Raw genomic sequence first — 53,379 nt, forward strand, 5'->3', positions numbered from 1 at the left:
TGGTCATCGGCGCCCGCTTCGCCGGCGAGGGCTCGTACAAGGTGCGCGGCCCGCGCTCCTGGGCGATGAAGCTGCTCTCGGTGGTGCTGTCGCGGGTCGCCAGGACCCGGCTCACCGACACCACCTCGGGCTTCAAGGCCTGCAACAAGCCCATGATCGAGTTCTTCTCGCACTGGTACCCGGTCGAGTACCTGGGCGACACCATCGAGAGCATGGTCGGCGCCGCCCGCTGCGGCTTCGTCATCCGCCAGGTCCCGGTCGCGATGCGCGAGCGGACCACCGGCACGCCCTCCGCCTCCCCGATCAAGGCGACGATCTACCTGGCCCGGGCCGGCCTGGTGCTGCTGCTCGCCCTCATCCGCCGCATGCCCGCGAACGTGAAGGCCATCGAGCCCGCCACCCGCGCCGCCGCCCGCCGGCCCGAGCTCATTGGCAAGGTCTAGTACCCGATGTCCCGTTTCGAGATCCTGATGCCGTACTACGGCGACGTCCGGCTGATGCAGGACGCCGTCCGCAGCGTGCTGGCCCAGGACGGTGACGACTGGCGCCTCACGGTCGTCGACGACGGCAAGGAGCCGGACGTCCCCGGCTGGTTCGAGTCCCTCGCGGACCCGCGGGTGCGGTACCTGCGCAACGAGACCAACCTCGGCGTCAGCGGCAACTTCAACCGCTGCGTCCAGCTCGCCGAGTACGACCACCTCGTACTCATGGGCTGCGACGACCTGATGCACCCCAACTACCTCAAGGTGGTCCGGGACGCGCTGGAACGCTTCCCGGACGCCGGCATGGTCCAGCCCGGCGTGCTGGTCATCGGCGCCGACGGCAACCCGGTCGGCAGCCTCGCCGACACCGTCAAGCGCCGGCTGTACGCGCCGAAGGACCCGGGGCCGCTGCTGATGTCCGGCGAGCCGCTCGCGATGAGCCTGATGCGCGGCGACTGGCTGTACTTCCCGTCCGTGTGCTGGCGCACCAAGGAGATGCAGGCGACCGGTTTCCGGGCGGACCTCGGCGTCATCCAGGACCTCGCGATCATCGTCGACCTGCTCCTCGCCGACGTCTCGCTGGCGGTCGTGCCCGAGGTGTGCTTCAGCTACCGGCGGCACGCGGTCAGCGAATCCTCGGTCACCGCCTTCACGGGCAAGCGCTTCGAGGAGGCCCGCCGCTTCTTCCGGGAGACCGCGGACCGGCTGGACGCCCACGGCTGGCACCGGGCGGCCACCATCTCCCGCCGCTTCGTCTCGTCCCGGCTGCACGCGCTCAGCATGATCCCCGCGGCCGGCCGCAAGGCGGGCCTGCGGGGCGTCGGGGCGATGCTGAGCCATGTGGCCGGCCGCCGGGCCTGACCCGTGAGAACCCTCCAGCAAGCCCCTCCCAGCGCCCAGGAAGCGACCATGTCCCAATACGACGACGTCTGGCTGGTGATCCCCGCCTACAACGAAGGCCAGGTGATCGCCGATGTGGTGGAGAACGCCCGCAGGACGTTCCCGAACATCGTCGTGGTCGACGACGGGAGCACCGACGGCTCGGCCGAGCACATCCTGACCACCGGCGCCCACCTGGTGCGCCACCCGGTCAACCTCGGCCAGGGCGCAGCCCTGCAGACCGGGCTCTCCTACGCGCTGCGGCAGCCCGACGCCCGGTACTTCGCCACCTTCGACGCCGACGGCCAGCACCAGACGGCCGACGTCGAGAAGATGGTCGCCGTGCTGCGCGGCGGGACCGCGGACGTCGTCCTCGGCTCGCGCTTCATCGAGCAGTCCGAGCAGGTCCCGATGATCAAGCGCGTGGTGCTCCGCACGGCGGCCGCGGTCAGCCCGACCGCCCGCAAGCTGAAGCTCACCGACTCGCACAACGGCCTGCGCGTGATCAACCGCGAGGCGGCCTCCCAGCTGCGCATCACGATGAACGGCATGGCCCACGCCTCGGAGATCGTCGGCCTGCTGGCGAAGTCCTCGCTGCGCGTCGTGGAGGTCCCCGTGGACATCCTCTACACCGACTACTCGCGCGCCAAGGGCCAGTCCCTGATCAACGGCGTCAACATCCTCTTCGACATCTCGCTCCGGGAGCGTGGCCGGCGATGAAGTACTTCTGGATCCAACTGGTGCTGGTGCTGGGTTCCGGCACGGCGGCGCTCATCTTCATCCGGCGCTGGGACCGGACCAACACCAGGGCCTGGAAGCGCATCGCCTTCGTGCTGTTCGTGCTGGCGAACATCTACGCGGTGCTGCGTCCGGGCGACGTCACCTGGGTGGCGAACCGGCTGGGCGTCGGCCGCGGCACCGACCTGGTGCTGTACATGATGGTGCTGGCGCTGGCCTTCCTGGCGCTCAACACCTACCTGCGCTTCCGCTCCCTGGAGAAGAAGCTCACCGACATGGCCCGCACCGTCGCCATCACCGAGGGCGCGCGGCTCAACCAGGAGCGCTTCGACGAGAAGGTCTCCGGCTAGCTCCGTCCGGTCCCCGTCGGGGGCCGACGATCCGGGCCCGGTACGCACAACGCGTACCGGGCCCGGATCCGTTCGGGGGCGGGGGTCAGGCCGAGGCCTGCGACAGCGGCCGAGCCGGCGCCGCCGGCGGCTGCTCCTGCCGGGGCGGCTTGCGCAGGCCCAGGTCCTTCAGCTTCAGCGCCGGCTTCTCCACGGCGTGCCAGGAGCAGAACGCGGCGACGACCGAGAGCGCCACCGAGGCCGCGGTGTAGGCCCAGTACCCGTGCTTGTTGACGCCCCAGAGCGCGAGGCACTGCTGGATCGGGAACGCGTAGATGTACACCCCGTACGAGAGGTCGACCTTGGTGCCGACCTTCGTCAGCGGGCCGGGCATCCGGCAGGCCAGCCAGATCAGCAGGTAGGCGAAGGCCGGCAGGCCGAACAGGGTGAAGCCGCCGTACCGGGCGGTGCCGAGGAAGACGAGGGCGGCCAGGACACCGGCCGGGTCGTTGATCGGCAGCCGGTTCTTGTACAGCTCGGCGACCGCGCCGAGGCCGAACATGAAGGTCAGCGGTATGAACATGTCCAGGCTGATCGAGCCCAGGAACGGCAGCTGCCAGCCGGTGAGGCCGGCCGGCGCGTACTCGGGGGCGCGCAGCAGGTGGAAGTCCGAGGCGAGGTGGACCATGTACGCGTAGAGCCCGAGGACCATCACCGCGACGGCCCAGCGCGCCCGGCGCAGCACGCCGACCGCGGCCAGCGCGACCACCAGCAGGTAGCAGAGCACCTCGTACGCCAGCGACCACACCGAGCCGTTGAAGGCGGTGGGGTGCGGCACGTGGTCGAGCAGCCCGGAGATGCCCCACTGGGACACTCCGATGGACCAGTTGGCCTCCAGGTACGCCAGCGGCCCCTCCGGGTGCGACCAGAAGCCGGCCAGCCGGCCCTGGTGGTACGCGACGACCGGGGCGACCACGAGCGCCGTCAGCAGCAGGCAGGCCCAGAGCCCGGGGAGGATGCGGATGGCCCGGTTCCAGAGGAACCGGGCCGGGCTCAGCCGCATGCCGCTGCGGGTGATCAGCAGCCCGGAGAGCACGAAGAAGCCGCTCACCGCGATCGCGCCGACGTTGGTCTGGCCGCGGCTCTCCAGCAGCCCGAGGTCGGCCTTGCCCAGCCCCAGCGGCATCGCGTGGGCGAAGATCACGGCCAGGGCGAGGACGAGCCGGAGGAGGCCGAAGCCGTTCTTCCGTCCGAGGGCCTCCGACAGCGGCGGACTGGCCGTCAGGACCGACCTCTTGCGTGCGGTGTGCGACATGGGCGGGGGACTCCGGGCCGGTGGTCGTGGAGGGACGTGGACTGCGCGCCTCACCCTATCCGCCGGGGCCGGGCCCCCACCGGGGCGGCAGGGGCCCCTGATGGGCCGGGGGCACGCCATGACACGCTCTTGGGGGTGCGATTACCATGAGTCCCGGCCAGGGCCCGGCATCGCCGGCGGCGATGATCCATCCGCCGGAGGCCCGCAGCACGTCAGGAGTTTCGGCCGACCTGTGCCGATCGGGCGCCCGGCCGCCGCCCGCAGAGTTCGCCCGCATCCGGCGAGCCGGTCCGACCCGCGGCAGTGCGCCGCTTCACGGAAGCGAAGAGACATGACGGATTTGGCCCCGGACGTCGTCGGCGGCCGCGCCGGCGTGCCCGACGACGAGGCGACCACGGCGTCCTCCGACGGATCGCCGAGCGGCCGTCGGGGCGACCGCTTCTCGCGGTGGACGGAGAAGCGCTGGTTCCTCCCGCTGGCGGAAGGCCTCGTCAGCGTCGGCGTCGCGCTCGGCTTCATGCTGCTGTGCACGCACATCAGCGTCAACCCCACCACCCGGATCGGCCAGGTCAGCGGGCTCGCCAAGATCCAGCAGTACGCGGCGCTTCTGGGCATCCCGGTCCTCGCGGTGCTGCTGCTGCTCGCCTACCGCGGGACGCTGCGCTACTACCGGGTCGCGCAGCGGCTGGCGTGCGCCGCCGTCGCGGGCCTGGGCACCGGTGTGGTGGCCGGCGGCATCGTGGTCGCCCTGCACGGCACCCCCTGGGGCCTCGGCGGCCAGGAGGGCGACCCGGGCAACCTGATGGGCATGGCCAACGACATGCTGCGCGGGAAGGGCCTGCCCGGGGTGTACCCCCCGCTGTTCCCCGCCCTGCTCGCGGTCTGGGCCAAGTTCTTCCACAACGGCATCGCCGGTGTGGGCCACGCGCTCAAGGACCTGCAGCTGATCCTCAGCGCGCTCGTCGGCCCGATGGCCTACCTGTCCTGGCGCCTGCTGCTGCGCCCGTTCTGGGCGATGGCGATCGCGGTGCCGGCGTCGATCGTCTTCCTCGACCCGATCCGCCCGTACAGCCACGGCTCCATGCTGGTGCTGCTGCCGCTGCTGGCGGCCTGCTTCCGGGAGATCCGCCGGGTCGACGAACTCTCGACCCGCTCGGCGCTGCTGCGCGGCCTCGGCTTCGGCGCCGCGTTCGGGGTGATGTTCCTCTGGTACTCGGGCTGGTACCTGTGGGCGGCGCCGGGCTCGTTCGTCCTGGTCCTGATGATCTTCCCGTGGTCCCGCGGCCGGAGCGCCCTCAAGCGCGCGCTGGTCTTCCTGGGCGCCATGCTGGTCACCGCCGGCGTCATCGGCGCTCCGCTGCTCTACCAGCTGGTCCGCCTCGGGGCCTCCACGCTCGACCGCTACGCCTACATCAACACCTACATCGACCCGGCCTACGTCATGGGCTGGGCCTCGGACCGCTCCGGCGACCTGACGTACCACAACTGGCCGGGCCAGGGCGACATCGCCGGGCAGACCGGCTTCGGTGTGCTCCTGCTGCTCGGCGTGGGCATCGGCGTGGGCCTGGGCCTGCGCAACATGGTGATCCGCACCGCCGGCATGGTCCTCGCCGGCGCCTGGCTGATGCGCTTCTGGTTCGCCTCGCACATGGAGCACAACCAGGCCGTCCAGCTCTACCCGCGCACGACCTGGATAATTTTCTACTGCCTGATCATCCTGGCCGTCATGGGCGTCATGCTGACCTACCAGCGCGGCTTCGGCTGGGTCCGGAGCACGCTGGCCGAGGTGGCCCCGTCCCGGGCCGCCCGGATCTCGCCGCGGGTGATGTCGCAGCTGGCCGCGGGCCTGGTGTGCGCGCTCGCCCTGTTCGCGACCATGGGCGGCTCCTGGTCGGCCAACCGCTTCATGCCCTCCACCAACCCGGGCGTCGAGGACATGGGCCTGGACGCGCTGCGCGCCCACCTGCAGCAGCTCGACAACGGCCAGTGCCCCAAGTACTCGCCGTACAAGGGCAAGCAGGCCTGCAACCCGATCAACATGGACCTGACCGAGTACACCTTCGGACCGGACCCGATGAAGCTCTGGTGCGCCAACACCACGTCGAGGGACGTGGACGTGACCTGCGGGCGCCCGCCCGCGAACTGACCTTCGCGGTCGATCACCCCGTCGGGGCCGGTGAGGAGCACCTCACCGGCCCCGATTGGCATCTCGACTGCTCCATGTGGCAGTATGTCCAAGTTGCTCGGTTGAGTGCCGATGCTGCGCGCCTCCCGCCGGGAGGACCGGAAGCGAGTCCCATCTACTCGTCGTTCCCGTGATGGCCGTCAAGCGTGAGTTCTACGCCACGGCAGCTGCGGGGCGAAAGTACGGGAATCTTCCGGGAAGCGTGAGCGGGGCCTCGGCCCGGCGCCCCCACCCCGAAAGTTTGAAACCGACGAAGTGATTCGTTGGTTTTTTGCAAGCGCGCAGGCGACACGCCCGAGCGCGGGGGTCGGAGGGTGGTCGTGCAGTGACTAAGGACAAAGGACTACTGAGTAGCCATGGCGGGACAGAAGATCCGCATCCGGCTCAAGGCCTACGACCACGAGGTCATCGACTCTTCGGCGAAGAAGATCGTCGAGACGGTGATCCGTACTGGTGCGCAGGTCGCGGGCCCGGTGCCGCTGCCCACTGAGAAGAACGTGTACTGCGTCATCCGCTCGCCGCACAAGTACAAGGACTCGCGCGAGCACTTCGAGATGCGTACTCACAAGCGTCTGATCGACATCCTCGACCCCACGCCGAAGACGGTTGACTCGCTCATGCGTCTCGACCTGCCGGCTGGCGTCGACATCGAGATCAAGCTCTGAGAGGCGCACCGAAGATGGCTAAGCAGATTAAGGGCATCCTGGGCGAGAAGCTCGGCATGACCCAGGTCTGGGACGAGAACAACCGGGTCGTTCCGGTGACCGTCGTCAAGGCTGGGCCCAATGTCGTGACCCAGGTCCACACCGCCGACAGCCCGGCCGGCTACGACGCCGTCCAGATCGGCTTCGGCGAGATCGACCCCCGCAAGGTGAACAAGCCCCTCGCGGGCCACTTCGCCAAGGCCGGTGTCACCCCGCGCCGCCACCTGGTCGAGCTCCGTACCTCGGACGCGTCCGAGTACACCCTCGGCCAGGAGATCACCGCTGAGCTGTTCGAGGCGGGTGTCAAGGTCGACGTGACCGGCACCTCCAAGGGCAAGGGCTTCGCCGGTGTCATGAAGCGTCACAACTTCAAGGGCCTCGGCGCCGGTCACGGCGTGCAGCGCAAGCACCGTTCGCCCGGTTCCATCGGTGGCTGCGCCACTCCGGGCCGCGTGTTCAAGGGCCTGAAGATGGCCGGCCGGATGGGTCACGAGCGTGTGACCACCCAGAACCTGACCGTGCACGCGGTTGACGCGGAGAAGGGGCTGCTCCTGATCAAGGGTGCGATCCCGGGCCCGAACGGCGGCCTCGTCCTCGTCCGCACCGCGGCGAAGGGGCTGTGAAGGATATGAGCACCATTGACATCCTGTCGCCCTCGGGTGACAAGACCGGCAGCCTGGAGCTGCCGGCCGAGATCTTCGACGCGAAGGTCAGCGTTCCGCTGATGCACCAGGTCGTCGTGGCGCAGCTCGCTGCGGCCCGTCAGGGCACCCACAAGACCAAGACTCGTGGCGAGGTCCGCGGTGGCGGCAAGAAGCCGTACCGCCAGAAGGGCACCGGCCGCGCCCGTCAGGGCTCGACCCGTGCGCCGCAGTTCGCCGGCGGTGGCGTCGTGCACGGTCCCGTGCCGCGTGACTACTCGCAGCGGACCCCGAAGAAGATGATCGCCGCCGCCCTGCGCGGTGCGCTCACCGACCGGGCCCGCCACAACCGCATCCACGTCGTCACCGACGTGGTCGCGGCCGAGGTGCCGTCGACCAAGGCCGCCAAGGGCCTGTTCGGCAAGATCACCGAGCGCAAGAACATCCTCCTCGTCGTCGAGCGTGCCGACGAGCTGGGTCTGAAGAGCGCCCGGAACCTGCCGCACGTGCACATCCTGGACGCCGGTCAGCTGAACACCTACGACGTGCTCGTCTCCGACGATGTGGTCTTCACCCAGGCCGCCTTCGAGCGTTTCGTGGCGGGTCCCGCCGCGTCCGCCAAGGCCGTTGCCGCTGAGGGCGAGCTCGAAGGGAGCGCCGCCTGATGAGCGACGTTACGAGCAAGACGTTCACGGACCCCCGTGACGTCCTGGTGAAGCCGGTCATCTCCGAGAAGAGCTACAGCCTTCTCGACGAGAACAAGTACACGTTCATCGTGTCGCCGGGCGCCAACAAGACCCAGATCAAGCAGGCCGTCGAGGCGGTCTTCTCGGTCAAGGTCGAGGCTGTCAACACGATCAACCGTCAGGGCAAGCGCAAGCGCTCCAAGACGGGCTTTGGCAAGCGCAAGGACACCAAGCGCGCCATCGTGACGCTGGCCGAGGGCAACCGCATCGACATCTTCGGTGGTCCGGTCTCCTAACGGAGATCGTGATCGTCGATAAGGACGAGGACGAGAGAGCCAAATGGGCATCCGCAAGTACAAGCCGACTACGCCGGGCCGTCGTGGCTCCAGCGTGGCCGACTTCGTAGAGATCACGCGGTCCACGCCGGAGAAGTCGCTGGTTCGCCCCCTGCACAGCAAGGGCGGCCGTAACAACGCCGGTCGGATCACCGTTCGCCACCAGGGTGGCGGTCACAAGCGCGCCTACCGCGTGATCGACTTCCGTCGTCACGACAAGGACGGCGTGCCGGCCAAGGTCGCGCACATCGAGTACGACCCGAACCGCACCGCGCGCATCGCGCTCCTGCACTACGCGGACGGCGAGAAGCGCTACATCATCGCGCCGCGTGGCATCACGCAGGGCGACCGGATCGAGAACGGCGCTGGCGCCGACATCAAGCCGGGCAACAACCTGCCGCTGCGCAACATCCCGGTCGGTACCACCATCCACGCGGTGGAGCTGCGTCCCGGTGGCGGTGCCAAGCTGGCCCGCTCCGCCGGCTCCGGCATCCAGCTGCTGGCGCGTGAGGGCAAGATGGCGCACCTGCGCATGCCCTCCGGTGAGATCCGCCTGGTGGACGCGCGCTGCCGCGCGACCGTCGGCGAGGTCGGCAACGCCGAGCAGTCGAACATCAACTGGGGCAAGGCCGGCCGTATGCGCTGGAAGGGCGTTCGCCCGACCGTGCGTGGTGTCGCCATGAACCCGATCGACCACCCGCACGGTGGTGGTGAGGGTAAGACCTCCGGTGGTCGCCACCCGGTCTCGCCGTGGGGCCAGAAGGAGGGTCGCACCCGTCGCCCGAAGAAGGCGTCGGACGCTCTCATCGTGCGCCGCCGCAAGACCAACAAGAAGCGCTAGGAGCAGGTCAGATGCCGCGCAGTCTCAAGAAGGGCCCCTTCATCGACGGCCACCTTCTCAAGAAGGTGGACGCGCAGAACGAAGCGGGTACCCAGAACGTCATCAAGACCTGGTCCCGTCGCTCCGTGATCTTCCCGGCCATGCTCGGCCACACGATCGCGGTTCACGATGGTCGCAAGCACGTCCCGGTGTTCGTCACCGAGTCGATGGTCGGCCACAAGCTGGGCGAGTTCGCTCCGACCCGCACCTTCCGCGGCCACGTCAAGGACGACCGCAAGTCGAAGCGTCGCTAGTCGCCTGAGCTTCACCGCCAGAACGACTCAATGACTTACTCCATTAAGGGGACAACCATGGAAGCCAGGGCCCAGGCGCGGTACATCCGCGTCACGCCCATGAAGGCCCGCCGCGTGGTGGACCTCATCCGTGGCCTGCCGGCCACGGAGGCCCAGGCCGTCCTGCGTTTCGCTCCGCAGGCCGCCACCGTGCCGGTCGGCAAGGTGCTCGACAGCGCCATTGCCAACGCCGCGCACAACTACAACCACTCCAACGTGGACGACCTCTACATCTCCGAGGCGTACGTTGACGAGGGTCCGACCCTGAAGCGGTTCCGTCCGCGTGCCCAGGGCCGTGCCTACCGGATCCGCAAGCGGACCAGCCACATCACCGTGGTCGTCAGCAGCAAGGAAGGGACCCGGTAATGGGCCAGAAGGTTAACCCGCACGGGTTCCGCCTCGGCATCAGCACGGACTTCAAGTCCCGCTGGTACGCCGACAAGCTGTACAAGGACTACGTCAAGGAAGACGTCGCGATCCGTCGTCTCATGACGAAGGGCATGGAGCGCGCCGGCATCTCGAAGGTTGAGATCGAGCGCACCCGTGACCGCGTCCGCGTGGACATCCACACCGCCCGTCCGGGCATCGTGATCGGCCGCCGCGGCGCGGAGGCCGACAAGATCCGGGGCAACCTGGAGAAGCTGACCGGCAAGCAGGTCCAGCTGAACATCCTCGAGGTCAAGAACCCCGAGCTGGACGCCCAGCTCGTGGCTCAGGGCGTCGCGGAGCAGCTGTCCTCCCGCGTCTCCTTCCGTCGTGCCATGCGCAAGTCGATGCAGGGCACGATGAAGTCCGGCGCCAAGGGCATCAAGGTCCAGTGCTCCGGTCGTCTCGGCGGCGCCGAGATGAGCCGTTCGGAGTTCTACCGCGAGGGTCGCGTGCCGCTGCACACCCTCCGCGCGAACGTCGACTACGGCTTCTTCGAGGCCAAGACCACCTTCGGCCGCATCGGCGTGAAGGTCTGGATCTACAAGGGCGACGTCAAGAACATCGCCGAGGTCCGCGCTGAGAACGCCGCTGCCCGCTCGGGCAACCGCCCGGCCCGTCCCGAGGGTGGTCGTCCCGCCCGCGGTGGCGAGCGCCGCGGTGGCGAGCGCGGTGGCCGTGGCCGTCGCCCCGCCGCTTCCGAGGCCCCCGCGGCCCCGGTCGCCGAGGCTCCGGCTGCCGAGAACACCGGAACGGAGGCCTGACTCCCATGCTGATCCCCCGTCGGGTCAAGCACCGCAAGCAGCACCACCCCAAGCGTCGCGGCGCTGCCAAGGGTGGCACCGAGCTCGCGTTCGGCGAGTACGGCATCCAGGCCGTCACCCCGGCCTACGTGACGAACCGGCAGATCGAGTCCGCTCGTATCGCCGTCACCCGTCACATCAAGCGTGGCGGCAAGGTCTGGATCAACATCTACCCGGACCGTCCGCTCACCAAGAAGCCGGCCGAGACCCGCATGGGTTCCGGTAAGGGTTCGCCCGAGTGGTGGATCGCGAACGTGCACCCGGGTCGGGTCATGTTCGAGCTGTCGTACCCCAACGAGAAGGTGGCTCGTGAGGCGCTGACCCGCGCAGCTCACAAGCTCCCGATGAAGTGCCGGATCATCCGGCGCGAGGCAGGTGAGAGCTGATGTCGGCCGGCACCAAGGCTGCTGACCTCCGCGAGCTGGACAACGAGGGTCTCGTTGCCAAGCTCCGTGAGGCCAAGGAGGAGCTGTTCAACCTCCGCTTCCAGGCGGCGACCGGGCAGCTCGACAACCACGGACGGCTCAAGCTCGTCCGTAAGGACATCGCGCGGATCTACACCCTGATGCGCGAGCGCGAGCTGGGCATCGAGACGGTGGAGAGCGCCTGATGACTGAGAACACCAACGAGACGCGCGGTTTCCGCAAGACCCGTGAGGGTCTCGTCGTCAGCGACAAGATGGACAAGACCGTCGTCGTCGCCGTCGAGGACCGCGTCAAGCACGCGCTGTACGGCAAGGTCATCCGCCGTACGAACAAGCTGAAGGCGCACGACGAGGCGAACGCCTGCGGCATCGGCGACCGGGTCCTCCTCGCGGAGACCCGCCCGCTGTCCGCGACGAAGCGCTGGCGCGTCGTCGAGATCCTCGAGAAGGCCAAGTAACGAAGTTGATGCGGTACGGCCGTATGTGCATCAGGCCCCTTGCGGGCGCTGGTGTGAGCAGCGGCCGGCCCGTCAGCTCTCGTTGACGATCAGGAGAAAGCTGTGATCCAGCAGGAGTCGCGACTGCGTGTCGCCGACAACACGGGCGCGAAGGAAATCCTTTGCATCCGCGTTCTCGGTGGTTCCGGTCGCCGCTACGCCGGTATCGGGGACGTCATCGTCGCCACCGTCAAGGACGCGATCCCCGGCGGTTCGGTGAAGAAGGGTGACGTCGTCAAGTGCGTCGTCGTCCGTACCGTGAAGTCGCGCCGTCGTCCCGACGGTTCGTACATCCGGTTCGACGAGAACGCCGCCGTCGTCCTCAAGAACACGGACGGCGACCCCCGTGGTACCCGCATCTTCGGCCCGGTGGGCCGCGAGCTGCGCGACAAGAAGTTCATGAAGATCATCTCGCTTGCGCCGGAGGTGCTCTAACCCATGGCGAACAGCATGAAGATCAAGAAGGGTGACCTGGTTCAGGTCATCACCGGCAAGGACCGCGGCAAGCAGGGCAAGGTCATCCAGGCCATGCCCGCCGAGAACAAGGTCCTGGTCGAGGGTGTGAACCGGGTCAAGAAGCACACCAAGCCGGGCCCGGGCACTCAGGGTGGCATCGTCACCGTCGAGGCCCCGGTGCACGTCTCCAACGTCCAGCTGGTCGTGGAGAAGGACGGCAAGAAGGTCGTCACCCGCGTTGGCTACCGCTTCGATGACGAGGGCAACAAGATCCGCGTTGCCAAGCGAACCGGTGAGGACATCTGATGTCTGAGACGACTGTTGAGAAGGTGACCCCCCGTCTCAAGGAGCGTTACAACTCCGAGATCAAGGGTCAGCTGCAGGAGCAGTTCTCGTACGAGAACGTCATGCTGACGCCCGGCCTGGTCAAGGTCGTCGTCAACATGGGTGTCGGCGAGGCTGCCCGTGACAGCAAGCTGATCGAGGGTGCGATCCGCGACCTGACCGCGATCACCGGTCAGAAGCCGGCCGTGACCAAGGCTCGCAAGTCCATCGCGCAGTTCAAGCTGCGCGAGGGCCAGCCGATCGGCACGCACGTCACCCTCCGCGGTGACCGCATGTGGGAGTTCCTGGACCGTCTGGTTTCGCTGGCCCTGCCGCGAATCCGTGACTTCCGTGGTCTTTCCCCGAAGCAGTTCGACGGCCGTGGCAACTACACCTTCGGTCTGACCGAGCAGGTTATGTTCCACGAGATCGACCAGGACAAGGTCGACCGTCAGCGCGGTATGGACATCACCGTCGTGACCACCGCTCAGACCGACGACGAGGGCCGGGCGCTCCTGCGCGCTCTGGGCTTCCCGTTCAAGGAGGCGTGAGCCAATGGCGAAGAAGTCCCTCATCGCGAAGGCCGAGCGGAAGCCGAAGTTCGGCGTCCGGGCCTACACCCGGTGCCAGCGCTGCGGCCGTCCGCACTCGGTGTACCGCAAGTTCGGCCTGTGCCGTGTCTGCCTCCGTGAGATGGCGCACCGCGGCGAGCTGCCGGGCGTGACCAAGAGCTCCTGGTAATCCAGGCGCTTTAGGCACACAGCGAAGCAGAGGTGCCCGATCCCACACCCGCCCGTTTTGGGCCTGCCGTACGGATTCCCGTAAGGTAGTGGGGTCGGGCCCCCTGCCACGGCTTCCCCATGGATGTCCGTGGTCCTCTTCGGAGGGCTCGCACCCAGTCTTACGACGTCGCAGGTCCCCTGCGCTTGTGCCCCTGACGAACTCGAAAGAGTGCGGCAGGGGGACCTGGCGCGGAGAAACCGCGGCGAGAGAGGCCTGAGGCCATCATGACCATGACCGACCCCATCGCAGACATGCTCACGCGTCTGCGTAACGCGAACTCGGCGTACCACGACACCGTGGCGATGCCGGCCAGCAAGATCAAGGCGCACGTCGCCGAGATCCTGCAGCAGGAGGGGTACATCTCCTCCTACAAGGTTGAGGAGCCCACTGAGGGCGAGGTCGGCAAGAAGCTGACCATCGAGCTCAAGTTCGGCCCCAACCGTGAGCGCTCCATCGCCGGCATCAAGCGCATCAGCAAGCCGGGTCTGCGCGTTTACGCAAAGTCCACCAACCTGCCGAAGGTTCTCGGCGGCCTGGGCGTGGCGATCATCTCCACGTCCTCCGGCCTCCTGACCGACAAGCAGGCCGCCAAGAAGGGCGTAGGCGGAGAAGTTCTCGCCTACGTCTGGTAATTCGGGAAACGGAGGTACAGCAATGTCGCGCATTGGACGGCTGCCCATCCAGGTCCCCGCTGGCGTGGACGTCACCATCGATGGCCAGACGGTCTCGGTGAAGGGCCCGAAGGGCTCCCTCACCCACGTCGTCGCCGCGCCGATCGAGATCGGCAAGGGCGAGGACGGCACTCTGGCTGTCACCCGCCCCAACGACGAGCGTCTGTCGAAGGCCCTGCACGGCCTGACCCGCACGCTGGTGGCGAACATGATCACCGGCGTGACCGCGGGCTACCGCAAGTCGCTGGAGATCAGCGGTGTCGGCTACCGAGTTCTGGCGAAGGGCTCCGACATGGAGTTCCAGCTGGGCTACAGCCACCCGATCCTCGTCGAGGCCCCCGAGGGCATCTCCTTCGTCGTCGAGTCCGCCACCAAGTTCCACGTGGACGGCATCGACAAGCAGAAGGTCGGCGAGGTCGCCGCGAAGATCCGCAAGCTGCGCAAGCCGGACCCGTACAAGGCCAAGGGTGTCAAGTACGCGGGCGAGGTCATCCGCCGCAAGGTCGGAAAGAGTGGTAAGTAAGCGATGAGTGTCTCTGTCAAGATCGGCAAGGGCAACGCCTACAAGAGCGCCGCTCGCAAGCGCCGCGCGATCCGCGTTCGCAAGCGCGTCGTCGGCACCGAGGTGCGTCCGCGCCTCGTCGTGACGCGCTCGAACCGTCACATGGTCGCCCAGGTCATCGACGACGCCAAGGGTCACACCCTGGCGTCGGCGTCCACCCTCGACGTGTCCATCAAGGGCGCCGAGGGCGACAAGACCGAGCTGGCCAAGAAGGTCGGGAGCCTGGTCGCCGAGCGCGCCAAGGCCGCCGGCATCGAGTCGGTCGTCTTCGACCGCGCGGGCAACCGGTACGCCGGCCGCATCGCCGCCCTGGCGGACGCGGCCCGCGAGGCCGGGCTCGACTTCTAAGCCGCTCGTCGACTCTGTCGGCGGACGTAATCGAGAGAGGTAATTCCAATGGCTGGACCCCAGCGCCGCGGTAGCGGCGCCGGCGGCGGCACCGGCGGTGGCGAGCGGCGCGACCGTAAGCGTGACGACCGGGGCAACGCCCCCGCCGTCGAGAAGACCGCTTACGTCGAGCGCGTCGTCGCGATCAACCGTGTCGCCAAGGTTGTCAAGGGTGGTCGTCGTTTCAGCTTCACCGCGCTGGTCGTGGTGGGCGACGGTGACGGCACCGTGGGTGTCGGTTACGGGAAGGCGAAGGAGGTTCCGGCCGCCATCGCCAAGGGTGTTGAGGAGGCCAAGAAGAACTTCTTCAAGGTCCCCCGTATCCAGGGCACCATCCCGCACCCGATCCAGGGTGAGAAGGCCGCCGGCGTCGTGCTCCTGAAGCCCGCCGCCCCCGGTACCGGTGTTATCGCCGGTGGTCCGGTGCGCGCCGTCCTGGAGTGCGCCGGCATCCACGACATCCTGTCGAAGTCGCTCGGCTCCGACAACGCGATCAACATCGTGCACGCCACCGTGGCTGCTCTGAAGGGCCTCGTGCGCCCCGAGGAGATCGCCGCCCGTCGTGGCCTGCCGCTGGAGGACGTGGCCCCCGCCGCTCTGCTGCGGGCGCGTGCTGCTGGGGTGAGCGCCTGATGGCTCGCCTGAAGATCACGCAGACCAAGTCGTACATCGGCAGCAAGCAGAACCACCGTGACACCCTGCGTTCGCTTGGTCTCAAGCGCATGCACGACGTCGTGGTGAAGGAGGACCGTCCCGAGATCCGCGGGATGGCCCACACGGTCCGTCACCTGGTGACGGTTGAGGAGGTGGACTGATCATGGGCGAGAACCCGATCAAGATCCACAACCTGCGTCCCGCCCCGGGTGCCAAGACCGACAAGATCCGCGTGGGTCGTGGTGAGGCCTCCAAGGGTAAGACTGCCGGTCGTGGTACCAAGGGCACCAAGGCCCGCTACCAGGTTCCGCAGCGCTTCGAGGGTGGCCAGATGCCGCTCCACATGCGCCTGCCGAAGCTGAAGGGCTTCAAGAACCCGTTCAAGATCACGTTCCAGGTCGTCAACCTCGACAAGCTGGCCGAGCTCTACCCGCAGGGTGGAGAGGTCACCGTCGAGGACCTGGTCGCCAAGGGCGCGGTTCGCAAGAACTCCCTCGTCAAGGTGCTCGGCACCGGCGAGGTCTCGGTTGCGCTGCAGGTGACGGTTGACGCCGTCTCCGGCTCCGCCGCCGAGAAGATCACGGCCGCCGGCGGTACGGTCACCGAGCTCGTCTGAGTCCGCTGAATACCGCTTTCGAGCCCCGCACTTCCTTCGGGAGGTGCGGGGCTCGTGCCTTTTCCGGCCCGTTCCGGACCCGGTGGCCCGATTTCGGCCGCGGTCGGGAAATCGGATCGGTCGGCGCTCCGGGCCCCGGGAGGGGCCCTCGTTCTTTTGTGTGGCAAACCCGGGCATCCCGTACCCCGTGAGTGGGGGACGGGCCGTACGCGCTTCTTCGGAGTGGCCGCGCACTGTTAGAGTCCGTGGAGTTCCCTTGTAGGCTGCGCGTAGGCTCGCCTGTGCCGTCTGTACGGGAGCCCGAACCGCAAACTCCCCATTCAGGACCGACCCTCCCGCCGACGACGCGCGGGAGGCGCAGGAGGCACCGTGCTCAGTGCGTTCGCGCGGGCGTTCCAGACGCCCGACCTGCGCAAGAAGCTGCTGTTCACGCTGGGCATCATGGTGCTGTTCCGGCTGGGCTCGCACATTCCGATTCCGGGCGTGAGTTTCACGGCCGTGAACGAGTGCGTGAAGGAGACCAAGAACAGCGGCCTCTTCGGGCTCGTCAACCTGTTCAGCGGTGGCGCGCTCCTCCAGTTGACGATCTTCGCCCTCGGCATCATGCCGTACATCACGGCAAGCATCATCCTCCAGCTCCTCACCGTCGTGATCCCGCGACTGGAGGCGCTGAAGAAGGAGGGCCAGGCCGGACAGACCAAGATCACCCAGTACACCCGCTACCTGACCATCGCGCTCGCCGTGCTCCAGGGCACCGGCATCGTGGCGACGGCCTCCAGCGGCGCGCTGTTCTCCGGCTGCCCGCTGGCCAACCAGATCGTCCCGGACACCGGCGTGTTCCGCATCGCCGTCATGGTCCTCACGATGACGGCCGGCACCACGGTCATCATGTGGCTGGGCGAGCTGATCACCGACCGCGGCATCGGCAACGGCATGTCGCTGCTGATCTTCACCTCGATCGCGGCGCAGTTCCCGTCCTCGATGTGGGCGATCAAGCAGTCCGGCACCATCGGCGGCGGCTGGGTCGAGTTCCTCTCCGTGGTCGCGGTCGGCATCATCGTCGTGATGCTCGTCATCTTCGTCGAGCAGGCCCAGCGCCGGATCCCGGTCCAGTACGCGAAGCGGATGATCGGCCGCCGGGCGTTCGGCGGCACCTCGACCTACATCCCGCTCAAGGTGAACCAGGCCGGTGTCATCCCGGTCATCTTCGCCTCGTCGCTGCTCTACATCCCCGCCCTGGTGGTCCAGCTGACCAACAGTCAGGCGGGCTGGGCCACGTGGATCCGGACGAACTTCGTCAAGGGTGACCACCCGATCTACATGGCCACCTACTTCCTGCTGATCGTCTTCTTCGCGTTCTTCTACGTCGCCATCTCCTTCAACCCCGAAGAAGTTGCCGACAATATGAAGAAGTATGGTGGGTTCATCCCGGGCATCCGGGCCGGCCGTCCGACGGCCGAGTACCTGAACTACGTGCTGACCCGTATCACGTGGCCGGGTTCGCTCTACCTGGGCCTGATCGCGTTGATCCCGATGATCGCCCTGGTCGCCTTCGGACAGCAGACCAACTTCCCGTTCGGCGGCACCAGCGTTCTCATCGTCGTCGGCGTCGGACTCGAAACTGTGAAGCAGATCGAGAGCCAGCTCCAGCAGCGCAATTACGAAGGGTTCCTCCGCTGATGCGTATCGTCCTCGTTGGTCCTCCCGGGGCCGGGAAGGGTACTCAGGCGCACCTGCTCGCCAAGACCCTGTCCATTCCCCACATCTCCACCGGCGACCTCTTCCGCGCCAACATCGGTCAGGGCACCCCGCTGGGGCTCGAGGCCAAGAGCTACATGGACGCGGGCCGTCTGGTACCGGACGAGGTCACCATCGGGATGGCCAAGGACCGCATGCTCCAGGAGGACGCCGTCAACGGCTTCCTGCTCGACGGCTTCCCCCGCAACCTGGGCCAGGCCAAGGCGCTGGACGAGTTCCTCGCCGAGCAGGGCATCGAGTTGGACGGCGTGCTCGACCTGGAGGTGCCCGAGGACGAGGTCGTCCGCCGGATCGCCGGTCGCCGCCTGTGCCGCAACAACGGCGGCCACGTCTTCCACGTGGACTACAACCCGCCGAAGGCCGAGGGCGTCTGCGACGAGTGCGGTGGCGAGCTGTACCAGCGCTCGGACGACACCGAGGACAAGGTGCGCACGCGCCTGGAGGTCTACCACACGGAGACCGAGCCGATCATCGGGTACTACAAGGAGCAGGGTCTCCTGGTGACCATCCCGGCCCTCGGCAAGGTGGACGAGGTCACCGCCCGCGCGATCGAGGCGCTGAAGCAGGACAGCTGAGTCTCTCGGCGAACGTACGACGGTACGGCCGGATCGCCCGCCCAGCGGGTGGCCCGGCCGTTTCGGCGTCGTACGGTGGTAGGCAGTGGTAATCCGGACTTGGAAGGCGTGACCAGATGGTGGAGATCAAGACCCCCGAGCAGATCGCGAAGATGCGAGCGGCCGGGCTGGTCGTCGCCGAGGCCCTCAAGGCCTGCCGTGAGGCGGTCGCTCCGGGGGTGACCACCCAGGAGCTCAACGACATCGCGGACAAGGTCATCACCGACCACGGCGCCACCTCGAACTTCCGCGCGCACCACGGCGGCCTGTGGTTCCCGGGCGTGATCTGCGCCTCGGTGAACAACGAGGTCGTGCACGGCATCCCGGGCGAGCGGGTGCTGCAGGAGGGTGACCTCATCTCGATCGACTGCGGGGCCATCCTGGACGGCTGGCACGGCGACGCGGCGATCAGCGTGGCGGTCGGCGAGGTCCGGCCCGAGGTCGAGATGCTGAGCCGGGTCACCGAGGGCTCGATGTGGGCCGGCATCGCCCAGATGAAGAAGAGCAACCGCCTGGTCGACGTCTCCAAGGCGATCGAGGGCTTCATCCGCCGCCAGCCGCTGCCGCCGAAGGGCAAGTGGGGCATCACCGAGGGCTACGGCGGCCACGGCATCGGCACCGCGATGCACATGGAGCCGCACGTGCTGAACTACGTCGAGCGCGGCCGCGGCAAGGGCCCGAAGCTGGTCCCCGGCACGGTCCTGGCGATCGAGCCGATGGTCTCGCTGGGCACCCCGCACACCACCGTCCTGGACGACGAGTGGACGGTCGTCACCAACGACGGCACCTGGGCCTCGCACTGGGAGCACTCGGTGGCCGTGACCGAGCAGGGCCCGCTGGTCCTGACCGCGTTCGACGGCGGCACGGCCGAACTGGCGAAGCTGGGCATCACCGCCGCTCCGGACCCGCTCGCGTAGTCCCGGCGGCGGCCCGCCGCCGCCGGTGAAGGGGCCCGAGTCCTGGAGGTTTGGACCTCCAGGGCTTTTGTCCTATTTTTATCGGCTGGCAGTGGTCGGCACTGGCCGTACGAGCGAGCAGGAGACAGCACGTGCTCAAGGGATTCCGCGACTTCATGATGCGCGGCAACGTCGTCGACATGGCGGTCGGTGTGGTCATCGGTGCCGCGTTCACCGCTGTGGTGACCGGCTTCGTGTCCGCCTTCCTCACCCCGCTGGTCGGCGTGGTGGTCGGTGCGGCCGGCGACTTCAGCTCGTACAAGGCGACGGTGGCCGGGGTCACCTTCCCGTACGGCCAGTTCCTCAACGTCCTGATCGCCTTCGTCATGACCGCCGCGGTGCTCTACTTCTGCGTGGTCCTGCCGATCACCAAGGCGACCGCGCGCTACCTGCCGAAGAAGCCGAAGGCCCCGAAGCGCCCCTGCCCCGAGTGTCTCACCGAGATCCCCGAGGCCGCCCGTCGCTGCTCGGCCTGCACCGCGCAGGTCGAGCCGCTGACGGTCACGCTCGGGGCCTGAGGCGGCGGGTGTGACGGGTGCCGCCTTCCGGGACCCCCGTTTTGGTCCACCGGATGCGCTGGCGTAGGATGGACCGTCGGCTCACTCGTAGCGTGCTTCAGCACGCCCTCTTCCCCTCGGGGGCGGGGTGAACCCAGGTTCGCACGAGCGTTCCGCATACGGTAGCCGGTCCCGGAAGGTGGATCTCGCAGTTCATGGCTAAGAAGCAAGGCGCCATTGAGATCGAGGGCACCGTGATCGAGTCTCTTCCGAACGCGATGTTCAAGGTCGAGCTGCAGAACGGTCACAAGGTCCTCGCGCACATCAGTGGCAAGATGCGCATGCACTACATCCGCATCCTGCCGGACGACCGGGTCGTCGTGGAGCTCAGCCCCTACGACCTCACGCGCGGCCGGATCGTCTACCGCTACAAGTAAAACGTCAGATCTAGACCCGGAGAACCTGAAGCATGAAGGTCAAGCCGAGCGTCAAGAAGATCTGCGACAAGTGCAAGGTGATCCGCCGTCACGGCCGGGTCATGGTGATCTGCGACAACCTGCGCCACAAGCAGCGCCAGGGCTGATCTCTCCCCAGCATTTCTCGTAGTACTTCGCGCGACGCGAAAACGTCATAAGCGGGCTGCCCGATCCGTCCCCCCGGGACGGACTGCCACCCCCGGTCAGAGGCCGGGGCTCCCCCTCACCGTCCGTAGGACCGTGAGGAGTCCGGAGTAGGTAGCACGCAAGACCTCTGAAAAAGCACAGGAGCCTTGAATGGCACGCCTCGCCGGCGTTGATCTCCCCCGTGAGAAGCGGATCGAGATCGCCCTCACCTACGTGTACGGCATCGGCCGTACCCGCGCCCAGCAGACCCTCGCCGAGACCGGCGTCAACCCGGATGTCCGCGTTCGCGACATCACCGAGGAAGACCTGGTCAAGCTGAGCCAGTACATCGACGCCAACTACACGGTCGAGGGCGACCTCCGCCGTGAGGTGGCCGCCGACATCCGCCGCAAGGTCGAGATCGGCTGCTACGAGGGTCTGCGTCACCGTCGGGGCCTGCCGGTCCGCGGCCAGCGCACCCACACCAACGCGCGTACCCGCAAGGGCCCGCGTCGCGCGATCGCCGGCAAGAAGAAGCCGGGCAAGAAGTAGTCCGTCCCGTAACCGGACATCCCTCCGGCCCGCGGGTCAGCGGACCGACCACCTCAGTAGGAGAACAGACTTATGCCCCCCAAGGGTCGTCAGGCTGCCGGCGCGAAGAAGATCCGCCGCAAGGAAAAGAAGAACGTCGCTCACGGCCACGCGCACATCAAGAGCACGTTCAACAACACCATCGTTTCGATCACCGACCCCGCGGGCAACGTGATCTCCTGGGCCTCCGCCGGCCACGTCGGCTTCAAGGGCTCGCGCAAGTCCACCCCGTTCGCCGCGCAGATGGCCGCCGAGGCCGCTGCCCGTCGCGCGCAGGAGCACGGCATGCGCAAGGTCGACGTCTTCGTGAAGGGTCCGGGCTCCGGCCGCGAGACCGCGATCCGTTCGCTCCAGGCCACCGGCCTGGAGGTCGGCTCGATCCAGGACGTCACCCCCACCCCGCACAACGGCTGCCGTCCGCCGAAGCGCCGCCGCGTCTGACGCAGCGCCTTCGGGCACTCGGTAGTACTGCTTGAAACCTCGTACGGGCTCCCACACACAGTGATTCGTCGCTTCCTGCGGGAGCCCGTACGCTTGGTCCTGTCGGCATCAAATAGTGGGTGCCGAAGACAACTGGAGGAACATCCCCCATGCTTATCGCTCAGCGTCCCTCGCTGACCGAAGAGGTCGTCGACGAGTTCCGCTCGCGGTTCGTGATCGAGCCGCTGGAGCCGGGCTTCGGCTACACCCTCGGCAACTCCCTGCGCCGCACGCTCCTGTCGTCGATCCCGGGTGCCGCTGTCACCAGCATCCGCGTCGACGGCGTCCTGCACGAGTTCACCACCGTGCCGGGCGTCAAGGAGGACGTGACCGACCTCATCCTCAACATCAAGCAGCTGGTCGTCTCCTCGGAGCACGACGAGCCGGTCGTGATGTACCTGCGCAAGCAGGGCCCGGGTGTCGTCACCGCCGCCGACATCGCCCCGCCGGCGGGTGTCGAGGTGCACAACCCCGAGCTGGTCCTCGCCACGCTCAACGGCAAGGGCAAGCTGGAGATGGAGCTGACCGTCGAGCGCGGTCGCGGCTACGTCTCCGCCGTCCAGAACAAGGCCTCCGGCCAGGAGATCGGCCGCATCCCGGTCGACTCGATCTACAGCCCCGTGCTGAAGGTCACCTACAAGGTCGAGGCCACCCGTGTCGAGCAGCGGACCGACTTCGACAAGCTGATCGTCGACGTCGAGACCAAGCCCGCCATGCGTCCGCGCGACGCCATGGCCTCGGCCGGCAAGACCCTGGTGGAGCTGTTCGGCCTCGCCCGCGAGCTGAACATCGACGCCGAGGGCATCGACATGGGCCCGTCCCCGACGGACGCCGCCCTGGCCGCCGACCTGGCGCTGCCGATCGAGGAGCTGGAGCTCACGGTCCGCTCCTACAACTGCCTCAAGCGCGAGGGCATCCACACCGTGGGTGAGCTCGTCGCCCGCTCCGAGGCCGACCTGCTCGACATCCGCAACTTTGGTGCGAAGTCGATCGACGAGGTCAAGGCGAAGCTGGCCGGCATGGGCCTGGCCCTCAAGGACAGCCCGCCCGGGTTCGACCCGACCGCCGCCGCCGACGCCTTCGGCGCCGACGACCTGGACGACGCGGGTTACGCGGAGACCGAGCAGTACTGAAAGACTTGACCGCGGGGGCGGTTCCCCGGAACCGCCCCCGTCGTCGTGAAAGTCGTGCGGGCACAGTGCCCGTACGCCCGCTGCGGTACCTGGTACGGCCGCAGTCGGAGATTCGAGGAGTAATTCCATGCCGCGTCCCACCAAGGGTGCCCGCCTCGGCGGCGGCCCGCACCACGAGCCGCTGCTGCTCGCCGGTCTGTGCCGGGAGCTGTTCCAGTACGGCCGCATCACCACGACCGAGGCCAAGGCCCGTCGGATGCGCCCGCTGGCGGAGAAGCTGATCACCAAGGCGAAGAAGGGCGACATCCACAACCGTCGCCTGGTTCGCAAGACGATCACCGACATCGCCGTGCTGCACACTCTCTTCACCGAGATCGCGCCGCGCTACGAGAACCGCCCGGGTGGCTACACCCGCATCACCAAGATCGGTCCCCGTCGTGGCGACAACGCCCCGATGGCCGTGATCGAGCTGGTCGAGGCGCTGACCGTCGCGCAGACCGCCGTCGGCGAGGCCGAGGCCGCCACCAAGCGCGCCGTCAAGGAGGCCGACGAGGCCACCGCGGTCGAGACCAAGGCCGACGAGGCCGAGGCCGCCGAGCAGGCCTGACACCTCCGGGTGTGAACCGGGCCCGCTTCCCCAGCGATGGGGGAGCGGGCCCGTTCCCTTGTCGCGGGACCGAACGCGGGAGAAGAGAAGCAGTGGTCAACGATTGCGCCGAGCAGCCGCCGGTGAAGGACGGCCCGGCGGACGGGTACGTCCGGGTCCGGCTCGATCTCGCCTACCAGGGCGCCGAGTTCTCCGGCTGGGCCCGCCAGAAGGGCGGCCGCCGGACGGTCCAGGAGGAGATCGAGACCGCGCTGCAGATCGTCACCCGCAGCCCGGAGCTGTTCCCCCTGACGGTGGCCGGCCGCACCGACGCCGGGGTGCACGCGCGCGGGCAGGTCGCGCACGTCGACCTGCCCGCCGAGCTGTGGGAGGCGCACCGGGAGAAGCTGCTGCGGCGGCTGGCCGGGCGGCTGCCCGGGGACGTCCGGATCTACCGGGTCGGCGAGGCGCCGGCCGGGTTCGACGCCCGCTTCTCGGCGATCTGGCGCCGGTACGCGTACCGGGTCGCCGACCACCAGGGCGGGGTGGACCCGCTGCTGCGCGGTCATGTGCTCTGGCACGACCGGCCGCTGGACGTGGACCGGATGAACGAGGCCGCGAAGCTGCTGCTCGGCGAGCACGACTTCGCCGCGTACTGCAAGAAGCGCGAGGGCGCCACCACCATCCGCACCCTGCTGGAGCTGCACTGGGACCGCGTCCCGGTGGACCCGTACGCGGCCCAGGAGGGCTCGCTCGCGGTCGCCACCGTCCGGGCCGACGCCTTCTGCCACAACATGGTCCGGGCGCTGGTCGGCGCGATGCTGCTGGTCGGCGACGGGCACCGGCCGGTGGAGTTCCCCGGCGAGGTGCTGGCCGGCGGGGTGCGCAACTCCGCCGTCAATGTGATCCGGCCGTACGGGCTGACGCTGGAGGAGGTCGGCTACCCGCCGGACGACCGGCTGGCCGAGCGGAACCGGGCGGCGCGGCGGATGCGTACCCTCCCGGGACGGCCCGCCCTACCACAGCCGGAGCCCGGAGCCGCCCCCTAAATCGGTTTGGGCCGGGGGCGTCGGCTTGGGACAATCCTCTCCATGGGACACGTCGAGATTTCGCACCTGGAGTACTACCTGCCGGACGGGCGGGTGCTGTTCGACGACGCGTCCTTCCGGGTCGGCGAGGGCGCCGCGGTCGCCCTGGTCGGCGCGAACGGCGCCGGCAAGACCACGTTGCTGCGGATGATCGCGGGGGACCTCCAGCCGCACGGCGGCTCGGTGACGATCAGCGGCGGGCTCGGCGTGATGCGTCAGTTCGTCGGCACCACCGGCCGCGAGGACCAGCGGTCCACCCCGGGCGCGCTGCCGGCGGACGCCTCGGTCCGCGATCTGCTGGTGTCGGTCGCCCCCGAGCGGATCGCCACGGCGGCCCGCGCGGTGGACGCCGCCGAACTGGCGATGATCGCCCAGGACGACGAGAAGACGCAGATGGCCTACGCCCAGGCGCTCTCCGACTGGGCCGACGTCGGCGGCTACGACTACGAGACCGACTGGGACGTCTGCACCACGGCGGCTCTCGGCGTGCCCTTCGACAAGGCCCAGTGGCGCGGGCTGAACACGCTCTCCGGCGGCGAGCAGAAGCGGCTCGTCCTGGAGACGCTGCTGCGCGGGCCCGAGGAGGTGCTGCTGCTCGACGAGCCGGACAACTACCTGGACGTCCCCGGCAAGCGCTGGCTGGAGGAGGCCATCAAGGCCACCTCGAAGACCGTGCTGTACATCTCGCACGACCGCGAGCTGCTCTCCCGCACCGCCGAGAAGATCATCAGCGTCGAGTCCGGCGCCGCCGGAAGCAGCGTCTGGGTGCACGGCGGCGGCTTCGACTCCTTCCACGAGGCCCGCAAGGACCGCTTCGCGCGCTTCGAGGAGCTGGGCCGGCGGTGGGACGAAGAACACGCCAAGCTCAAGAAGCTGGTGGTCACCCTGCGCCAGGCCGCGTCGGTCAGCCACGCCCTGGCCACCCGCTACGCCGCCGCGCAGACCCGCCTGAAGAAGTTCGAGGAGGCCGGCCGGCCGGAGGAACCCCCGCGCGAGCAGACCATCAGCATGCGGCTCAAGGGCGGGCGCACCGGCGTGCGCGCCTTCACCATGGAGCAGCTGGAACTCACCGACCTCATGCAGCCCTTCGACCTGGAGGTCTTCTACGGCGAGCGGATCGGGGTGCTGGGCGCCAACGGCGCCGGGAAGTCCCACCTGCTGCGGCTGCTGGCGGGCGACGAGACGGTCGCGCACACCGGCGCCTGGAAGCTGGGTGCCCGGGTCGTCCCCGGCCACTTCCGGCAGACCCACGCCCACCCGGAGCTGTTCGGCCGCACCGTCCGCTCGATCATCGAGGAGGAGCACGCGCTCAGCCGCGGCGCCGCGATGGGCGCGCTGCGCCGGTACGAGCTGGACCGCCAGGAGGAGCAGAAGTTCGAGTCGCTGTCCGGCGGGCAGCAGGCCCGGCTGATGATCCTCAAGCTCGAACTCTCCGGTGTGACGGCCCTGTTGCTCGACGAGCCGACCGACAACCTGGACCTGGAGAGCGCCGAGGCGCTGCAGGCCGGGCTGGAGGCCTTCGACGGCACCGTGCTGTGTGTCACCCACGACCGCTGGTTCGCCAGGACCTTCGACCGCTTCCTGGTCTTCGGGGCCGACGGCCGGGTGTTCGAGTCGCCGGAACCGGTCTGGGACGTGACCCGGGTGGAGCGCGAGCGCTGAGTGCACACGGGGTGCTCCCGGGCATTTTTGACCCGCTCCGCCCCTGCCGGTAACCTGGACGCTTGATGTGCGTATTGGCTCGCTCTATCTCACGTGAGAGGTCGGTACGCCGGAGACATCAGGTCGACGACCAGCGGTCACCCTTGAATTGCGTCCAAGGGTGGTCAGGCTGCTCTTCCGTCCGGGTGCTCCTGTCAGGACTCACTCACTGAAAAGCGAAGGCTACGACCGTGCGTACGTACAGCCCCAAGCCCGGCGACGTCCAGCGTCAGTGGCACGTCATCGACGCGACCGACGTCGTGCTCGGCCGCCTGGCTTCCCAGGCCGCCAACCTCCTCCGGGGCAAGCACAAGGCGATCTACGCGCCGCACGTTGACACTGGTGACTTCGTCATCATCATCAACGCCGACAAGGTGCACCTGTCCGGTAACAAGAAGACCCAGAAGCTGGCCTACCGCCACTCGGGCTTCCCGGGCGGTCTGCGCTCGGTGCGCTACGACGACCTGCTGGCGAACAACCCGGAGAAGGCCGTCGAGAAGGCCATCAAGGGCATGATCCCCAAGAACAGCCTGGGTCGCCAGATGCTCTCGAAGCTGAAGGTCTACTCGGGCGACCAGCACCCGCACGCTGCCCAGCAGCCGGTGCCGTTCGAGATCACCCAGGTCGCGCAGTAATTCGGCCACCAAGCCCCCCAACACTGAAAAGAGCTGAGGAACACCGTGGCCGAGACCACTGAAACCCTTGAGGTCGACTTCGACGAGACCGTCGTCGAGGGCGAGTACACCTCCGAGGAGAGCTACACCTCCGAGTCGCTGGCCGGCCGCTTCGGCGAGGCCGTCCCCGGCGCCGGCCTGGGCCGTCGCAAGGAGGCGATCGCCCGCGTGCGCATCGTCCCCGGCACCGGCCAGTGGAAGATCAACGGCCGCACCCTTGAGGGCTACTTCCCCAACAAGGTGCACCAGCAGACCGTGAACGAGCCCTTCAAGCTCCTGGAGCTGGACGGCCGTTACGACGTCGTCGCCCGCATCAGCGGTGGCGGCGTGTCCGGCCAGGCCTACGCGCTGCGCCTCGGCGTGGCCCGTGCCCTGAACGAGGCCGACGTGGACAACAACCGCGGCGCGCTGAAGAAGGCCGGCTTCCTGACCCGTGACGCCCGCGCCGTCGAGCGCAAGAAGGCCGGTCTCAAGAAGGCCCGCAAGGCGCCGCAGTACAGCAAGCGCTAATCGCGTCCCAGGGGGTGCGGTCCGTCCTCGCGGCGCACCCCCCGGATGCGCGAAACCGTCGCCCCGGAGTACCACGCGTACTCCGGGGCGACGTGTTCCCCGGCTACTGTGCGGCGGCCGGGATCATCGGTTGGTTCCGAGCAGTGGTGATGGAGGACGGACAGTGGGACGACTCTTCGGTACGGACGGCGTACGCGGGGTGGCCAACGAGGGACTGACGGCGGAGCTCGCGCTCGGGCTGTCCGTCGCCGCGGCGCACGTGCTCGGCGAGGCCGGTGCCTTCGACGGCCACCGGCCGGTCGCGGTGGTCGGCCGTGACCCGCGCGCCTCCGGGGAGTTCCTGGAGGCCGCCGTCATCGCCGGTCTGGCGAGCGCCGGGGTCGACGTCCTGCGGGTCGGCGTCCTGCCCACCCCGGCCGTGGCGTACCTCACCGGCGCGCTCGGCGCCGACTTCGGCGTGATGCTGTCCGCCAGCCACAACGCCATGCCGGACAACGGCATCAAGTTCCTCGCCCGCGGCGGCCACAAGCTGGACGACCGGATCGAGGACGCGATCGAGTCCCACTACCGCAAGCACACGCTCGGTGAGGAGGACTGGAACCGTCCGACCGGTGCGGCCGTCGGCCGGGTCCGCGAGTACACCGAGGGCTTCGACAAGTACGTCGCCCACCTGATCGGCGTGCTGCCCAACCGCCTGGACGGCGTCAAGGTCGTCATCGACGGCGCCCACGGCGCGGCCGCCTACGTCGCCCCCGAGGCCTTCGCCCGGGCCGGCGCCGAGGTCGTCCACACCCTGGGGGCCGAGCCCACCGGCCTCAACATCAACGACGGCGTCGGCTCCACCCACCTGGACCGGCTGCGCACCGCGATGAAGGAGTACAAGGCCGACCTCGGCATCGCGCTGGACGGCGACGCCGACCGCTGCCTGGCCGCCGACGCCGAGGGCGACGAGGTCGACGGCGACCAGATCATCGCCATCCTCGCGGTCGCCATGAAGGAGGCCGGCACCCTGCGCGGCAACACCGCGGTGGCCACCGTCATGTCCAACCTCGGCTTCAAGCTGGCGATGGAGCGCGAGGGCGTCGAGCTGGTGGAGACCGCCGTCGGCGACCGCTACGTGCTGGAGGCCATGAAGGAGCACGGCTTCGCGCTGGGCGGCGAGCAGTCCGGCCACGTCATCCTGCTGGACCACGCCACCACCGGCGACGGCACCCTGACCGGCCTGATGCTGGGCGCCCGACTGGCCGCCACCAAGCAGCCGCTGGCCGACCTGGCCGCCGTGATGACCCGGCTGCCGCAGGTCCTGATCAACGTCAAGGGCGTCGACAAGTCCCGGGTGCACAGCAGCCCCGAGCTGGCCGCCGCGCTCTCCGCCGCCGAGACCGAGCTGGGCTCCACCGGCCGGGTGCTGCTGCGCCCGTCGGGCACCGAGCCGCTGGTCCGGGTGATGGTCGAGGCCGCCGACCCGGCGCAGGCCGAGGCGGTCGCGCAGCGGCTCGCCGAGGCCGTGCGCACCCACCTGGGCTGAGCCCGTCCGCTCCGCCGCGCAGAAGGCCCCCACCGGGTTTCCGGTGGGGGCCTTCCGGCGTGTGCCGGGGTGTTCGTCGGGGCTGGTCGGGCCGGTCGGGCCGGCCGCGGGGCTCAGAGCTTGCGCAGCAGCGCCCGGCGGACCTTGTGGTCCTGGCCCTTCTGCAGGATCAGGGTGGCCCGGCCGCGGGTCGGCAGCACGTTCTCCAGCAGGTTGGGCTTGTTGATGGTGCGCCAGACCTGGCGGCCGTACTCCATCGCCTCCTCCTCCGGCACCTCGGTGAAGCGGCGGAAGTAGGAGTTCGGGTCCTGGAAGGCCGTCTGCCGCAGCTTGCGGAAGCGGTCCAGGTACCAGTGCTCGATGTCGTCGGTCCGGGCGTCGACGTAGATCGAGAAGTCGAAGTAGTCGGCCACCGCGAGGCGGGTGCGGCCGTCCGTGCCGGGCAGGGCCGGCTGGAGCACGTTCAGGCCCTCGACGATCAGGATGTCCGGGCGCTCCACGGTCAGCCGCTCGTCCGGCACGATGTCGTACACCAGGTGCGAGTAGACCGGAGCGCTGACGCTCTCCTTGCCCGCCTTCACGTCCGCCACGAAGCGCGTCAGCGCCCGGCGGTCGTACGACTCGGGGAAGCCCTTGCGGGCCATCAGACCGCGGCGGCGCAGCTCGGCGTTGGGGAGCAGGAAGCCGTCGGTGGTGACCAGCTCGACCCGGGGGTGCTCGGGCCAGCGGGCCAGCAGCGCCTGGAGCAGGCGCGCGGTGGTCGACTTCCCGACGGCGACCGAGCCGGCCACGCCGATGATGAACGGGGTCCGGGTGCGCTCGGTGTCCGGGGTGTCCAGGAAGGTGCCCAGGGTGCCGCGCAGTTCGTGCGTGGCGTGGATGTACAGGTTCAGCAGCCGCGACAGCGGCAGGTAGACGTCACGCACCTCGTCGAGGTCGAGGGCGGTGCCGAGGCCGCGCAGCTGCTCCACCTCCTCGGCGGTCAGCGGCAGCGGCGTACGCTCGCGCAGCGCGCTCCACTCGGCCCGGCTGAGGTCCACGTAGGGGGACGGGGACGGGCCGGCCGTGGCAGCGCCCCGCGTACAGAGTTCGGTCAGCACATGCTCCATTGTGAGCCGTAGCGGCGTTCACGGTGGTTGTGGTGTCGGTCACGCAGCGTTGGTGCGAGGCGGGAAAACGGCCACAGAACCGCCCTTATGCTGGCACGCATGTGCGGAATTGTTGGATACGTGGGCGCGCAGTCCGCCCTCGACGTAGTAATCGCAGGCCTGCAGCGCCTTGAGTACCGGGGTTACGACTCGGCCGGTGTCGCGGTGCAGGTCCAGGACTCCGACGGGCAGTGGAGCCTGTCCACCGACAAGCGGGCCGGAAAGCTCGCCAACCTGGAGAAGTCGCTCGCCGAGTCCCCTCTGCCCGGCGGCACCACCGGCATCGGCCACACCCGCTGGGCCACCCACGGCGGCCCGACGGACGCCAACGCCCACCCGCACCTGGACGACGACCTGCGGGTCGCCGTGGTGCACAACGGCATCATCGAGAACTTCGCCCAGCTGCGCGCCGAGATCGCCGAGCGCGGCCACACCCTCCGGTCCGAGACCGACACCGAGGTCGTCGCCCACCTGCTGGGCGAGGCCTACCAGGGCGACCTCGCCGAGGCCATGCGGATCGTCTGCCGCCGGCTGGAGGGCGCCTTCACCCTCGTGTCGGTGCACGCCGACGCGCCGGACGTCGTGGTGGGTGCCCGTCGCAACTCGCCGCTGGTCGTCGGCCGCGGTGAGGGCGAGAACTTCCTCGCCTCGGACGTCGCCGCCTTCATCGCGCACACCCGCGAGGCGATCGAGCTGGGCCAGGACCAGGTCGTCGAGCTGCGCCGCGAGGGCGTGACCGTCACCAACTTCGACGGCACCCCGGCCGACGTGCGCGAGTACCACGTCGACTGGGACGCCTCCGCCGCCGAGAAGGGCGGCTACGACTACTTCATGCTCAAGGAGATCGCCGAGCAGCCGAAGGCCGTCGCGGACACCCTCCTCGGCCGCATCGGCACCGACGGCCGGCTCACCCTCGACGAGCTGCGGATCTCCGACGCGGACCTGCGGTCGGTCGACAAGGTCGTCATCGTCGCCTGCGGCACGGCCTTCCACGCCGGCATGATCGCCAAGTACGCGATCGAGCACTGGACCCGCATCCCCTGCGAGGTCGAGGTCGCCTCCGAGTTCCGCTACCGCGACCCGATCATGGGTCCGGGCACCCTGGTCATCGCCATCTCACAGTCCGGCGAGACCATGGACACCCTGATGGCCCTGCGGCACGCCCGCGAGCAGGGCGCCAAGGTGCTGGCGATCTGCAACACCAACGGCTCCACCATCCCGCGCGAGTCGGACGCCGTGCTGTACACGCACGCCGGCCCGGAGGTCGCGGTCGCGTCCACCAAGGCGTTCCTGACCCAGCTGGTCGCCTGCTACCTGGTCGCCCTGTACCTGGGCCAGGTGCGCGGCACCAAGTGGGGCGACGAGATCTTCGCCGTCATCAAGGAGCTCGGCGACGCGCCGAAGCAGGTCGAGCAGGTCCTGGAGACCATGGAGCCGGTGCGCGAGCTGGCCCGCTCGCTGGCCGACGCCCGCTCGGTGCTGTTCCTCGGCCGCCACGTCGGCTTCCCGGTGGCCCTGGAGGGCGCGCTCAAGCTCAAGGAGCTGGCGTACATGCACGCCGAGGGCTTCGCGGCGGGCGAGCTCAAGCACGGCCCGATCGCGCTGATCGAGGAGGGGCTGCCGGTCGTCGTGGTCGTGCCCTCGCCGCGTGGGCGGTCGATCCTGCACGACAAGATCGTCTCCAACATCCAGGAGATCCGGGCCCGTGGCGCCCGCACGATCGTGATCGCGGAGGAGGGCGACGAGGCCGTCGTCCCGTACGCGGACCACCTGATCCGCATCCCGGTCACCCCGACCCTGCTCCAGCCGCTGGTCTCCACGGTCCCGCTCCAGGTCTTCGCCTGCGAGCTGGCCACGGCCAAGGGCCACGAGGTCGACCAGCCGCGCAACCTGGCGAAGTCGGTCACCGTCGAGTAGCCGCCCGGCCGTTCGGCACGGCGTCCCTGCGGCGGCTGCGTCCTGCCGCAGGGGCGCCGTCGTGCTTCCCGCGGGATAGCGTCGGCGGTAGTCGACCGCTGGAGGAGTGCCGTCATGCGTCATGCCCACCGTGTGGAAGCCGTCCGGGCCGCCGAGGCGGAGCTGATGGCGCGGCTCCCGGAGGGGACGCTGATGCAGCGGGCGGCCGCGGGGCTGGCGGCGACCTGCGCGCGGCTGCTGACGCGGCGTCGTGGCCGGGTGTACGGGAGCCGGGTGGTGGTGCTCGCGGGTAGCGGGGACAACGGGGGTGACGCCCTGTACGCCGGGGCCGCGCTGGCCCGGCGCGGGGCGCGGGTGACGGCCGTGCTGTCGGCGCCGGAGCGGGTGCACGCGGGTGGGCTGGCCGCGCTGCGGGCGGCCGGCGGACGGGTCACGGCGGAGCGGGACGCCGGCCTGGCCGAGTTCTCGCGCGCGGACCTGGTGCTGGACGGGATCGTCGGCATCGGCGGCCGCGGCGGGCTGAGGCCCGGGGCGCAGCCGTACGCGCAGGCCGCGCGGCGCGGCGTGGTGGTCGCGGTGGACCTGCCCAGCGGGGTGGACGCCGACACCGGCGAGGTGCCGGGCGCGGCGCTGCGCGCGGACGTCACGGTCTGCTTCGGCACGTACAAGCCCGGACTGCTGGTCGACCCGGGGGCCTCGTACGCGGGCGCCGTGCAGCTGGTCGGGATCGGGTTGGACCTGCCGGAGGCGGACGTGACGGCCCCGCAGCACGCGGACGTGGCGGCGCTGCTGCCGCTGCCCGGCGCGGAGAGCGACAAGTACCGGCGGGGCGTGGTCGGGGTGGCGGCCGGCTCGGCGACGTACCCGGGGGCGGCGGTGCTGGCGGTCGCCGGGGCGCAGCGGGGCGGCGCGGGCGCCGTCCGCTACGTGGGCACGGCGGCCGAGGAGGTGGTGCGGCGCTTCCCGGAGACGCTGGTCACCGAGGGCGGTCCGGCCGGGGCCGGCCGGGTGCAGGCCTGGGTGGTCGGGCCGGGCGGCGGCGAGGGGGCGCGGCAGGCGCTGGCCGAGGCGCTGGCGAGCGACGTCCCGGTCCTGGTGGACGCGGACGGGCTGACCGAACTGGCCCGGCTAGGACCGGACGCGCTGGCCGGACGCACCGCGCCCACCCTGCTCACCCCGCACACCGGCGAGGCCGCCCGTCTGCTGGCGGGGGCCGAGGGCACCCCGCCGCCGGCCGCCGACGAGCTGGCTGCCGCCCGGCTCGCCACCGCCCGCCGACTGGCGGCCGCCTACCGTGCGACGGTGCTGCTGAAGGGCTCCACCACGGTGGTCGCCGACCCGGGCGGCGCCGTCCGGGTGAACCCCACCGGCACCTCCTGGCTGGCCACGGCGGGCAGCGGCGACGTCCTGGCCGGCCTGGCCGGCTCGCTGCTGGCGGCGGGCCTGTCGCCGCTCGACGCCGCCTCGGTGGCCGCCTACCTGCACGGCCTGGCCGGGCGCGAGGCGGCGGGCGGCCCGGGCGCGCCGGTGACGGCGCTCGCGGTCGCGGAGGCGCTGCCCGTGGTGTGGCGGGCGGTCCGGGAGGGCTGAGGGAGCGGAACCGAACGCTCCGCCGGCGGCGTCCGAGAAGGGCGTGACGAACGGTCCGCCGCGGACCGGCACGGCGGGCGGGTCCCGCCCCCGGCCGCCGCGTCGACGGGCCGTTCGGCGAGGACTCCGGGACGTCTGGGAGACTGACCCTGATGACAACTGCGAACACGACCGGCTCAGCCACCCTGACCGACGGGCTGCGGGCCGAGGCGACCATCGATCTCGGCGCGCTGCGGGGCAACCTCGCGGCGCTGCGCGAGCGCGTCGGCAGCGCGGCGGTGATGCTCGCGGTCAAGGCGAACGCCTACGGCCACGGCGCGGTCGAGTGCGCCCGCGAGGCGGTCGCCAACGGGGTCGGCTGGCTCGGCTGCGCGACGCCCGACGAGGCGCTGGCGCTGCGGGCCGCGGGCATCCGCCCGGAACACGCCCGCGTCCTGTGCTGGCTGTGGACGCCCGGCGGGCCGTGGCGCGAGGCGCTCCGCGCCGACCTGGACATCTCGGTCAGCGGCCAGTGGGCGCTGGACGAACTGCTGCCGGCCGTCCGCGAGACCGGCATCCCGGCGCGCGTGCACCTCAAGGCCGACACCGGCCTCGGCCGCAACGGCTGCCAGCCGCAGGACTGGCCCCGGCTGGTGGCCGCCGCCCGGCGCGCCGAGGCCGAGGGGCTGCTCACCGTGGTCGGCGTCTGGTCGCACTTCGCGGCCGCCGACGAGCCCGGACACCCGTCGATCCAGGCCCAGCTGGACTCCTACCGCACCGCGCTGGCCGTGGCCGAGGCGGCCGGCCTGCGCCCCCTGGTGCGGCACCTGGCGAACTCGCCGGCCGCCCTGCTGCTGCCCGAGTCGCACTTCGACCTGGTCCGCACCGGCCTGGCCGCGTACGGGCTGTCGCCGGTGCCCGAGGTGGGCTCGCCGGCCGACTTCGGGCTGCGCCCGGTGATGTCGCTGACCGCGCGGCTGGCACTGGTCAAGGAGGTCCCCGGCGGGCACGGGGTCAGCTACGGCCACCACTACACGACGCCCGGCCCGACCACGCTGGGCCTGGTCCCGCTCGGCTACGGCGACGGCGTCCCCCGGCACGCCAGCGGCACCGGCCCGGTGCTGGTCGGCGGCAAGTGGCGCACGGTGGCCGGCCGGGTGGCGATGGACCAGTTCGTCGTGGACCTGGGCGGGGACGCCCCCGGGGTCGGCGAGGAAGCCCTGCTGTTCGGCAACGGCGAGCGCGGCGAGCCGACCGCCGAGGACTGGGCCCGCGCCTGCGGCACCATCTCGTACGAGATCGTCACCCGGATCGGCGCCCGGGTGCCCCGGCGCTACCTGGACGGCAGCCGCCCCGAGGGCCCGTCGGCATGACCGACGCGCCGACCGGGGACGGAGCGGTCGCGGCGGTCGCCAAGGCGGCCGGCGCGGCCTCCGGGGTGAGCCGGGCGGGCGTGATCGGGATCTCGGTCGGCGTCCTGGCGGCCGGCGCGGCCGCCGGGGTGGCGATCGAGCGGCTGACGGTCGGGCGGGCGATGCGCCGCCGGGCCCGGGCCGAGCTGGACGCGAGCGCCCCGTTCGGATCGCTGCGCGGACGCCCCCGCAGGGTGGCCGCGCCGGACGGCACCGAGCTGTACGTGGAGCTGGACGGCCCCCGCCCCGAGTCCGAGTCCGAGCCCGAGTCCGAGCCCGACGGCGACGGGTCCGGCCGGGAGCCGCTGACCGTGGTGTTCTGCCACGGCTACTGCCTCAACCAGGACAGCTGGCACTTCCAGCGGGCCGCGCTGCGCGAGGGCGTGCGGATGGTCTTCTGGGACCAGCGCAGCCACGGCCGCTCCGAGCGCTCCCGCTCGTACCTGGCGGGCGAGCCGGCCGGCATCGACCAGCTGGGCGGGGACCTCAAGGCCGTGATCGACGCCGTCGCGCCGACCGGTCCGCTGGTACTGGTGGGCCACTCGATGGGCGGCATGACGGTGATGGCGCTGGCCGACCAGCACCCGGAGCTGTTCCGGGAGCGCGTCGCCGGGGTCGCCCTGATCGGCACCCTCGCCGGCGACTGGAACGAGGTGAACCTCGGCCTGCCGAAGGCCGGGGCGAAGCTGTTCAAGAAGGTCGCGCCCGGCATGGTGAAGCTGCTCGGCCGCCAGGTCGACCTGGTGGAGGCGACCAGGCGGCTGGGCTCCGACGTGGCCGGCGTCTTCTACCGGAAGTTCTCCTTCGGAAGCCGGGACGTCGACCCCGGCGTGGTGCGCTTCGCCGAGCAGCTGCTCGACGCCACCCCGATCGACGTGGTCGCCGAGTTCTACCCGGTGTTCGGCGCGCACGAGAAGTACGGGGCGCTGGCCGCGCTGCGCGGCCTGCCGGCGCTGGTGCTGGCCGGGACGAAGGACCTGCTGACGCCCTCGGCGCACAGCGAGGCGATGGCCGAGCGGCTGCCGGGCGCCGCGCTGGTCCTGGCCGAGGGCGCCGGGCACCTGGTGATGCTGGAACGCCCCGAACCGGTCGACCGCGAGCTGGCGTTGCTGCTGCGCCGGGCCGCCGACTTCGCCGGGGCCGCGCCGCTCCCCGCGGCCGTCCTCGACCTGACCCGGGAGCCGGCCGCCGGGACGCCCGCCGAGAGCGCCGGCGAACCGGCCGTCGACCCCGCCTGACTCCTGCCCCCGCACCCGTGCGCCGCACCGGGGGGCGGCGATGTGGCACGGTAGCGGTGGCGGCCGGTGGTCGGTGCGCCGGTACGGACCGAAGGGCAAGACACGCGCATGGGCTCGCACGCCACTCTCACCGTCCCCACTCCGGAGCGGATGGGCCGCCTCGGCCGGGAGCTGGCCGCGCTGCTGCGGCCCGGGGACCTGGTGCTGCTCTCCGGTGAGCTGGGGGCGGGGAAGACCACGCTGACCCGGGGCCTGGGGGAGGGGCTGCGGGTCCGTGGGGCGGTGACCTCGCCGACCTTCGTGATCGCCCGGGTGCACCCCTCGCTGGTCGGCGGCCCGGCCCTGGTGCACGTGGACGCGTACCGGCTCGGCGGGGACCTGGACGAGATGGAGGACCTCGACCTGGACGTCTCGCTGCCGGAGTCGGTGGTCGTGGTCGAGTGGGGCGAGGGCAAGGTCGAGCGGCTGTCCGAGGACCGGCTGGAGGTCCGGATCGAGCGCGCCCTGGGCGACACCGCCGACGGGGACGACCAGGACCCGCGCCGGGTGCTGCTGACCGGTGTCGGCCCGCGCTGGGCGGACGTGGCGCTCGTGACGCTGGCGGGACAGGAGTAGCGGCGGGTCGCGACGACTTGCCGACAGGCTGTCGGCAAGATGTTGCGGGCGGGGTGCCGGGCGTGGTGGGATGGGTGCTGCGGTTAGGTCTGCCTAACTAGGGAGGCGCCATGTCGAGCACCACCCCCGCCCCGGAGCGCGCCGCCCGCGCCGCCGGGGCCGGAGAGCCCGCCCGTCGCGCTCCGGGCGAGCCGATGAGGGCACTGCTGGCCGCCTGTGCGGCCGCCGAGGCGGTGTCCACCCCACCCGGGCCGGAACCGAGGCAGGCCGAGGAGCCCGGGACGAGGACGCCCCGGGCCGCGTGAGCCCGCCTCAGGCGACCACGACCACCTTGGTGTCCTTCGGCGCGAAGTCCCAGAGCAGCTGCCCGTCGGCCCGGCCGCTGCGGATGCCGCCGGTCTTGGCCTTCGGGTCCGCGGTCGCGGTCGGCGTCGAGGTCGAGCCGTCCACCGCCGCGCTGAAACCGAACACCACGCCGCTCTGCTGCGCGAAGCGCACCACGTGCTCGATCTGCCGCCCGTCCGTGCCGGTGGCGGTCGCGGTGCGGCTGTACACGGCGTAGCTGCCGGGGGCCGGCTCGACCGTGCCCGGGGCGACCGGGAACGCCGCGGTGACCTGCGGGTTCTTCTTCGGCTCGACCAGCCAGACGAAGTGGCTGCTCACCGAGTAGACCACCCGCGTGCCGGTGCCCGAGGTGGCCGGCAGCGGCGGGACGGTCGGGGTGGGCGAGGCGCTCGGCGCCGTCGCGGTGGCCGTGCCGACCGCCGTGGTGGTGGGGGTGGGCTTGGCACCGCCGGCCCGGTCCTGGGCGCCATTGGCCTGGAAGGCCAGCAGGCTCACCACCGCCAGGGCCCCCAGGGTCAGCCCCGTGACCACCACTCCAGGACCCATCTTCGCCACGTGCCGCTCCCGCTGCCGTCCTTTACGTACGGCCTTATCGTGCCAGGTCCCTCCGTCCGGGGCGCAGCGCGTCGGATGTGTGTTCCCGGTTGGAACGCCTTGCCGATCATTCGGTCGGCCCAGCGTCGGTCTAACCTTGACCCGTGCTGCTGCTCGCGTTCGACACCGCTACCCCCGCCGTCACCGCCGCCGTCCACGACGGCACCGCCGTCCTGGCCGAGACCCACCAGGTCGACGCCCGGCGCCACGGCGAACTGCTGCTGCCCGCGATCGACCGGGTCCTGCGGGCGGCCGGGGCGGACAAGCACCGGCTGACCGGCATCGCCGTCGGCGTCGGCCCGGGCCCGTACACCGGCCTGCGGGTCGGCCTGGTGACCGCCGCCGCGCTCGGCCACGCCCTCGGGGTGCCGGTGCACGGCGTCTGCACCCTGGACGCGATCGCCTTCCAGGCCCGCGCCGAGGGCCTGACCGGCGAGCCGTTCACGGTGGCCACCGACGCGCGCCGCAAGGAGGTCTACTGGGCCTCCTACGACGCCGAGGGCCGCCGCACCGAGGGCCCCGCCGTGGACCGCCCGGCCGAGCTGACCCCGCAGCCGCGCTCCGTCGGCGCCGGCGCGCTGCTCTACCCCGACGCCTTCCCGGGCGCGCACGGCCCCGAGCACGTGTCGGCCGGCGCCCTGGCCGGCTTCGCCGCCGCCGAGCTGGCCGCCGGGCGCGAACTGCTGCCGAACGTCCCGCTGTACCTGCGCCGCCCGGACGCCCAGGTGCCCGCCGGCTACAAGGCGGTGCTCCCGGCGTGAACCACGGCACCACCCTGCGCCCGATGCGCTGGTGGGACATCGCGCCGGTGATGGAGCTGGAGCAGCGGCTCTTCCCCGAGGACGCCTGGTCCACCGGGATGTTCTGGTCCGAACTGGCCGAGGCCCACGCCGGCGGCACCCGCCACTACACCGTCGCCACCGCCGCCGACGGCACGGTCGTCGGATACGCCGGGCTGATGGCGATCGCCGGCGAGGGCGATGTCCAGACCATCGCCGTCGACGACCGCCACCAGGGCGCCGGCCTCGGCACGGCCCTGCTCACCGACCTGATCCGGGAGTCCGCTCGGCGCGGCTGCGCCGAACTGCTGCTGGAGGTGCGGGTGGACAACCCGCGCGCCCAGCGGCTGTACGAGCGCCACGGCTTCGAACCGGTGGGCATCCGGCGCGGCTACTACCAGCCCGCCAACGTCGACGCGCTGGTGATGCGCCTCGACCACCCCAGCACCGACAGCACCGACCCGAAGGACATTGAGGACACCCCCCATGGCTGACGAACCGCTCGTCCTCGGCATCGAGACCTCCTGCGACGAGACCGGCGTCGGCATCGTGCGCGGCACCACGCTGCTGGCCGACGCGGTCGCCTCCAGCGTCAACGACCACGCCCGCTTCGGCGGCGTCGTCCCGGAGATCGCCAGCCGCGCCCACCTGGAGGCGATGGTCCCGACCATCCAGCGCGCCCTGGACACCGCCGGGATCAAGGCGAGCGACCTGGACGGCATCGCGGTCACCGCCGGCCCCGGCCTGGCCGGCGCGCTGCTGGTCGGCGTCAGCGCCGCGAAGGCGTACGCCTGGGCGCTGGACAAGCCGCTGTACGGGGTCAACCACCTCGCCTCGCACATCTGCGTCGACCAGCTGGAGCACGGCCGGCTGCCCTCGCCGACGATGGCCCTGCTGGTCTCCGGCGGGCACTCCTCGCTGCTGCTCAGCGAGGACATCACCACCGACGTCCGCCCGCTCGGCGCGACCATCGACGACGCGGCCGGCGAGGCCTTCGACAAGGTCGCCCGGGTGCTCGGCCTGGGCTTCCCCGGTGGCCCGGTGGTCGACCGGACGGCCCGCGAGGGCGACCCCAAGGCGATCGCCTTCCCGCGCGGCCTGAGCGGCCGGAACGACCCCGAGTACGACTTCTCCTTCTCCGGGCTGAAGACCGCCGTCGCCCGCTGGGTGGAGGCCAAGCGCCGGGCCGGCGAGGAGGTGCCGATCGCCGACGTGGCGGCGTCCTTCCAGGAGGCCGTCACCGACGTGCTCACCCGCAAGGCCGTCAAGGCGTGCAGGGCCAACGGCGTCGACCACCTGATGATCGGCGGCGGCGTCGCGGCCAACTCCCGGCTGCGCGAGATGGCCCAGCAGCGCTGCGACCGGGCCGGCATCCGGCTGCGGGTGCCCCGGCCGGGCCTGTGCACCGACAACGGTGCGATGGTCGCGGCGCTGGGCGCCGAGATGGTCTGGCGTGACCGCGCGCCGTCCGCCTTCGACCTGTCCGCCGACTCCTCGCTGCCGGTGACCGAGGTCCACGTCCCGGCCGCGGGCATCGCGCACGGGGACGTCCACGGCCAGGCCTACGACGCCCTCGGCGGCGGCGCCGGATGACCGTCGCCGCGATGTGGGAGGCCCGGGCGGCGGACGGCCGCGGGGCCGAACTCGCCGCCTGGGCACGGGGAACGGCGCTGCCCGCGCTCCGCGGCGCGGCCGGGCTGGAACGCCTCGAACTGTTCTCCGCCCCGGGCGGGCGGGTGCTGCTGATCGCCTGGTGGAGCGGCGAACCGCAGCCGGTCGCCGACCCGCCGGCCGAACTGCTCGGCCGCCCGGTGCACCGCTGGTCCTTCACCAGCGAACACGTCGAACAGGCCTGAACGGGAACCACGACCCCGGCCGCTACCGTGAATCAGCTGATAGAAAGCTGAACGGGAACCGGGAGTGCGGTGCGGTGAGCAGGGACGGTCGGAGCAGGACCAGGACGTACGCGGCGGGGGCCCTGGCCCTGCTGGCCTTCGCCACCGCGTGCGGCGACAACGGCGGGGGCGGCGCCGCCCCCGCCACCGGCACGGCGGCGTCGGCCGCGCCCCAGGCGACCGGGGCCGGGGCCGCCCCGACCACCCCGGGCGCCACCCCGGCCGGCGCCGGCGCGGCGGCCTGGGCGAAGTGGAACCTCACCCCGCTCCCGCCCGCCCCGGCACCGCCCGCGGACAAGCCCGTCAAGCTCGAACGGACCGGCCCGGTGCCGGTCTTCAGCGACGTGAAGACGACCGACAAGGTGGTCTTCATCACCATCGACGACGGCGCCGAGAAGGACCCGAAGTTCGTCGAGATGCTGACCGACCTCAAGGTGCCGATCTCGATGTTCCTGACCAAGGACATCGTCAAGAACGACTACGGCTACTTCAAGCCGCTCCAGGCGCTGGGCAACCACATCCAGAACCACACCGTGGACCACCCGGTGATGAGCAAGCTGTCCCCGGACAAGCAGAAGTCCGAGGTCTGCGACGACCAGTCGGCGCTCACCCAGCAGTACGGCACCGCCCCGCTGCTGTTCCGCCCGCCCTTCGGCGACGGCGCCAACACCCCGACGCTCAACACCTCGGTGCAGCAGTGCGGGCCGCGCGCGATCGTGCTGTGGCGGGAGTCGATGCAGATCCACGACATGCAGTACCAGGCGGCGGACAAGAAGCTGAAGCCCGGCGACATCATCCTGGCGCACTTCCGCGGCCCCAAGGAACTCAAGGGCGCCACGATGACCCAGATGTTCGGCGACCTGCTGGCCCGGATCCAGGAGCAGGGCTTCTCGGTGGCCCGGCTGGAGGACTACATCCAGGCCCCCGCCTCCTGACGGCCCCTGGCCCTAGGCCCGGACCGGCTGCCCCAGCATCATCAGCGGGCCGTGGTCGGTGCGGCTGAGGATCACCGTGACGGTGTTCGGCCCGGAGGGCTTGAGCTGGCGGCGCAGCTCCTCCGGGGTGATCGCCATCCCGCGCTTCTTGATCACCACCGTGCCGACCGCGCGCTCGCGCAGCAGCGCCTTCAGCTTCTTGATGTGGAAGGGCAGCACGTCGGTGAGCTCGAAGGCGTGCGCGTACGGGGTGGCGACCAGTTCGTCCGAGGTCACGTAGGCGATCTTCGGGTCGATCAGCCGGCCGCCGACCTGCCCGGCCACCTCGGCCACCAGGTGGGCCCGGATCACCGCGCCGTCCGGCTCGTACAGGTAGCGCCCGACCGGGCCGGCCGACGGGTCGGGCAGGTCGCCGCCGGTCAGGCTGGCGCCCTGCGGGAGCAGGGTGGCGCGGTGCGGGCGGGTGGCCCCGGTGCCGAACCAGAGCACCGCCTCCTTGACGTCGCCGTGGTCGGAGACCCACTCGGCCTCGGCGTCCGCCGGGACGGCCTCGTGCGGGATGCCGGGCGCGACCTTCAGCGCGCCGATCGGGGTCCGCCGGCCGGCCTCGATCGCCCAGGAGAGCGGCGGGGCGTACGCTTCCGGGTCGAACACCCGGCCGCGCGCGGTCCGTCGGGCCGGGTCGGTGAACACCGCGTCGTACCCGGTGACGTCCACCTCGGCGACGTCCGCGCAGCGCACCTCGACCAGCTCGGACAGGCCGAGCGCGGCGGCGTTCGCGGCGGTGGCGGCGCAGGCCGCCGGGTCCTTGTCGACGGCCAGCACCTCGATGCCCGCGCGGGCCAGCGCCAGCACGTCCCCGCCGATGCCGCAGCACAGGTCCGCCAGCCGCCGGACGCCCAGGTCGGCGAACCGCCGGGCCCGCCACTCGGCCACGCTGCGCCGGGTGGACTGCTCGACCCCGTTGGGCGTGAAGTACATCAGGTCGGCGTCCGCCCCGAACTTCGCCCGCGCCCGCTGCCGCAGCCGTGCCTGCCCGAAGGCCGCCGACACCAGCTCCGCCGGGTGCCCCCGCCGCAAGCGGGTGGCCAGCGCCAGCTCCTCCTCGGGGGTGAACTCGCGCAGCTCGGCGAGCAGGGCCTGGCCCTCGGGCGTCAGCAGGGGCTGGAGGTTCTCGGTGTCCACGGTGCCATTCTCGCGGGTCAGGCGCCGGGGAAGCCCGCCACGGCCCAGCCCGGCACCAGGAACGGGGAGACGGCGGCGACGACCGGCAGGACCCGGTAACCGGCGCGCCGGGTGCGGAACGCGACGGACAGCGGCACCCCGAGGCTGACCGCCACGCCGACGAGCACGCCCAGCAGGGCGACCACCTCCACGCCCTTCCCGCCGTCCACGCAGGCGAAGACGATCGCGACGGTCACGAGGTACGCGAGCGCCGGGATCGCCCCGAGGACCGGCAGGAGGACTGCGGACCACAGGACGTCGGCGGTGCGGGCCGGGCCGATGCGAACCGGGGTGTCGGGCATGGCACGAGTGTGTCGACCCCGGTCACGGGCGCACATGAGTACGGGTACTCATCCGTCGTCAGGATCTTCCGGGGCGCGTCGTTGGCACTCTGGTTGACTGAGTGCTAACACGGGCCTATGGTCGTCCTTGGCACTCCCCACCGGGGGAGTGCTAACGCGAAGACGCGTGCCTGACCCCCGCGACGGCAGGCTCGCAGGCTCGCCCTACCCGTTAGAAAACCCCGTAATCTCCGAAGGGGAGCTCGGACGTGACCACCAGCAGCAAGGTTGCCATCAAGCCGCTCGAGGACCGCATCGTGGTCCAGCCGCTCGACGCCGAGACCACCACGGCCTCCGGCCTGGTTATCCCGGACACCGCCAAGGAGAAGCCCCAGGAGGGCGTCGTCCTGGCCGTCGGCCCGGGCCGCTTCGAGGACGGCCAGCGTCTGCCGCTCGACGTCGCCGTCGGTGACATCGTCCTGTACTCGAAGTACGGCGGCACCGAGGTGAAGTACCAGGGCGAGGAGTACCTCGTCCTCTCGGCTCGTGACGTTCTCGCCATCATCGAGAAGTAAACGCAGCATCGAGAAGTAAGTCGTTCCGACCCGCCCCGGATCCGTGTCCCAAGTGACAGGGGCCCGGGGCGTGGTTGTTGGTTCACGTAGTTCGGCGGCCGGTGGGCCGGCCGCAGCCCCGAGGGAATAGGGAACATGGCGAAGATCCTGCAGTTCGACGAGGACGCCCGCCGCTCGCTGGAGCGCGGTGTCAACAAGCTGGCCGACACCGTCAAGGTGACCATCGGCCCCAAGGGCCGCAACGTCGTCATCGACAAGAAGTTCGGCGCCCCGACCATCACCAACGACGGTGTCACCATCGCCCGTGAGGTCGAGCTGGACGACCCGTACGAGAACCTTGGCGCGCAGCTCGTCAAGGAGGTCGCCACCAAGACCAACGACGTCGCGGGTGACGGCACCACCACCGCCACCGTGCTGGCTCAGGCCCTGGTCAACGAGGGTCTGCGCAACGTCGCCGCCGGTGCCGGCCCGGCCGCCCTGAAGAAGGGCATCGACAAGGCCGTCGCCGCCGTCTCCGAGCACCTGCTGTCCGTCGCCCGCGAGATCGAGGGCAAGGACGACGTCGCCGCCGTCGCGTCCCTCTCCGCGCAGGACACCCAGGTCGGCGAGCTGATCGCCGAGGCGATCGACAAGGTCGGCAAGGACGGTGTCATCACCGTCGAGGAGTCGAACACCTTCGGCGTGGAGCTGGACTTCACCGAGGGCATGCAGTTCGACAAGGGCTACCTGTCGCCGTACTTCGTCACCGACGCGGAGCGTCAGGAAGCGGTCCTGGAGGACCCCTACATCCTGATCAACCAGGGCAAGATCTCCTCCATCCAGGAGCTGCTGCCGCTGCTGGAGAAGATCCTGCAGGGCGGTGCCTCCAAGCCGCTGCTGATCATCGCCGAGGACGTCGACGGCGAGGCGCTGTCGACCCTGGTCGTGAACAAGATCCGCGGCACCTTCAACGCCGTCGCCGTCAAGGCCCCGGGCTTCGGCGACCGCCGCAAGGCGATCCTCGGCGACCTGGCCACCCTGACCGGCGGCACGGTCATCTCCGAGGAGGTCGGCCTCAAGCTCGACCAGGTCGGCCTGGACGTGCTGGGCACCGCCCGCCGCGTGACCATCACCAAGGACGAGACCACCGTCGTCGACGGTGCCGGTGACGCCGAGGCCGTGGCCGGCCGCGTCGCCCAGATCAAGGGTGAGATCGCCGCCACCGACTCCGACTGGGACCGCGAGAAGCTGCAGGAGCGCCTGGCCAAGCTGGCCGGCGGCGTCTGCGTCATCAAGGTCGGCGCCGCCACCGAGGTGGAGCTGAAGGAGCGCAAGCACCGCCTGGAGGACGCCATCTCGGCGACCCGCGCCGCGGTCGAGGAGGGCATCGTCGCCGGCGGTGGCGCCTCCCTGGTCCACGCCGCCAAGGTGCTGGAGGACGGCCTGGGCCTGTCGGGCGACGAGGCGACCGGTGTCGCGGTCGTCCGCAAGGCGCTGCACGAGCCGCTGCGCTGGATCGCCCAGAACGCCGGCCTCGAGGGCTACGTCATCACCCACAAGGTCGCCGAGCTGGAGACCGGCCACGGCTACAACGCGGCCACCGGCGAGTACGGCGACCTGCTGAAGGCCGGCGTCATCGACCCGGTCAAGGTCACCCGCTCCGCCCTGGAGAACGCGGCCTCGATCGCCTCCCTGCTGCTCACCACCGAGACCCTCGTGGTGGAGAAGAAGGAGGAGGAGGCCGACAACGGTCACTCCCACGGCGGTCACGGCCACTCGCACTGAGGCCCGAGCCACTGACCGGAGGCCCGGTCCGCACCCCGCGAGGGGTGGCGGGCCGGGCCTCCGGCCGTCGCGGTTGCTGCAACCGTCGACCCTTCAACTATCAGTAGAATTTTGCAGAACGCAAAGATTGCCTTATAACTAAGGCATGATCGAGGCCCGCCATCTGCGCGTCCTGCGTGCCGTCGCCCGCACCGGCTCCTTCTCCGCCGCCGCCCGCGAGCTGGGGTGCACCCAGCCCGCCATCAGCCAGCAGATGAAGGCGCTGGAGAAGTCCGTGGACACCCCGCTGGTGGTCCGCTCGGGCCGCGGGATGCAGCTCAGCGAGGCCGGGCGGGTCCTGCTCAAGCATGCCACCGGGATCCTGGCCGGGCTCTCCGCCGCCGAGGAGGAGGTGGCCGCGATCGCCGGGCTGCGGGCCGGCCGGGTGCGGCTGGTGTCCTTCCCGACCGCGAGTTCCACCCTGGTGCCGCCCGCCGTCGCCCGCCTGCGGGACAGCCATCCGGGGGTGCGCGTGTCGCTGGTCGAGGCGGAGCCGCCGGAGTCGCTGGCGATGCTGCGCGGCGGTGAGTGCGAGATCGCGCTGGCCTTCCGCTACCCGCAGTCCGACGGTGCCGCTTTGCTGCCGGCGCCCGCGCACGGCACGCCGCGGGAGGCGCGGGCCGAGGCGAATCTGGAGGCCCAGCAGCTGACCGCCGGAACGGACTGGTCCGATCTGGTGGTCACGCCGCTGCTGGACGACCCGCTGGTGGGCCTGCTGCCGGCCGCCCACCCGCTGGCCGGGCGGGGCGGGCCGGTGGGGCTGGGCGAGCTGGCGGGGGAGCAGTGGATCGCGGGCTGCCCGCAGTGTCGGGGTCACCTGGTGGAGCTCTGCGCGGGGGCGGGCTTCGAGCCCCGGATCGACTTCGCGACCGACGACTACCCGGCGGTGGTCGGCCTGGTGGCGGCCGGGCTGGGGGTGGCAGTGCTGCCCCGGCTGGCGCTGCAGTCGGTGCGTCCTGACGGCGTGTCGACGGTGCCGGTACGGACGGCCTCGGGGGCGCCGGCGGTGCGCCAGGTGGTCGCGCTGACCCTGGCGGACCTGGCCGAGGTGCCGGCCGTGGCCCTGATGCTGGAGCGGCTGGCGGGGACGGCGGCCGCCCGCTGACGGTGGGTGACGGGGCTCGGCGGCGGGGGACCGGATCGGCCGCGACGGGGCTGTGGCGCCGCGCAGAAACGTTTCTTCACGGCGCGTCGTGGAGGCGGGTCTAGTGCTGCGCGACCGCCGGCGGGGTCAGCGGGACCTCCACCAGCCGGTGCCGCGAGCGCCCCAGCATCTCCTCGCGCTCGTCCTCGGTCATCCCGCCCCAGACCCCGTACGGCTCGCGGACCGCCAGTGCGTGCGCCGCGCACTCGGCGATCACCGGGCAGCGCATGCAGACCTCCTTGGCGCTGGCCTCGCGCGAACTGCGCGCGGCCCCTCGCTCGCCCTCGGGGTGGAAGAAGAGCGAGCTGTCCACGCCACGGCAGGCTGCGGAGAGCTGCCAGTCCCAGAGGTCCGCGTTGGGACCGGGGAGGCGGGAGAAATCTGCCATGGCTCATTCCCTTCAGAGGCTGTCGGCCGTCGGCCGGGCGTTCGGCGGGCTGCTGCCGAGCGGCACGGCGGGGCTTCGATGCACTGGTGTGGACACCTGGAAATATGACTTAAGGCAACTCCATGGACAAGTCACCCACACACTGGCACAACAGTCAATGACCATACGAAAGCTATAAAAACGGGCAAAGTGGGCAAGGGTCCTCGGCGGGCGCGGGCGTGGCAATCGGGTGGCCGACGGGCGCGCGACGCACCGAATCGGTGTGCGGGTCGCACGCCCACCGCGCGCGAGCTGCGGAAAAGTGCGGCGTGTGCACCGCGATGCGGCTGATCGGTAATGGGTTGGCCACGTACAGTGGTGGAGATGGCTCTGAAGGCCGTAACTCATTCGAGTGACGGTCGTTGGAAGTGCGGAGGCGGTTAGCGGGCGCCGGACGTCGGGAACGATCGCGGGCAAGTTGGGGCGATCAGCACGGAGTCTGTCGCCGATCGGCCGTGTCGGAGAGGTTCGTACCAGCCAGGAGGCTCAACGTGACGCGGATCAGCTGCGGAGGACGACGGTCATGACTTCCGTTCTCGTTTGCGACGATTCCCCGCTCGCCCGCGAGGCGCTTCGCCGCGCGGTCGCGACCGTACCCGGTGTGGACCGGGTCACCACCGCGACGAACGGGGAGGAGGTCCTCCGCCGCTGGGTGGCCGACCGCTCCGATCTCGTTCTGATGGACGTCCGGATGCCCGGCCTCGGCGGGGTCGAGACGGTCCGGCGGCTGCTGTCCGCCGACCCGGGCGCGCGGATCATCATGCTCACCGTCGCCGAGGACCTCGACGGCGTCGCGCTCGCGGTGGCCGCGGGTGCCCGCGGGTACCTGCACAAGGACGCCTCCCGCGCCGAACTGCGGGCCACCGTCACCCAGGCCCTCGCCGACCCGACCTGGCGGCTCGCCCCGCGCCGGCTGCGCAGCCCCGACATGGGGGCCGCGCCGACGTTGACGGCGCGTGAGATCCAGGTGCTGGAGGGCATGAGCCACGGCCGCAGCAACGCCGAGATCGGGCGCGAGCTGTTCCTGTCCGAGGACACGGTCAAGACCCACGCCCGACGGCTGTTCAAGAAGCTCGGGGCCTCGGACCGTGCGCACGCGGTGGCGCTGGGCTTCCGCTGGGGCCTGGTCCGCTGACCACCGGCCGCGCCGCCGGGCGCGGCGCGCCGTCGGCGATCCCCGGAGCGGGTGTCGCACAAGCGTGTGACGTTACGGTCCCGAGGTTGCACCATGGAGGAGTGGAGCACCTCGGGGACCAGCGGACAGGCACTGCGGCGAACGACGCAGCCGCAGGACACTCGGCGGACGGCGCGACGGACGGAACCACCGACGGCGGGGCGGGAGGCGGCACGGTGCAGGAGGGGCCGGTGGTGCGCGGAACGCCCCACGGTGCGGCAGCGCATAACGTTCCGGTGCACAACTCCGGACGCGGTGCCGCGTTTTCCCGCTCGACCAGGCACCATGGACCGATGCGCGACGACGTCGCCGGTGCGGCCGGCCAGGCGGACCCGGTGGAGGCCGAGCCCTCCGGTCCGGGCCACGATCCGTCGTACGCCGATTCCGTCGCTCCCGGCGGTTCCGGTGTCGGGGCCGGACCGGGCCGCCCGCCGGTGCTCGGCACGGGCGGCTCCCCACTGATGGGCGAACTCGTCGCGGCCGCGGTGCGCGGCGAGGGCCCGGCGATCGACGCCCTGCTCGCCTACGTCCACCCGCTGGCCCTGCGGTACTGCCGCGCCAAGCTGGTCCGGCTGCCCGGCGGGGCCCGGCACCACGTGGACGACGTCGCCCAGGAGGTCTGCGTCGCGGTGCTCTGCGCGCTGCCGCGGTACAAGGACCAGGGGCGGCCGTTCGAGGCCTTCGTGTACGGCATCGCCGCGCACAAGATCGCCGACCTGCAGCGGGCCGCGATGCGCGGGCCCGGCTCGACCGTCGTCCCGCAGGACGACCTGCCGGAGGTGCCGGACGAGGCGCTCGGACCGGAGGAGCAGGCGCTGCTGAGCAGCGACGCGGCCTGGGCCAAGGAACTGCTCTCCAACCTGCCGGCCCGTCAGCGCGAGCTGGTGCTGCTGCGGGTGGCCGCCGGGCTGTCCGCGGAGGAGACCGGCGAGGTGCTCGGGATGTCGCCCGGCGCGGTCCGGGTGGCCCAGCACCGGGCGCTCAGCCGGCTGCGGGCGCTCGCGGAGGAGTCCTCCTGATCCCGGCCGCTCCGGTCGGCCCCGCCGTCGGCCGGGTTCCGCGGCGCGGCGGAATGTGGCGACCCGGCGGGGTTGTTGTCAAGGGCACACGAGGACACATTCGCGGTGCCAGTACCATGGGGTATCGGCGCCTGGGCGGGTTGCCAAAGTTTCACGGGTGCGCGCTGGGTCCCCTTGGAGGATCCTCCCATTGCACCCGGCTTCGGCGGTCTGCGCGAGTGAGCGATGACTGCGCCCCCACCCTCAGGGCGTGAGCGGATAAGGCCGGCCACGGAAGGTACCCCCCAAATGTCTTACAACGCCGCAGGCGTACCCGAGAAGTTCGCCATGCTCGGGCTCACGTTCGATGACGTCCTGCTGCTGCCCGGGGCCTCCGAGGTGCTGCCGAACTCGGTGGACACCTCCTCGCGGGTCTCCCGGAACGTCCGCGTCAACATCCCGCTGCTCTCCGCGGCCATGGACAAGGTCACCGAGGCGCGGATGGCCATCGCGATGGCGCGCCAGGGCGGCGTCGGCGTGCTGCACCGCAACCTCTCGGTCGAGGACCAGGCCAACCAGGTCGACCTGGTGAAGCGCTCCGAGTCCGGCATGGTCACCGACCCGATCACGGTCGGCCCCGAGACCACGCTGGCCGAGGCCGACGCGCTGTGCGCCAAGTTCCGCATCTCCGGCGTCCCGATCGCCGACGAGGCCGGCAAGCTGCTCGGCATCGTCACCAACCGCGACATGGCCTTCGAGTCGGACCGCAGCCGCCAGGTCCGCGAGATCATGACCCCGATGCCGCTGATCACCGGCAAGGTCGGCATCTCCGGTGTGGACGCGATGGCGCTGCTGCGCCGCCACAAGATCGAGAAGCTGCCGCTGGTCGACGACGAGGGCCGGATCAAGGGCCTGATCACCGTCAAGGACTTCGTCAAGGCCGAGCAGTACCCGAACGCCGCCAAGGACGCCGAGGGCCGTCTGCTGGTCGGCGCCGCCGTCGGTGCCAGCGCCGAGGCGTTCGACCGGGCCCAGGCCCTGGTCGAGGCCGGTGCGGACTTCCTGGTGGTCGACACCTCGCACGGCCACAGCCACAACGCTCTGGCCTGGATCGCGAAGATCAAGTCGGCCGTCGGGGTCGACGTGGTCGGCGGCAACGTCGCCACCCGTGACGGCGCCCAGGCGCTGATCGACGCCGGCGTGGACGGCGTCAAGGTCGGCGTCGGCCCCGGCTCGATCTGCACCACCCGCGTGGTCGCCGGCATCGGCGTCCCGCAGATCACCGCCATCTACGAGGCCGCCCAGGCCTGCCAGGCGGCCGGCGTGCCGGTCATCGGCGACGGCGGCCTGCAGTACTCGGGCGACATCGGCAAGGCGCTGGCCGCCGGTGCCGACACCGTGATGCTCGGCTCGCTGCTGGCCGGCTGCGAGGAGTCCCCGGGCGAGCTGCTGTTCATCAACGGCAAGCAGTTCAAGTCCTACCGCGGCATGGGCTCGCTGGGCGCCATGCAGTCCCGCGGCCAGGGCCGCTCGTACTCCAAGGACCGCTACTTCCAGGCCGAGGTGGCCTCGGACGACAAGCTCGTCCCCGAGGGCATCGAGGGCCAGGTGCAGTACCGCGGCCCGCTGTCCGCCGTGCTGCACCAGCTCATCGGCGGCCTGCGCCAGACCATGGGCTACGTCGGCGCCGCCACCATCGCCGAGATGGAGAGCAAGGGCCGCTTCGTCCGGATCACCTCGGCGGGCCTCAAGGAGAGCCACCCGCACGACATCCAGATGACGGTCGAGGCGCCGAACTACTCCGCCCGCTGACCGGTCCGCCCGGCTCGGACGACCGAGGGGCCCGTCGCTGCACCCGCGGCGGCGGGCCCCTCGCCGTGTTCGACCCCTTCCGCCTGTCCGGCCCTGCCGCGGGTCCGGGGAGCGGGCCGTCGGGGCGGTGCCGCCGGTAGTACGGGATACTGGGGTGCGGCCGGGGTGACCCGGCGGGCACAGCAACAAAGCAGAAGGGCTCGAAGTGACTGAGATCGAGATCGGGCGAGGCAAGCGCGGCCGCAGGGCGTACGCCTTCGACGACATCGCCGTCGTCCCCAGCCGCCGTACCCGGGACCCGAAGGAGGTCTCTATCGCCTGGCAGATCGACGCCTACCGCTTCGAGCTGCCGTTCCTCGCCGCCCCGATGGACAGCGTGGTCTCCCCGCAGCAGGCCATCGCCATCGGCCGCCTCGGCGGCCTGGGCGTGCTGAACCTGGAAGGCCTCTGGACCCGCTACGAGGACCCGCAGCCGCTGCTCGACGAGATCGCCGCGATCACCGACGAGGCCACCGCGACCCGCCGGCTGCAGGAGATCTACGCCGCGCCCATCCGCGCCGAGCTGATCAAGCAGCGCATCCAGGAGGTCCGCGACTCCGGCGTGGTCACCGCCGCCGCGCTCTCGCCGCAGCGCACCGCCGAGTTCTCCAAGGCCGTCGTGGACGCCGGGGTCGACGTCTTCGTCATCCGCGGCACCACTGTGTCGGCCGAGCACGTCTCCAGCGCCGCCGAGCCGCTCAACCTGAAGCAGTTCATCTACGAGCTGGACGTCCCGGTGATCGTCGGCGGCTGCGCCACGTACACCGCGGCCCTGCACCTGATGCGGACCGGCGCGGCCGGCGTGCTGGTCGGCTTCGGCGGCGGCGCCGCCCACACCACCCGCAACGTGCTCGGCATCCAGGTGCCGATGGCCACCGCCGTCGCCGACGTCGCGGCCGCCCGCCGCGACTACATGGACGAGTCCGGCGGCCGCTACGTGCACGTGATCGCGGACGGCGGCGTCGGCTACAGCGGCGACATCCCGAAGGCCGTCGCCTGCGGCGCCGACGCGGTGATGATCGGTGCCGCGCTGGCCCGCGCCACCGACGCCCCGGGCAAGGGCTTCCACTGGGGCATGGAGGCCGTCCACGAGGAGCTGCCGCGCGGCAAGCGGGTGGACCTCGGCACGGTCGGCACCACCGAGGAGATCCTCACCGGTCCGTCGCACACCCCGGACGGCACCATGAACCTGTTCGGTGCGCTGCGCCGCGCGATGGCCACCACCGGCTACACGGAGCTCAAGGAGTTCCAGCGGGTCGAGGTGACGGTCAACCCGGCGCTCGACCACCGCTGAGCCGTGCGCTGACGAAGGCCCCCGCCGGGTACGGCGGGGCCTTCGGGCTGTCCGGGGGAGTCCGGGTGCGGTCGGCGGGGGGTCAGCCGCGGTCGGCGGTCCGGCGGGTGAGGAGGAAGCCGCCGATCAGGGCGATGGCGTAGAACGCCGCGTCGAGCGGGCGGAGGTCGGCGCGCCAGGCGCCCAGGGCGTTGTGGAGGAGGCCGCGGGGGCCGGGACCCCCGGCGTGCACCCGGCGCAGGTGTTCGGTCAGCTGGCCGATCAGGAGCGCGCCCGCCGCGAGCAGGGCGCCGAGCGGCGGGAGGAGCCGGTTCCGGCCACCGAGCAGGCCGAGCGGGAGGGCGACCAGGCCGGCCGGGGCGATGGCCAGCCAGCCGAGGCTGTCGGCGGCGCGCAGCGGGGCGCAGCCGTAGGCGAGGCCGCCGAGAAGCATCGCGAGGACGGCGAGGACGAGGGCCAGGGCGGTGCGCCGGGGGCGGGGGGCGCGCCGGGGCACCGGGACGACGGATTCGACGGTTTCGTAACCGTTCACCGGGGCGCCGGGCATGCCTGGCACCACGTAGCCCTCGGGGGAGGCCGGTGCCGGTGCGACCGAGTAGTGCTGGGCGGTGCGCGGCCGCGCCGATGGGCCGTCAGTGCCCGGTACGGGTGCGGTCATGGGCGTCGAATCCCCCCGGAAAAGACGATGAGCTGCCGAACGGTAGCAGTGATTCGGACGGATCTTGGCGAGTTTTCGATCACAGATCGGGCACGGAGCGCCGCTCCCGTTCCGGTTCGTCCCGGGTCGGGACGGGGGGCGGGTGGTCGCGAGCCCCCGGGACAGGGGATGATGGAGGCTTGGGCGTTCGGGCCCGGCCGGTCCGACACGCCGTCACCACGACCGCCAGCAGCACATGGGGGAACGTTCCGAATGACCCAGGCGCAGGGTTCCACCGGCCGCCTCCTGGCCGGCCGCTACCGCCTGAACGGCGTGCTCGGACGCGGCGGCATGGGCACCGTCTGGCGCGCCGAGGACGAGATGCTGGGCAGGACCGTCGCGGTCAAGGAACTGCGGATGAACGCCAGCGTCGAGGAGGAGGAGAAGCACCGGCTGATCGTCCGGACGCTGCGCGAGGCCAAGGCGACCGCTCGGATCCGGCACAACTCGGCGGTCACCGTCTTCGACGTGGTCGACGAGGACGACCGGCCGTGGATCGTCATGGAGCTGGTCGAGTCCCGCTCGCTGGCCGACGTCATCCGCGAGGACGGGCCGCTCGCGCCCGGCCGGGCCGCCGAGATCGCGCTCGACGTGCTGGGCGTGCTGATCGCCGCGCACGCGCTGGGCATCCTGCACCGGGACGTCAAGCCGTCCAACGTGCTGATCGGCGATGACG

At 70.8% G+C, this 53,379-nt stretch carries 67 protein-coding genes (2 of these 67 running past the window's edge); 60 read left to right on the forward strand and 7 right to left on the reverse strand.

Annotated elements, in window-relative coordinates:
* The 4 genes in view from AB0D10_RS12190 to AB0D10_RS12205 are tightly spaced (at most 48 nt apart) and all read left to right on the forward strand, a layout consistent with a single transcriptional unit that may run on beyond the window.
* Window positions 1-443 carry the 3' portion of a glycosyltransferase family 2 protein gene (locus AB0D10_RS12190; protein ID WP_360254647.1) on the forward strand. It extends 337 nt beyond the left edge of the window, so 443 of the gene's 780 nt are visible here — the last part of the coding sequence; its start codon lies beyond the left edge, outside the window; the stop codon is at window positions 441-443.
* A gap of 6 nt (window positions 444-449) precedes the next feature.
* Entirely contained in the window at window positions 450-1,343 is an 894-nt protein-coding gene (locus AB0D10_RS12195; protein WP_360254649.1) for a glycosyltransferase family 2 protein, read from the forward strand.
* A 48-nt stretch (window positions 1,344-1,391) separates the two neighbouring features.
* Window positions 1,392-2,081 carry a glycosyltransferase family 2 protein gene (locus tag AB0D10_RS12200; protein WP_360254651.1) on the forward strand — a complete coding sequence of 230 codons (690 nt, stop codon included), beginning with the start codon at window positions 1,392-1,394 and terminating at the stop codon, window positions 2,079-2,081.
* Window positions 2,078-2,449 carry a DUF2304 domain-containing protein gene (locus AB0D10_RS12205; protein WP_360254653.1) on the forward strand — a complete coding sequence of 124 codons (372 nt, stop codon included), beginning with the start codon at window positions 2,078-2,080 and terminating at the stop codon, window positions 2,447-2,449. Before AB0D10_RS12200 ends, AB0D10_RS12205 begins: the two co-directional genes overlap by 4 nt.
* A gap of 85 nt (window positions 2,450-2,534) precedes the next feature.
* On the opposite strand, the gene AB0D10_RS12210 is transcribed toward AB0D10_RS12205, so the two are convergent.
* Complete coding sequence (locus AB0D10_RS12210) at window positions 2,535-3,743, reverse strand: acyltransferase (protein WP_360254655.1); 1,209 nt, start codon at window positions 3,741-3,743, stop codon at window positions 2,535-2,537.
* 331 nt (window positions 3,744-4,074) lie between these two features.
* Here AB0D10_RS12210 and AB0D10_RS12215 point away from each other — a divergent pair, with 331 nt between their 5' ends.
* The 37 genes from AB0D10_RS12215 (at window position 4,075) to glmM (ending at window position 28,788) form a co-directional block, all read left to right on the forward strand.
* Window positions 4,075-5,889, forward strand: coding sequence for a hypothetical protein (locus tag AB0D10_RS12215; protein ID WP_360254657.1), 1,815 nt, complete (start codon window positions 4,075-4,077; stop codon window positions 5,887-5,889).
* A gap of 395 nt (window positions 5,890-6,284) precedes the next feature.
* Entirely contained in the window at window positions 6,285-6,593 is a 309-nt protein-coding gene (rpsJ, locus tag AB0D10_RS12220) for a 30S ribosomal protein S10 (protein WP_012785157.1), read from the forward strand.
* Between the two features lie 14 nt (window positions 6,594-6,607).
* Entirely contained in the window at window positions 6,608-7,255 is a 648-nt protein-coding gene (gene rplC, locus AB0D10_RS12225; protein WP_360254659.1) for a 50S ribosomal protein L3, read from the forward strand.
* A 5-nt stretch (window positions 7,256-7,260) separates the two neighbouring features.
* The gene (gene rplD / locus AB0D10_RS12230; protein WP_093861718.1) at window positions 7,261-7,938 is read left to right on the forward strand and encodes a 50S ribosomal protein L4; all 678 of its coding nucleotides are present in this window, start codon (window positions 7,261-7,263) and stop codon (window positions 7,936-7,938) included.
* The gene (rplW, locus tag AB0D10_RS12235; RefSeq protein ID WP_030280768.1) at window positions 7,938-8,255 is read left to right on the forward strand and encodes a 50S ribosomal protein L23; all 318 of its coding nucleotides are present in this window, start codon (window positions 7,938-7,940) and stop codon (window positions 8,253-8,255) included. Before rplD ends, rplW begins: the two co-directional genes overlap by 1 nt.
* Before the next feature lie 43 nt (window positions 8,256-8,298).
* Window positions 8,299-9,135, forward strand: a complete 837-nt coding sequence (gene rplB / locus AB0D10_RS12240; RefSeq protein ID WP_030393297.1) for a 50S ribosomal protein L2 — start codon at window positions 8,299-8,301, stop codon at window positions 9,133-9,135.
* An 11-nt stretch (window positions 9,136-9,146) separates the two neighbouring features.
* A complete protein-coding gene (rpsS, locus tag AB0D10_RS12245; protein WP_030055821.1) occupies window positions 9,147-9,428 on the forward strand; it encodes a 30S ribosomal protein S19 in 282 nt (93 codons plus the stop codon).
* Between the two features lie 57 nt (window positions 9,429-9,485).
* A complete protein-coding gene (gene rplV / locus AB0D10_RS12250; protein WP_095874452.1) occupies window positions 9,486-9,833 on the forward strand; it encodes a 50S ribosomal protein L22 in 348 nt (115 codons plus the stop codon).
* Window positions 9,833-10,657 carry a 30S ribosomal protein S3 gene (rpsC, locus tag AB0D10_RS12255; RefSeq protein ID WP_360254661.1) on the forward strand — a complete coding sequence of 275 codons (825 nt, stop codon included), beginning with the start codon at window positions 9,833-9,835 and terminating at the stop codon, window positions 10,655-10,657. Before rplV ends, rpsC begins: the two co-directional genes overlap by 1 nt.
* Window positions 10,658-10,662: 5 nt before the next feature.
* Window positions 10,663-11,082: a 50S ribosomal protein L16 gene (gene rplP, locus AB0D10_RS12260; RefSeq protein ID WP_030055824.1), complete on the forward strand. Its 420-nt coding sequence runs from the start codon at window positions 10,663-10,665 to the stop codon at window positions 11,080-11,082.
* Window positions 11,082-11,306, forward strand: a complete 225-nt coding sequence (gene rpmC, locus AB0D10_RS12265) for a 50S ribosomal protein L29 (protein ID WP_049649042.1) — start codon at window positions 11,082-11,084, stop codon at window positions 11,304-11,306. Before rplP ends, rpmC begins: the two co-directional genes overlap by 1 nt.
* A complete protein-coding gene (gene rpsQ, locus AB0D10_RS12270; protein ID WP_030055826.1) occupies window positions 11,306-11,578 on the forward strand; it encodes a 30S ribosomal protein S17 in 273 nt (90 codons plus the stop codon). The genes rpmC and rpsQ overlap by 1 nt, the downstream gene beginning before the upstream one ends.
* 102 nt (window positions 11,579-11,680) lie before the next feature.
* The gene (rplN, locus tag AB0D10_RS12275; RefSeq protein ID WP_030393301.1) at window positions 11,681-12,052 is read left to right on the forward strand and encodes a 50S ribosomal protein L14; all 372 of its coding nucleotides are present in this window, start codon (window positions 11,681-11,683) and stop codon (window positions 12,050-12,052) included.
* A gap of 15 nt (window positions 12,053-12,067) precedes the next feature.
* Complete coding sequence (rplX, locus tag AB0D10_RS12280; protein ID WP_030055828.1) at window positions 12,068-12,379, forward strand: 50S ribosomal protein L24; 312 nt, start codon at window positions 12,068-12,070, stop codon at window positions 12,377-12,379.
* The gene (rplE, locus tag AB0D10_RS12285; protein WP_030393302.1) at window positions 12,379-12,948 is read left to right on the forward strand and encodes a 50S ribosomal protein L5; all 570 of its coding nucleotides are present in this window, start codon (window positions 12,379-12,381) and stop codon (window positions 12,946-12,948) included. The genes rplX and rplE overlap by 1 nt, the downstream gene beginning before the upstream one ends.
* 4 nt (window positions 12,949-12,952) lie before the next feature.
* Window positions 12,953-13,138, forward strand: a complete 186-nt coding sequence (locus AB0D10_RS12290; protein WP_030393303.1) for a type Z 30S ribosomal protein S14 — start codon at window positions 12,953-12,955, stop codon at window positions 13,136-13,138.
* A 266-nt stretch (window positions 13,139-13,404) separates the two neighbouring features.
* Window positions 13,405-13,812: a 30S ribosomal protein S8 gene (rpsH, locus tag AB0D10_RS12295; protein ID WP_354641027.1), complete on the forward strand. Its 408-nt coding sequence runs from the start codon at window positions 13,405-13,407 to the stop codon at window positions 13,810-13,812.
* Window positions 13,813-13,834: 22 nt separating this feature from the next.
* Window positions 13,835-14,374 (forward strand): 50S ribosomal protein L6, encoded by a 540-nt coding sequence (gene rplF, locus AB0D10_RS12300; protein WP_360254664.1) that lies wholly within the window; start codon window positions 13,835-13,837, stop codon window positions 14,372-14,374.
* Between the two features lie 3 nt (window positions 14,375-14,377).
* Window positions 14,378-14,761 carry a 50S ribosomal protein L18 gene (rplR, locus tag AB0D10_RS12305; RefSeq protein WP_030280785.1) on the forward strand — a complete coding sequence of 128 codons (384 nt, stop codon included), beginning with the start codon at window positions 14,378-14,380 and terminating at the stop codon, window positions 14,759-14,761.
* A 48-nt stretch (window positions 14,762-14,809) separates the two neighbouring features.
* Window positions 14,810-15,433 carry a 30S ribosomal protein S5 gene (gene rpsE / locus AB0D10_RS12310; RefSeq protein ID WP_030055834.1) on the forward strand — a complete coding sequence of 208 codons (624 nt, stop codon included), beginning with the start codon at window positions 14,810-14,812 and terminating at the stop codon, window positions 15,431-15,433.
* Window positions 15,433-15,615: a 50S ribosomal protein L30 gene (rpmD, locus tag AB0D10_RS12315; protein ID WP_030055835.1), complete on the forward strand. Its 183-nt coding sequence runs from the start codon at window positions 15,433-15,435 to the stop codon at window positions 15,613-15,615. Before rpsE ends, rpmD begins: the two co-directional genes overlap by 1 nt.
* A gap of 2 nt (window positions 15,616-15,617) precedes the next feature.
* Entirely contained in the window at window positions 15,618-16,070 is a 453-nt protein-coding gene (gene rplO / locus AB0D10_RS12320) for a 50S ribosomal protein L15 (protein ID WP_360254666.1), read from the forward strand.
* Window positions 16,071-16,439: 369 nt separating this feature from the next.
* Window positions 16,440-17,750, forward strand: coding sequence for a preprotein translocase subunit SecY (gene secY, locus AB0D10_RS12325; RefSeq protein WP_360254668.1), 1,311 nt, complete (start codon window positions 16,440-16,442; stop codon window positions 17,748-17,750).
* The gene (locus AB0D10_RS12330) at window positions 17,750-18,403 is read left to right on the forward strand and encodes an adenylate kinase (protein ID WP_360254670.1); all 654 of its coding nucleotides are present in this window, start codon (window positions 17,750-17,752) and stop codon (window positions 18,401-18,403) included. The genes secY and AB0D10_RS12330 overlap by 1 nt, the downstream gene beginning before the upstream one ends.
* A gap of 116 nt (window positions 18,404-18,519) precedes the next feature.
* Window positions 18,520-19,359, forward strand: a complete 840-nt coding sequence (map, locus tag AB0D10_RS12335) for a type I methionyl aminopeptidase (protein WP_360254672.1) — start codon at window positions 18,520-18,522, stop codon at window positions 19,357-19,359.
* 131 nt (window positions 19,360-19,490) lie between these two features.
* The gene (gene mscL, locus AB0D10_RS12340) at window positions 19,491-19,916 is read left to right on the forward strand and encodes a large conductance mechanosensitive channel protein MscL (RefSeq protein WP_360254674.1); all 426 of its coding nucleotides are present in this window, start codon (window positions 19,491-19,493) and stop codon (window positions 19,914-19,916) included.
* A 194-nt stretch (window positions 19,917-20,110) separates the two neighbouring features.
* A complete protein-coding gene (gene infA, locus AB0D10_RS12345) occupies window positions 20,111-20,332 on the forward strand; it encodes a translation initiation factor IF-1 (RefSeq protein ID WP_003956442.1) in 222 nt (73 codons plus the stop codon).
* 32 nt (window positions 20,333-20,364) lie between these two features.
* A complete protein-coding gene (rpmJ, locus tag AB0D10_RS12350; RefSeq protein WP_003956441.1) occupies window positions 20,365-20,478 on the forward strand; it encodes a 50S ribosomal protein L36 in 114 nt (37 codons plus the stop codon).
* A gap of 190 nt (window positions 20,479-20,668) precedes the next feature.
* Entirely contained in the window at window positions 20,669-21,049 is a 381-nt protein-coding gene (gene rpsM, locus AB0D10_RS12355) for a 30S ribosomal protein S13 (protein WP_030259703.1), read from the forward strand.
* A 72-nt stretch (window positions 21,050-21,121) separates the two neighbouring features.
* Window positions 21,122-21,529, forward strand: a complete 408-nt coding sequence (rpsK, locus tag AB0D10_RS12360; RefSeq protein ID WP_030232513.1) for a 30S ribosomal protein S11 — start codon at window positions 21,122-21,124, stop codon at window positions 21,527-21,529.
* Window positions 21,530-21,678: 149 nt separating this feature from the next.
* Window positions 21,679-22,701, forward strand: a complete 1,023-nt coding sequence (locus AB0D10_RS12365) for a DNA-directed RNA polymerase subunit alpha (protein WP_030232516.1) — start codon at window positions 21,679-21,681, stop codon at window positions 22,699-22,701.
* 127 nt (window positions 22,702-22,828) lie between these two features.
* Window positions 22,829-23,308: a 50S ribosomal protein L17 gene (gene rplQ / locus AB0D10_RS12370; RefSeq protein WP_360254676.1), complete on the forward strand. Its 480-nt coding sequence runs from the start codon at window positions 22,829-22,831 to the stop codon at window positions 23,306-23,308.
* Between the two features lie 92 nt (window positions 23,309-23,400).
* Window positions 23,401-24,336 (forward strand): tRNA pseudouridine(38-40) synthase TruA, encoded by a 936-nt coding sequence (truA, locus tag AB0D10_RS12375; RefSeq protein WP_360254678.1) that lies wholly within the window; start codon window positions 23,401-23,403, stop codon window positions 24,334-24,336.
* 42 nt (window positions 24,337-24,378) lie between these two features.
* On the forward strand, window positions 24,379-26,037 hold the full coding sequence (locus AB0D10_RS12380; protein WP_360254680.1) for an ATP-binding cassette domain-containing protein: 1,659 nt from the start codon (window positions 24,379-24,381) through the stop codon (window positions 26,035-26,037).
* A gap of 230 nt (window positions 26,038-26,267) precedes the next feature.
* Window positions 26,268-26,711, forward strand: a complete 444-nt coding sequence (rplM, locus tag AB0D10_RS12385; protein WP_030055846.1) for a 50S ribosomal protein L13 — start codon at window positions 26,268-26,270, stop codon at window positions 26,709-26,711.
* Between the two features lie 45 nt (window positions 26,712-26,756).
* The gene (rpsI, locus tag AB0D10_RS12390) at window positions 26,757-27,260 is read left to right on the forward strand and encodes a 30S ribosomal protein S9 (RefSeq protein ID WP_224273932.1); all 504 of its coding nucleotides are present in this window, start codon (window positions 26,757-26,759) and stop codon (window positions 27,258-27,260) included.
* 163 nt (window positions 27,261-27,423) lie between these two features.
* A complete protein-coding gene (gene glmM, locus AB0D10_RS12395; RefSeq protein ID WP_360254682.1) occupies window positions 27,424-28,788 on the forward strand; it encodes a phosphoglucosamine mutase in 1,365 nt (454 codons plus the stop codon).
* A gap of 113 nt (window positions 28,789-28,901) precedes the next feature.
* Here the strand turns inward: glmM and coaA are convergent, their stop codons facing one another.
* Window positions 28,902-29,897, reverse strand: coding sequence for a type I pantothenate kinase (gene coaA, locus AB0D10_RS12400; protein WP_360254684.1), 996 nt, complete (start codon window positions 29,895-29,897; stop codon window positions 28,902-28,904).
* Window positions 29,898-29,996: 99 nt separating this feature from the next.
* Here coaA and glmS point away from each other — a divergent pair, with 99 nt between their 5' ends.
* The 6 genes from glmS to AB0D10_RS12430 all read left to right on the forward strand — a co-directional run bounded on the left by glmS (window position 29,997) and on the right by AB0D10_RS12430 (window position 36,992).
* The gene (gene glmS, locus AB0D10_RS12405; RefSeq protein WP_360254686.1) at window positions 29,997-31,853 is read left to right on the forward strand and encodes a glutamine--fructose-6-phosphate transaminase (isomerizing); all 1,857 of its coding nucleotides are present in this window, start codon (window positions 29,997-29,999) and stop codon (window positions 31,851-31,853) included.
* 114 nt (window positions 31,854-31,967) lie between these two features.
* Complete coding sequence (locus AB0D10_RS12410) at window positions 31,968-33,443, forward strand: NAD(P)H-hydrate dehydratase (RefSeq protein ID WP_360254688.1); 1,476 nt, start codon at window positions 31,968-31,970, stop codon at window positions 33,441-33,443.
* Window positions 33,444-33,595: 152 nt separating this feature from the next.
* The gene (alr, locus tag AB0D10_RS12415; RefSeq protein ID WP_360254690.1) at window positions 33,596-34,795 is read left to right on the forward strand and encodes an alanine racemase; all 1,200 of its coding nucleotides are present in this window, start codon (window positions 33,596-33,598) and stop codon (window positions 34,793-34,795) included.
* A complete protein-coding gene (locus AB0D10_RS12420) occupies window positions 34,792-36,072 on the forward strand; it encodes an alpha/beta hydrolase (protein WP_360254692.1) in 1,281 nt (426 codons plus the stop codon). Before alr ends, AB0D10_RS12420 begins: the two co-directional genes overlap by 4 nt.
* A gap of 108 nt (window positions 36,073-36,180) precedes the next feature.
* The gene (gene tsaE, locus AB0D10_RS12425) at window positions 36,181-36,687 is read left to right on the forward strand and encodes a tRNA (adenosine(37)-N6)-threonylcarbamoyltransferase complex ATPase subunit type 1 TsaE (protein WP_360254694.1); all 507 of its coding nucleotides are present in this window, start codon (window positions 36,181-36,183) and stop codon (window positions 36,685-36,687) included.
* A gap of 110 nt (window positions 36,688-36,797) precedes the next feature.
* Window positions 36,798-36,992: a hypothetical protein gene (locus AB0D10_RS12430; RefSeq protein WP_360254696.1), complete on the forward strand. Its 195-nt coding sequence runs from the start codon at window positions 36,798-36,800 to the stop codon at window positions 36,990-36,992.
* Between the two features lie 7 nt (window positions 36,993-36,999).
* On the opposite strand, the gene AB0D10_RS12435 is transcribed toward AB0D10_RS12430, so the two are convergent.
* Entirely contained in the window at window positions 37,000-37,578 is a 579-nt protein-coding gene (locus AB0D10_RS12435; protein WP_360254835.1) for a hypothetical protein, read from the reverse strand.
* Window positions 37,579-37,730: 152 nt separating this feature from the next.
* Here AB0D10_RS12435 and tsaB point away from each other — a divergent pair, with 152 nt between their 5' ends.
* The 5 genes from tsaB (at window position 37,731) to AB0D10_RS12460 (ending at window position 41,235) form a co-directional block, all read left to right on the forward strand.
* A complete protein-coding gene (tsaB, locus tag AB0D10_RS12440) occupies window positions 37,731-38,387 on the forward strand; it encodes a tRNA (adenosine(37)-N6)-threonylcarbamoyltransferase complex dimerization subunit type 1 TsaB (RefSeq protein ID WP_360254698.1) in 657 nt (218 codons plus the stop codon).
* Window positions 38,388-38,410: 23 nt separating this feature from the next.
* Window positions 38,411-38,899, forward strand: a complete 489-nt coding sequence (gene rimI / locus AB0D10_RS12445; protein ID WP_360254837.1) for a ribosomal protein S18-alanine N-acetyltransferase — start codon at window positions 38,411-38,413, stop codon at window positions 38,897-38,899.
* Window positions 38,892-39,998: a tRNA (adenosine(37)-N6)-threonylcarbamoyltransferase complex transferase subunit TsaD gene (gene tsaD, locus AB0D10_RS12450; protein WP_360254700.1), complete on the forward strand. Its 1,107-nt coding sequence runs from the start codon at window positions 38,892-38,894 to the stop codon at window positions 39,996-39,998. The genes rimI and tsaD overlap by 8 nt, the downstream gene beginning before the upstream one ends.
* On the forward strand, window positions 39,995-40,261 hold the full coding sequence (locus AB0D10_RS12455; protein ID WP_360254702.1) for a hypothetical protein: 267 nt from the start codon (window positions 39,995-39,997) through the stop codon (window positions 40,259-40,261). Before tsaD ends, AB0D10_RS12455 begins: the two co-directional genes overlap by 4 nt.
* A 74-nt stretch (window positions 40,262-40,335) precedes the next feature.
* Window positions 40,336-41,235: a polysaccharide deacetylase family protein gene (locus AB0D10_RS12460; protein WP_360254704.1), complete on the forward strand. Its 900-nt coding sequence runs from the start codon at window positions 40,336-40,338 to the stop codon at window positions 41,233-41,235.
* Between the two features lie 12 nt (window positions 41,236-41,247).
* Here the strand turns inward: AB0D10_RS12460 and AB0D10_RS12465 are convergent, their stop codons facing one another.
* Both AB0D10_RS12465 and AB0D10_RS12470 read right to left on the reverse strand, forming a co-directional pair.
* Window positions 41,248-42,420, reverse strand: a complete 1,173-nt coding sequence (locus AB0D10_RS12465) for a class I SAM-dependent methyltransferase (RefSeq protein ID WP_360254706.1) — start codon at window positions 42,418-42,420, stop codon at window positions 41,248-41,250.
* Between the two features lie 17 nt (window positions 42,421-42,437).
* Window positions 42,438-42,761: a hypothetical protein gene (locus AB0D10_RS12470; protein WP_360254708.1), complete on the reverse strand. Its 324-nt coding sequence runs from the start codon at window positions 42,759-42,761 to the stop codon at window positions 42,438-42,440.
* A 248-nt stretch (window positions 42,762-43,009) separates the two neighbouring features.
* On the opposite strand from AB0D10_RS12470, the gene groES reads away from it, so the two are divergent.
* The 3 genes from groES (at window position 43,010) to AB0D10_RS12485 (ending at window position 46,223) form a co-directional block, all read left to right on the forward strand.
* Window positions 43,010-43,315, forward strand: a complete 306-nt coding sequence (gene groES / locus AB0D10_RS12475; protein ID WP_014136232.1) for a co-chaperone GroES — start codon at window positions 43,010-43,012, stop codon at window positions 43,313-43,315.
* A gap of 135 nt (window positions 43,316-43,450) precedes the next feature.
* On the forward strand, window positions 43,451-45,079 hold the full coding sequence (groL, locus tag AB0D10_RS12480) for a chaperonin GroEL (RefSeq protein ID WP_360209031.1): 1,629 nt from the start codon (window positions 43,451-43,453) through the stop codon (window positions 45,077-45,079).
* Between the two features lie 145 nt (window positions 45,080-45,224).
* Window positions 45,225-46,223: a LysR family transcriptional regulator gene (locus tag AB0D10_RS12485; RefSeq protein WP_360254710.1), complete on the forward strand. Its 999-nt coding sequence runs from the start codon at window positions 45,225-45,227 to the stop codon at window positions 46,221-46,223.
* Between the two features lie 100 nt (window positions 46,224-46,323).
* Here the strand turns inward: AB0D10_RS12485 and AB0D10_RS12490 are convergent, their stop codons facing one another.
* On the reverse strand, window positions 46,324-46,650 hold the full coding sequence (locus tag AB0D10_RS12490; protein ID WP_030055868.1) for a WhiB family transcriptional regulator: 327 nt from the start codon (window positions 46,648-46,650) through the stop codon (window positions 46,324-46,326).
* A 562-nt stretch (window positions 46,651-47,212) separates the two neighbouring features.
* Between AB0D10_RS12490 and AB0D10_RS12495 the strand changes: the two genes are divergently transcribed.
* The 4 genes from AB0D10_RS12495 to AB0D10_RS12510 all read left to right on the forward strand — a co-directional run bounded on the left by AB0D10_RS12495 (window position 47,213) and on the right by AB0D10_RS12510 (window position 52,006).
* A complete protein-coding gene (locus AB0D10_RS12495) occupies window positions 47,213-47,824 on the forward strand; it encodes a response regulator transcription factor (RefSeq protein ID WP_014136228.1) in 612 nt (203 codons plus the stop codon).
* 500 nt (window positions 47,825-48,324) lie between these two features.
* Window positions 48,325-48,882 (forward strand): RNA polymerase sigma factor ShbA, encoded by a 558-nt coding sequence (shbA, locus tag AB0D10_RS12500; protein WP_196948785.1) that lies wholly within the window; start codon window positions 48,325-48,327, stop codon window positions 48,880-48,882.
* Between the two features lie 288 nt (window positions 48,883-49,170).
* Window positions 49,171-50,673, forward strand: a complete 1,503-nt coding sequence (gene guaB, locus AB0D10_RS12505) for an IMP dehydrogenase (protein WP_360254713.1) — start codon at window positions 49,171-49,173, stop codon at window positions 50,671-50,673.
* 205 nt (window positions 50,674-50,878) lie between these two features.
* Window positions 50,879-52,006, forward strand: a complete 1,128-nt coding sequence (locus tag AB0D10_RS12510) for a GuaB3 family IMP dehydrogenase-related protein (protein ID WP_360254715.1) — start codon at window positions 50,879-50,881, stop codon at window positions 52,004-52,006.
* Window positions 52,007-52,088: 82 nt separating this feature from the next.
* Here AB0D10_RS12510 and AB0D10_RS12515 read toward each other — a convergent pair whose 3' ends face one another.
* Window positions 52,089-52,664, reverse strand: coding sequence for a hypothetical protein (locus tag AB0D10_RS12515; RefSeq protein WP_360254717.1), 576 nt, complete (start codon window positions 52,662-52,664; stop codon window positions 52,089-52,091).
* A gap of 252 nt (window positions 52,665-52,916) precedes the next feature.
* On the opposite strand from AB0D10_RS12515, the gene AB0D10_RS12520 reads away from it, so the two are divergent.
* Window positions 52,917-53,379: the 5' portion of a protein kinase gene (locus AB0D10_RS12520; RefSeq protein ID WP_360254719.1), read on the forward strand. 1,556 nt of this gene lie beyond the right edge of the window; the window shows 463 of its 2,019 coding nt (coding positions 1-463); the start codon lies at window positions 52,917-52,919; its stop codon lies off the right edge, out of view.

The organism is Kitasatospora sp. NPDC048545, assembly GCF_040651155.1.
Lineage (GTDB): Bacteria > Actinomycetota > Actinomycetes > Streptomycetales > Streptomycetaceae > Kitasatospora.

Coding starts and splice junctions, on each gene's coding strand:
- AB0D10_RS12330 (WP_360254670.1), top strand. CDS start 17,750: ATGCGTATCGTCCTCGTTGGTCCTCCCGGGGCCGGGAAGGGTACTCAG.
- AB0D10_RS12205 (WP_360254653.1), top strand. CDS start 2,078: ATGAAGTACTTCTGGATCCAACTGGTGCTGGTGCTGGGTTCCGGCACG.
- rpsE (WP_030055834.1), top strand. CDS start 14,810: ATGGCTGGACCCCAGCGCCGCGGTAGCGGCGCCGGCGGCGGCACCGGC.
- rplB (WP_030393297.1), top strand. CDS start 8,299: ATGGGCATCCGCAAGTACAAGCCGACTACGCCGGGCCGTCGTGGCTCC.
- rimI (WP_360254837.1), top strand. CDS start 38,411: ATGCGCTGGTGGGACATCGCGCCGGTGATGGAGCTGGAGCAGCGGCTC.
- rplW (WP_030280768.1), top strand. CDS start 7,938: ATGAGCGACGTTACGAGCAAGACGTTCACGGACCCCCGTGACGTCCTG.
- AB0D10_RS12200 (WP_360254651.1), top strand. CDS start 1,392: ATGTCCCAATACGACGACGTCTGGCTGGTGATCCCCGCCTACAACGAA.
- rplX (WP_030055828.1), top strand. CDS start 12,068: ATGAAGATCAAGAAGGGTGACCTGGTTCAGGTCATCACCGGCAAGGAC.
- rpmD (WP_030055835.1), top strand. CDS start 15,433: ATGGCTCGCCTGAAGATCACGCAGACCAAGTCGTACATCGGCAGCAAG.
- rpsJ (WP_012785157.1), top strand. CDS start 6,285: ATGGCGGGACAGAAGATCCGCATCCGGCTCAAGGCCTACGACCACGAG.
- AB0D10_RS12515 (WP_360254717.1), bottom strand. CDS start 52,664: ATGACCGCACCCGTACCGGGCACTGACGGCCCATCGGCGCGGCCGCGC.
- rplR (WP_030280785.1), top strand. CDS start 14,378: ATGAGTGTCTCTGTCAAGATCGGCAAGGGCAACGCCTACAAGAGCGCC.
- rplV (WP_095874452.1), top strand. CDS start 9,486: ATGGAAGCCAGGGCCCAGGCGCGGTACATCCGCGTCACGCCCATGAAG.
- AB0D10_RS12195 (WP_360254649.1), top strand. CDS start 450: ATGTCCCGTTTCGAGATCCTGATGCCGTACTACGGCGACGTCCGGCTG.
- AB0D10_RS12215 (WP_360254657.1), top strand. CDS start 4,075: ATGACGGATTTGGCCCCGGACGTCGTCGGCGGCCGCGCCGGCGTGCCC.
- rplO (WP_360254666.1), top strand. CDS start 15,618: ATGGGCGAGAACCCGATCAAGATCCACAACCTGCGTCCCGCCCCGGGT.
- rplE (WP_030393302.1), top strand. CDS start 12,379: ATGTCTGAGACGACTGTTGAGAAGGTGACCCCCCGTCTCAAGGAGCGT.
- tsaD (WP_360254700.1), top strand. CDS start 38,892: ATGGCTGACGAACCGCTCGTCCTCGGCATCGAGACCTCCTGCGACGAG.
- rpsQ (WP_030055826.1), top strand. CDS start 11,306: ATGACTGAGAACACCAACGAGACGCGCGGTTTCCGCAAGACCCGTGAG.
- rpsH (WP_354641027.1), top strand. CDS start 13,405: ATGACCATGACCGACCCCATCGCAGACATGCTCACGCGTCTGCGTAAC.
- groL (WP_360209031.1), top strand. CDS start 43,451: ATGGCGAAGATCCTGCAGTTCGACGAGGACGCCCGCCGCTCGCTGGAG.
- rpsK (WP_030232513.1), top strand. CDS start 21,122: ATGCCCCCCAAGGGTCGTCAGGCTGCCGGCGCGAAGAAGATCCGCCGC.
- infA (WP_003956442.1), top strand. CDS start 20,111: ATGGCTAAGAAGCAAGGCGCCATTGAGATCGAGGGCACCGTGATCGAG.
- rplQ (WP_360254676.1), top strand. CDS start 22,829: ATGCCGCGTCCCACCAAGGGTGCCCGCCTCGGCGGCGGCCCGCACCAC.
- rpsC (WP_360254661.1), top strand. CDS start 9,833: ATGGGCCAGAAGGTTAACCCGCACGGGTTCCGCCTCGGCATCAGCACG.
- AB0D10_RS12435 (WP_360254835.1), bottom strand. CDS start 37,578: ATGGGTCCTGGAGTGGTGGTCACGGGGCTGACCCTGGGGGCCCTGGCG.
- shbA (WP_196948785.1), top strand. CDS start 48,325: ATGGGCGAACTCGTCGCGGCCGCGGTGCGCGGCGAGGGCCCGGCGATC.
- AB0D10_RS12210 (WP_360254655.1), bottom strand. CDS start 3,743: ATGTCGCACACCGCACGCAAGAGGTCGGTCCTGACGGCCAGTCCGCCG.
- rpmC (WP_049649042.1), top strand. CDS start 11,082: ATGTCGGCCGGCACCAAGGCTGCTGACCTCCGCGAGCTGGACAACGAG.
- AB0D10_RS12455 (WP_360254702.1), top strand. CDS start 39,995: ATGACCGTCGCCGCGATGTGGGAGGCCCGGGCGGCGGACGGCCGCGGG.
- rpsS (WP_030055821.1), top strand. CDS start 9,147: ATGCCGCGCAGTCTCAAGAAGGGCCCCTTCATCGACGGCCACCTTCTC.
- coaA (WP_360254684.1), bottom strand. CDS start 29,897: ATGGAGCATGTGCTGACCGAACTCTGTACGCGGGGCGCTGCCACGGCC.
- rplC (WP_360254659.1), top strand. CDS start 6,608: ATGGCTAAGCAGATTAAGGGCATCCTGGGCGAGAAGCTCGGCATGACC.
- rplF (WP_360254664.1), top strand. CDS start 13,835: ATGTCGCGCATTGGACGGCTGCCCATCCAGGTCCCCGCTGGCGTGGAC.
- AB0D10_RS12380 (WP_360254680.1), top strand. CDS start 24,379: ATGGGACACGTCGAGATTTCGCACCTGGAGTACTACCTGCCGGACGGG.
- rpsM (WP_030259703.1), top strand. CDS start 20,669: ATGGCACGCCTCGCCGGCGTTGATCTCCCCCGTGAGAAGCGGATCGAG.
- AB0D10_RS12495 (WP_014136228.1), top strand. CDS start 47,213: ATGACTTCCGTTCTCGTTTGCGACGATTCCCCGCTCGCCCGCGAGGCG.
- rplP (WP_030055824.1), top strand. CDS start 10,663: ATGCTGATCCCCCGTCGGGTCAAGCACCGCAAGCAGCACCACCCCAAG.
- guaB (WP_360254713.1), top strand. CDS start 49,171: ATGTCTTACAACGCCGCAGGCGTACCCGAGAAGTTCGCCATGCTCGGG.
- AB0D10_RS12470 (WP_360254708.1), bottom strand. CDS start 42,761: ATGCCCGACACCCCGGTTCGCATCGGCCCGGCCCGCACCGCCGACGTC.
- rplD (WP_093861718.1), top strand. CDS start 7,261: ATGAGCACCATTGACATCCTGTCGCCCTCGGGTGACAAGACCGGCAGC.
- glmS (WP_360254686.1), top strand. CDS start 29,997: ATGTGCGGAATTGTTGGATACGTGGGCGCGCAGTCCGCCCTCGACGTA.
- map (WP_360254672.1), top strand. CDS start 18,520: ATGGTGGAGATCAAGACCCCCGAGCAGATCGCGAAGATGCGAGCGGCC.
- alr (WP_360254690.1), top strand. CDS start 33,596: ATGACAACTGCGAACACGACCGGCTCAGCCACCCTGACCGACGGGCTG.
- AB0D10_RS12290 (WP_030393303.1), top strand. CDS start 12,953: ATGGCGAAGAAGTCCCTCATCGCGAAGGCCGAGCGGAAGCCGAAGTTC.
- rpmJ (WP_003956441.1), top strand. CDS start 20,365: ATGAAGGTCAAGCCGAGCGTCAAGAAGATCTGCGACAAGTGCAAGGTG.
- AB0D10_RS12490 (WP_030055868.1), bottom strand. CDS start 46,650: ATGGCAGATTTCTCCCGCCTCCCCGGTCCCAACGCGGACCTCTGGGAC.
- AB0D10_RS12365 (WP_030232516.1), top strand. CDS start 21,679: ATGCTTATCGCTCAGCGTCCCTCGCTGACCGAAGAGGTCGTCGACGAG.
- AB0D10_RS12420 (WP_360254692.1), top strand. CDS start 34,792: ATGACCGACGCGCCGACCGGGGACGGAGCGGTCGCGGCGGTCGCCAAG.
- AB0D10_RS12410 (WP_360254688.1), top strand. CDS start 31,968: ATGCGTCATGCCCACCGTGTGGAAGCCGTCCGGGCCGCCGAGGCGGAG.
- tsaE (WP_360254694.1), top strand. CDS start 36,181: ATGGGCTCGCACGCCACTCTCACCGTCCCCACTCCGGAGCGGATGGGC.
- AB0D10_RS12430 (WP_360254696.1), top strand. CDS start 36,798: ATGTCGAGCACCACCCCCGCCCCGGAGCGCGCCGCCCGCGCCGCCGGG.
- AB0D10_RS12485 (WP_360254710.1), top strand. CDS start 45,225: ATGATCGAGGCCCGCCATCTGCGCGTCCTGCGTGCCGTCGCCCGCACC.